Source organism: Bradyrhizobium sp. Ken01, from assembly GCF_055807355.1.
On the sequence record NZ_JBVVPC010000037.1, the window covers coordinates 1 to 57,671 of the forward strand.

The following is a 57,671-nucleotide window of genomic DNA, read 5'->3' on the forward strand; positions in this document are numbered from 1 at the left end:
TAGTAGAAACCCGCACCGTACAGGGAGCAGATCTTCACGTATTCGACCGCTTTGGCCTTCACGGGGAGATCGGCTGCTTGCGCTCCGCCCACGGCGATAAGACCCGCCGCTGAGCCGAGCAAAAGGCTCTTAACCAACTTCATGTTAAACCTCCAAGTTGCTCTTCAGGGAAGGTCACTGACCGGACGGCCAATTCCCGAACCCCCTTTTAAATCCACCGATTGAGCCACTTCGCGCCTTCGGACACACCCGCGGAACGCGAGGGACTTAAGCGAAAGACTTAAACGGGACGACCTTGGGATGCCCCCCTCCGTCGCACTCACGATATGAGGCAAAGACCTCCGATCAAGCAATGACAGAGTGCCTCGGATAAGGTCGGAATGGCGCGTTTTTGGACGGATGTTGCACAAATATCACTTTTTGCTGAACGGACTCACCCGCCTAGAGGTTTGATATCGCTGCGAAATTTGTCTGACTCCCGCAAAAATCGCTCGGGGAACCATTTCCTGCGGACTCGGGTTCACCACAGGCTTGGGGCTTCGCCGCACGAGAACACGGGGCAGAATCATTCATCCGAAGGCGTCATCCTTCCCTTAAACGATCGCGCGGACCGACGTGTCTTGTAGTACTTGCGCCGGCGCGAAGTGCTCGCCCTTGTCCTATCGACCTAACGACCGGAACACACGCACACGCATTGCGTCGCTAGGACCAGCTGCCCGGTTTAGCTTGGAGTGGTTCGATATTCAGCGGACCGAGCAGACCAAAGCCGGACTTACCTAAGTCTACTGCAGGAGCTTTGTTCAGCTTAGCTCGTTCCCTCCCGCCCCCTCTCTGGCTAAACAGCGTCAATATTGAAGCTCGCAGCTTACGTGGCAGGATACGAGTGGGACGAGCAGACATCCTGTCGGAAGGCGTCGCCACCACTTGCACAGATGCTACCACTCACCAGCCTTGGGAGCTGGGTCGCTCTCGGTTGCGCGTGATGAAATGTTTGGCCAGCTCCCTTCGCCAGCCTGCGCCGTCCACCACAGGACGGAGCGGTGAAGACAATTCGTCGCTCCGAGCTCGATCGTAGGCTCACGATGAATGTCGACCCCGCTTAGGCCCGCTGGATCATTGAGCAAGTCGTGAGATGTCCGGATTAAAGTCTAAACCCGACTCCGCTCGATAGGCCGAATACGCCTGTTGTGAACCAAGAGCTCACCCGTTCGCTGCCGCAGGGCGCGCGCACGTGATTGGCTTGAACAAAGAAACGACGGGTGCCTCTTTATCAGGGCGCCCGTCGAAGTTAATCAACCGAAGCTCAATTTACTTGGCGATTGCAGCCTGGGCTGCAGCGATCTTCGCTTTCACAGCCTCAAGATTAAAACTCGCGCCTTTCTGCATCGGCGGAAACTCAATCGCGGTCATCGCCAGCTTTTCAACCTGTTGTTGGACAAATACGAAGCGCCAGAATTCGTATTTGAACCAGTCGAAATATTGCTGCGCGCCTTCCTTGGTCCCGTTGTTTGGCCACCCCGTGCGCTCAAACGGATCGAGGCGAAGGTTGGTTATGTAGGGTACATCCGGCTTGCTTTTGTCGCCCAGCCAACCGCCAGGCTGGTCGATGAAACGAAACTTGTAGTCATCGATGCGAACCGCGCCGAGCTCGCTTTCGCCGAAGTACCAGATCTCGTGCCTTTTCGACGGCCCCTGGCCGGTGATCATATCCATCTGATTGTAACCATCGAGATGGCACTTGAACGTGGTATCGCCGATCTGTTTGCCCTTCTTCAATTCTTCGGCGATGTTGGGATTGCCCGCGGCAGCAACAAGTGTCGGGAACCAGTCGAGGCCGGAGATCATGCCATTTTCCACCTTGCCCGACGGCACCTTTCCCGGCCAGCGGATCATTGCTGGCGCGCGGAAGCCGCCCTCCATCACCGTGCCTTTGCTCTGCGCGAAAGGCGTCTGTCCGCCGTCGGGCCAGGTGAACACTTCGGTGCCGTTGTCGGTCGTGAAAATGACGATGGTGTTGTCGTCGACCCCCATGTCTTTGAGCTTCTTCATGACGATACCGACGTCATCGTCGAGTTGCGCCATGCCGGCTTCATGGATCGTCCAGCCGTTCTTGGAGTTGCGCAACGCCTGATATTTCGGCGACAGATGGGTGACGATGTGCATGCGGGTCGGGTTGAGCCACAGGAAAAACGGCTTGTTCTCAGCCTTCGCCTTGTCGATGAACGCCAGCGAGAAGTCGCGGATTTCGTCGTCCACAGTTTCCATTCGCTTCGGATAGAGCGTTCCGGCGTCCTCGATCTTCTGCTTGCCTACCCTGCCCCAGCGTGGATCTACCGTCGCGTCGTCAACGCTGGTGGCATATGAATGAATCATGTTCCGCGGACCGACGGTGTTCAGCAGATCCTGCGGATAGGCGGGATGTGCCGGATCTTCCATCGCGTCGAGATGATAGAGATAGCCAAAGAATTCGTCGAAGCCGTGAACGGTTGGCAAGAACTCGTTCTTATCACCGAGATGGTTCTTCCCGAATTGGCCGGTCGCGTAGCCCATCCCTTTTAGCGCCTGAGCGATCGTTACCGCCTGCGCCGGCAGGCCAGTGGGAGCGCCGGCTTGGCCAACCGTAGTCATACCGGTGCGTATCGGCAGCTCGCCAGTGATGAAGTTGGCGCGGCCGGCCGTACAACTCGCTTCGGCATAATAGTCGGTGAACAGCATGCCTTCGGCGGCGATCTTGTCCAAATTCGGTGTCCGGCCGGCCATCATGCCGCGGTGATAAGCGCCAAGATTCCAGATGCCAATGTCGTCGCCCATGATGACAACGATGTTGGGCTTCTGTCCGGCGGACGCAGTTGCGGGCGCTGTCGCCGCCTGCTGCGCCTGGGCAGGGCTCGTCAACCCGACGGCTGCGAGCGCGGAGGCCGCGACGAGAGAGCTGCCGCTCAACAGCAATTCGCGGCGTTTCAATCCTGCGCTGCTCGGCGCGGTAGCGAGTTCTGACTTCTCGGACGCCTTTTTGTCGCTCATCTTTTTGTCGCTCATGACGAGTTCTTCTCCCTGTTGGCCATTCCTAACGCGCGCTAACTCAACTGCACGAAATCACACACCGCAGATCAGATGTTGTCATCCGACATGCTGATGCCGATACTGCACTTTGACTGTGTTTCCAGCGATCGACTATGCACAAACGGCAGCCGCCTCGAACGCGCGCATATGCGTCGAGGGCTCAAAGCCAACAGCCGACATCCTCGGAGAAGTGGCCGCATGTCAGAAGAGCCTAGACGAATCCAACACCGCACCGTTCGCGGTCGAGGGACGAACCTCAGCGCCGCCACACGAAACGTTATGCTCTGGTTACAAGCGAGGCAGCACAGTGGAAAATGCCTGGCCTGAAAACATTTTGCTCGTCGGGAAGGCTGAGGCAGGTCGACACGAGCGCAGCGGTAGCCCTTCCGCCGAGAAGCATCTGAGACATCGGTAGTCGCAGGCTAGGCGATGGTCTTCCTCATCAGGATTTCGTCCTGGAGATGCACCGGAATCCAACATGGCTCGCCGAAGTATCGATTGGCTCGGCATGACGGGCTGCCGGGCGATACCGTCGGCAGTAGTTCGGCGCGCACAGATGTGAGCCTCCCTTGAGCACTCTCCGGGGGATGCTGATGTTTGGGGTACGTGGGTCGTAGCTTTCGCCTTCGACGCCGCCGCGCGGATTCTTCGGTATGCAACAAGCCTTCGGCGCATCGGCATCGTGCTTCGCCGAATACCAGTCGGCAGTCCACTCCCAGACATTGCCGATCATGTCATAGAGGCCATAGCCATTCGGCGGAAACGCGGTCACCGGCGAGGTACGTTCGAAGCCATCGGCTGCGAGGTTCTCGTGCGGGAAGTTACCTTGCCAGGTGTTTGCCAGGTGTTTGCCAGCAGGGGTCAGTTCGTCTCCCCACGCGAACTCCGCCTCGCTCAGTCCGCCTCGCGCGGCGAATTCCCACTCGGCTTCGGTCGGCAGATCCTTCCCGGCCCATTTTGCGTATGCTTCCACGTCGCGTAATGAGACGTGGACGACGGGATGATCTTCGAGGCCACGGATATTGCTGTGGCGTCCGTAGGGCCGCCGCCAGTTGGCGCCGAAGGCGAAGGTCCACCACTCGCCCCAGTAACGCAGATCCACGGCCTCTTTGGGCGGAGTGAAGACAAGGGAGCCAGCTTTGAGCATCTGCGGCAATGCGTTTGGATAATCCTTCGCTTCAGGAGTTATCTCGGCGAAGGTGACGTAGCCGGTCGCGTTGATAAAGTCGCGGAACTGGCGATTGGTTACAGGGGTCCGATCCATCCAAAATCCGTCCACGGTGACGCGGTGGGCGGGCGCTTCTTCCGGATAATGCCTGTCCGAGCCCATCAGGAAGGTACCCCCTGGGACGTGCACCATCTCTGGATGCGACGAATCTTCAACCGGGCGCCTGAAACTAGACTGGGGGGCAAAATTCATGTGACTTCCGTCTTGACGGTCGCTTCAGCAGCAGAGTGCCCGCTCTGCGCCGTGCGCACTATGCGAATTCGGCAGAATCCGTAAGCCTGCGAAGAGAAGGCCTTAGCTGCGAACCCGAAAGGCCAGGATTACCAATCCCGCCCCCTGAATGAGGAGCAGCGCACCAAAGACAACCGGCACGGCCAATGCGGCTGCGATGGGAGACCCTAGTAGCAGAAGACCAACCAGGCCGTTGATCGCTCCCAGGATAAGCGGCCCGATGCCGCCACCCTTGAGGCCGGCAATGATCTGCAGGGCGCGCCAATGACCAGTCCTTGGACGCCGAGAATGAGCACGAGCACCGTCGGCACAGTCAGGGCAGCAACGAGCGGATGCCGCAGAACAAAAAGACCTGCGAGAACGCCAACCACCCCGCTGAGCAACGACCATACTATGGCGTTGAGCCATCGACGAAAACTTGGACGCCCGCCATCGGGCCAGTTGAATGTTTCGGCGCATTGTCCGTCGTGTAGACCACGATCGTGTTGTTAGAAATGCCGAGATCGTCGAGTTTTTTCAGCAGCTCGCCAACCTGCCCGTCGTATTCCACCATACCATCTGGATAGATGCCTACCCCGGTTTTTGCCCTGCGATTCCTGCTTGAGACGAGTCCAGATATGCATGCGGCTGGGATTGAACCAAACGAAGAACGGCTTCTTGTCTCGATTGGCGCGTTCGATGAAATCTGCTGACGCTTTGAGACTCGTCGTCGATCGTCTCCATGCGTTTCTTGCTGAGAGGACCGGTTTTCTCACACTTCTGTTTGCCAAGAGGACCAAAGCGGGCATCATCGCCCGGGGCCGCAGTTGCGGTCGCAAAACATTTCATTGCTCCGCGCGGACCGAACTGCCTTCGGAATGATGGATTGGTTGGATGGTCCGCATGCTCGGGTTCGTCCTCCGCATTTAGATGGTAGAGGCTTTCGAAAAACTCATCAAAGCCGTGCACGGTGGGTAAAAATTCGTTGCGGTCGCACAGATGATTCTTCCCGAACTGGGCGGTCCGTATCCTTCTGGTTTCAAGAGTTCGGCAATCGTTGGATCTTTCGCGGAGATAACTTCCTTGGCTGCAGGCAGCCCAACTTTCAAAAGGCCCGTGCGGAGCGGACTCTGTCTGGTGATGAAAGCAGCACGCCGGCCGTACAGGACTGTTGCCCATAACGGTCAGTGCGCCCTCGTTGGCGATACGATCGATGTTCGGCGCCCGACGAGCGGCGGTTTTACATTCGCTTGGCGTTCATAGCTCCGGCTCCTACACTCACGCTGCGGGACGGCAAACTTCTCCAAACTCCGGGGGGCAGTTGCAGAAGCGAACAGGAGCTAACTACTCACTAATCTCCGGTCTCCGTCTCACTTAGTCTGTCCGAAGTCCCTCAGATCGCGTTATGCGAATTCGGCACAGCGGTTATAATCTAGTCCTCCTTGCTGGAAACGCGGCGCAACGTTGATGACGGCGTTTCTCCGAACAGGTCGCGGTAAGCTACCGCGAAACGCCCGAGTTCCGTGAAGTGATGATGTCTGGCAATCTCTGAAACACTGGCAGATGCCGGATCAGCGTCACGCAATGCGGATCGCGCTCTATTCAACCGCCGCAACAGGTAGTAGCGGCTTGGACTAACGCCTAAAAATTCCGCACAACAAAGCCGCAACGTACGCTCCGGCACCCCAATGGTTGTGCAGAGCTCCGACAGGTTCAAATGAGGCTCCGTTAGCCGAGCCAAGCATTCCTCGAAACTAACCATGATCTCCGAGTGGCGCCGCCTTGAGTTGGACGGTCTGTCGGCATTCCGGGTCGACAAGCATATGACGAGCGCGTCGAGCAACTCGCGCTCGATCGAAGCGGCGCAGGCTTTGAAGAAGAACTCTCCTGTCGTTTCAGCGACGTCGCACAGTTTCAAAATCAGGCTCAACAAAACTTTGGTGGCTTCATCTGCAGGCATCACAATGCAGTTGTCAGATGGCGCTCTGAGACTTTCACCGGTCAAAGCTTTGCTGTAGGCGGCAAGCTCGTCTGACGGCAGAGATATCACTCCCCAGCCCCCGTCTCTGGTTGTTCGCTGGTGCGTCCTCTGCCCGAGGGAATGGAAAACCAGATCGCCAAAATCTAGACCAACTCCACAGCAGAACATGCTGAGCACCCTGTTCGTAGAGAACGAGATGTGCACATGGGATTGCGGCAAGCAAAGGAAAGCGATGCGTGGAAGGTTCTCTTTTGCCCTCAGCAGCTGCAGGCAACCGATGTTCAAGTGGGTTAGTTGTCCCTTGAACTCACCATTGGCTGTAACAAAGAACTCGACCTTTCCAGTTCCAATCGCCGCACTATACGTGTCGGGACTAACGAAGATCGCCGTTCCATTCTGGATCATCGAATCGTCTCGTTCGAAGATGGCCGCGGCGCCGCGGGCCCGTGGGGCTGCAGTTTGGTTGATTGACGACGATCCGCCTATGCAGGTTCGGAAGCCGATTGCACTGCTTCGCAACTTCTGACGCCCTGACGACCAGCGCTAGGCACTCGTGCTTTGCTCCGAGTGTTGCGCCGGTACATCACCCACCCACGGTTTGTGGTTTTGCCGATTTTGCATAGCTTAAGGCCAAACCGCGGATAGCATAGGTTCTGCAGGTGTCGAGGAGCGGGCAGTTGCGGCGTGATCGTTCGATCAGGGACTTTCGGCTCGGTGCCGGTGCGATCGGTGCGTGCTAATCCTCACCACCCACGAGTCCCGCGCCGACGAAAGGGGCATCTCGTTCTGGCTGCCTGGGCAAGTCAACAGTCTGCCGGCGGCCCCGCAGAGCGCAATCGGCCGGCGGCCTACCGCTTCGTTGAAGCCAACGGTCTTGCCCCCTTTATCGTCGATGAAGTTCAACTCGGGCAGAGGAAACAGGGTTGGAGCCGTCGCGCATCTCGAATCTAGTTTTGATGGATGAGCCTAGGATCTGGTCGGGAGGAACCCCGTGAACCTTATCTGTCCATGGACGCATTTCGGCGGATCTCGGAAGACACTGGTTTGCCAGCCGCCAACGAGGGCGCTCGACATTGCTCAATCTTTCGAAATATGTCGGCACGTTCACAAGGAGTTGTCGCAAAATCACTTGTTACTAAATTTTCTTCCGGAATTGCATAGCGCGCCTGACCATTGAACTTCAGACTGCGGCAAGCCACCGCTGTAAACAAGCTCCAGGCACGATCGCTTTGGAGCGCGAGGACAGCACACTCCATGTGGCCGACTGCAGGATTGTAGGAATCGCTCATGATCACTGCCCGCTGGCTGGCTATCATTCTCATCCTTGAACATGCGGAGCCGTTAGCGGTCTTCGCCAAAGACGGGCACGAACGCACCGTGACAATCCGCGATACTGGGTCCGCTCAGCGCGTGAGATCTAGCGTCGTCGCTCGACAGGATTTGTTTGATCGGCGCAACCCAAACAACTTTCGCGTAGACTGGCCCAGTCCTCCTGCTCAGCCCGGACAATTCTGAGGAAGCAGAACTTATCGATGAACGCTTTCATCCGTGAGGATGAATCAAGTCAGTTCTGTCGCACCCGATCTTGGGCCGCGAAGGTCGACGTCCACGAAGCGAAGCAAGTTGCAGACAGGCCAGTTAGTGATCTCGATGCCGACCACCGGACTGCCTTACCACTCCAAAGAGGCCAACATGCGCAGGATGCTCCTTGTCGTGACAACAATGCTTTTGGCGGCAAACTCCCATGCCCAGGCACAAACGGACCTCACCGCATACGCTGATTCAAACGGATACATCGACGTGCAAACATTGACCTGCGCCGCCCTTGCGGGCACCTGGCAGGGAGACGCCGATCGGCTCACCACTTGGTATAGCGGCTGGTACAACGGCCTCGCCAAGAAGCATTACTTCAATATCGCTAGATCAAAAGAGCTCGAGCATGAGGTGATCGTCTACTGCAAAGCGAATCCTCAAATACGCATCATTGAGGCCATTGACGTCATGCTCAAGCAAGAGAGGCTCTCGGCCGGCTTCAAATGACACTGACCGCAATTTTTTGCATTCAGTGATGTGGGGGACGTGGCCTTTGCGACCGCCTTAATTCCAGATTTCGCATCAGAAATGGTCGGCAGAGAAATTAGAAGTCGATCGCCGGAATTGCATAGTCAAACGCATAATGCTCTTCCAAGGTCGCCCGAGCGTCGGGACACCTCGTGCAAATTCTGGAAGCGAGAACGTCCGAGGACGTCGACGAATAAGGGGGCGATATGACGAGCAAGACCAAGACTGCCGCGCTCGCAGGATTTATGGGCGTTTCCATCGCGTTCACGGGGATCGCCGGCGCATTTGGCCAGGCTGCTCCAACATCGTCCTCGATCAAAACGATCGGCACCCCTAGCGTGCCTGCAAAACCCGAAATCGTCCCGTCCTTGTTCGTGATGAACTCCCGCGGTGCGTCACTGCAGGGAGATAACTTGGTTCTGACTGGCGTCACGCCGAGCTCGATTATCTTCGCCGATCGCCCAATACGAGCTGCCGGTCACCAGGCGACCGCCGACGTGATCGCAGAATGGGGATCAGGAGAGGACAGCTTCGCCAAGAACCCGCCCAATGCGACAGTGTCCGTCTTAGCGAAGGACGGCTCAGTGAAGGATGCGGTCGTGGTGCTGAGGAACCCGAAGCTCGAGGGTGACAAGCTGACTTTCACCGTGCAGACGCTGGAAGGTGATCTCGCCGGCGCCGACGGAGCGGCAGCGATCTTCATCGATATTATCGGGCGACCGCTGACGCCGCTGTCGTTTGCCGGAGTTGCTCGCCGTTCAGCATTCCGCGGCGCAATGTACGCGGGCGCCGCAGGGGCTGCCGCATATGGGGCGGCCGCTTATGCCGCACCCTACTATCGTTCGTATCCGCCCCCTCCGGCCTGCGGCTACTACCCCTACCCGCCTTGCTATTGAAGACGCACTACCGAGAACAAACCCTCTTTCCTTCGGAGCTCGGCTCCCATTGCCGCAGCCGCTGAATCCTGACAACCGCTCGGCTTCCGCGAATGCTCCTCACGAATTCCGTCAAAAGACTGGACGGCTTCAACTCATAAGGACCAGCTCATGTGGCGTTTAGCACGTGTCGCTCTCCTCGCAACCGCGACCGGCGCCGTTAGCGCATCGGCATCTGCTGCCGACCTCCCGGGTCGAGTGGAGCCACTCGCGCCGATCGCCTATGCGCCTGCGTTTTCATGGAGCGGCTTCTACGTTGGTGGAGAGTTGGGCTGGATACAAACGAACCCGCAATATACGACCGGCGCACTATTGCTCGGGACTCCATTCCTGCTCACATCCGGCTCGCGTAAGGATGGCCTGACCTATGGAATTCTCACTGGCTACAACTACCAAGCGGGTCAGTTTGTGTTGGGCGTGGAAGGCGATTTTCAGGGATGGACGGTCGGCGCTATACGCTACACCGCCATCACCGGCGACTTCCTTACGGCGCATAGCAAATGGGGCGGCTCGATACGTGGCCGGCTCGGCTACGCTGCCGACCGCGCCCTGCTCTATGTGACGGGTGGAGCGGCGTTCGCATCCATCGAGACCTCGATTCCCTTTACCGGCATTTCAGTCGGCGGCGACGGCACGCGCGTGGGCTGGACGGTCGGCGCCGGCCTGGACTACGCCATCACAAACAACTGGTTCACGGGCCTTGAGTATCGCTACTCGCAGTATCAATCCAGATCCTTGGTGTATCCGATTCCGGTTCTCAATCTTGGAATCATCGGGCTTAAGCAAGAGCTGAGCAACAACCAGGTCACGGCTCGCCTTGGCTATAAGTTCTGAATCGTTTTTGAACCTGGCTAAGCCATCGAATAATTACAGCAGCGCGGGATTTCATCATGCTCAAACATATAGGCACGCTGTTGCTGGTGGGGCTCGCCGCGGTCTTTGTGTCACCTGCGTTTGCCCAGCAGCCACCTCCCGGAGTTAGCGTGGGTACCCTCACGTGCAAAATGGCACCTTCCATCGGCTTGATCTTTGGATCCCGCCAGCGAATGGCATGCCGCTTCGCACCCAATGGCCCTTATCCACCCGAAGCATATCTTGGTGTAATGGGCACTATCGGGATCGATATCGGGATCACGGCAGGCGGCGCGATGGCGTGGGGAGTCTTTGCACCCACAGCAGGTCCACGCCGCGGAGCGCTATCCGGCACGTATGTGGGCGCGAGTGGCGCCGTTGGCGTCGGCGTCGGGGTCGGCGCCAATCTGCTGTTCGGTGGAACGGGGCGTTCGATCGCCTTGCAGCCGCTCTCCCTCGAGGGCTCGCTCGGGATCAATTTGTCGCTTGGAGTTTCAAGCCTCACGCTGTCCTTGGCGCAATGAATTACCGGCAAAGAACATCCCTCAACTTTCATCACGAGCCTGCAGCCAGTTCAATGCAAGCAGGGTTCGGAGCCAGTCATCAGAGGACGTATCGATGAGAATGATAGTCAGATCAATCATCATCCTTGGGGCTCTCCTGTGCCTGACCATTTCGTCGATTGGCAACGCCTCCGCGCAGACTGACGTCGGAAAGGCCCTTTTGGAAAAGCTGACCGCCAGGGTGGCGAAGCTTGAGAGCGCCTGCGCAAGCGATATCAAAAAGTACTGCAAAACAGTAACGCCTGGTGAAGGGCGCATGATTTATTGCATGCAAGCCCATGAAGACAAGATCAGCCCCAAATGCGCGTTTGAACTTGGGGAAGCGGCGACGAGCGTGCAAACGACGGCGGACATTCTGAAAGACGCCGTGATTGCGTGCAAAGCCGAGATAACCGGAACATGCGGAAAAATAGTGCCCGGCCAAGGTCGAATTGCCGCTTGTCTGCTGTCTAATAAATCGACAGCGTCTGCGAGTTGCGTGGAAGCCATTCAGAGGGTCGAGACCATGTCGTCTCAATAGCACATCGTCGATCAAAGCGCAGAAGCACTTCCGTGTCCGACAACGAACCGGAGAAACGACCCGAGCTTTTTTTTTGCTCTCGCACCGAACCGTTCGGGCTGTTCAGAATTCCAATGGCGCGAGACGAAACCGACTATTGAAGATTAGACAAGTCAGTATTGGTTTGCTCGGATTGGAAACCGTACCTACCCGGCACACGATCAATACACCTTTTTAAGAACCAGCTTCTTAAGCCGCGCCAAGGCCCCGTAACACTCCGCCAATTCCAAAAGCTTCCGTCTTTGCGGTCCATCCTGCATGCTTGCGGCGTCTTGAATCAGGATTTGCGAGAGTTCGTCGCACTCCTCCAAAGTCAGATGTTGATCTTCGATCGAGGGTCTGACGTTTATCGATGTGTTCACGCTGGCTACCCTTCTGGCGGTGCTCGCGATCAAGCCATCGAGGGGAAGCTTGCGCTATAACATGGGATAAACTTCGTTCATCCTTCTCGGTGGCGGTTCCCCGTGGAGCAACGTGCACGAGTTCTGAATGCTCGTTGCCGTGACAATGCCGGCTTTGCACAGGGCTGAACCGACATACTTATTAAGGTGAGCTCGCCCAAGCTCGGATGCGTGCGCCGACGCCCCTTCTCCGCAACGACAAGCAAGATGAGGGCACAACAGATCGCCTACACGTCCAACTTCGATTGGGGATTGTGCAAGGAGACGTCGTTAGCTGAACAACTTGGAAGGTCGGTGGCGGACTTGCAGTTTTGTTTTGCATCACACACTGCGCCTTTGGACCTGAACCTGCCGGTTTTGCATAGACCAAAGCCACAACTGGATACAAACTGCGGAGGAGCTGTTCACGGAGCTAACTCTAACCGGGGGTGCCATGATGCCGATCTCGATTTCGATGATGATCCTGGGTGCGCAACTTCTTGTCCCAGTAGCCGATAACGTGCCGAAGTTCGACATGGCCCGGAGCTGCAAGCTCGACCTTGCAGCTACAGCCGGGCTCTCGGTCGGTCAGTCTCTCAAGAGTTGCGTCAATGATGAGCAAAAGGCGCGACGCCAGCTTAGTGCGCTCTGGACGAAAATGTCAGTGACGCAGAGAGAAAGCTGCGCTGGCCAGGAGGCCGTGGGTGGTACGCCGAGCTACGTCAGTTTGCTGACGTGCCTCCAAATGGATCAGTGGGTCCTCAAACCCTGATCTTATAGCGCTTCCAACGTATTGGTCCACATAGGACCTGACAAGTCGGCTATCACTGCGGTTTGTTTGACCATCAGTACCAAAAGCGGTTCTCTGCTGGTTGAGATCGGACGCATCCGGCTAGACCGCGATAAGGGCTGAATTCTTCTTCCGAATTTCAAGGATGCCAAGATGCAAGCAACTCAATTGGCGGTTACCGTAGCCATGCTGATGACAATGGTCGGGCCAAGCTATGCCGCAGAACAGCAATTCTTGTGCAAGGGTCAACTCGTTCAACAGATGCCCGATCCGGCAATTCAACCAAAACCAATCGACTTGAACGTCACTCTGGGCGGCAAGGACAAGTTGTTGCTGATCGTTGGGAACGACAAACTCGCTACTCGTGTTACCAGCAACAACAAGATCCAGCTCAAGTTTGTGACAAAGGAATTCGTTGGAGAATACTTCCATTACGGGCGACATGTTTCTTATCTACAATTCCGGACCTCTCGCGCGGCTCAGTTGCGCGGCCTCCTAATTCCAAATTCATCTTCCCCATTTGGAGAAGGTCAAGAAGGATGTCCCGATATCGAGGCACCTCAATGCAGTTTTTGGACCTGCATCCCATCATATACCGATCGACAGCGCACCGCCAGCGCTTCTGCGCCCGCCGCTCTTCGAAGGAGCCCTTTGACGAACTTACGACACTAGCTTCAAGGGACGGCTTACCTTTTCCTGTCGAGAGTCTGGTGTCTTCCGGAGGGTTGCAATTGGTGATTCGTCAAACATCTGCCGATAAGCTACTGCGAACCGCCCCAGTTCACAGAACCCGTGCGCGGTCGCCACTTGGGTAACGGTTTTTGCATCGGGAGCGGCTTGCCGCAAGGCATGGCGGACGAGATGCATTCTCCGCAAAGTCAGGTATCGAATGGGTCCCATCCCGAGGTGCTCCTCGCATGCGGCGCGCAGCGTTCGCTCTGCCACCCCAATGGCTGCGCAAACTTCGCTCAAATGCAGCGGAGTATTTGGATTTGCTTCCAGATACTCCTCGAAACGTCCGAGGATGATTCCGTGGCGCAGCAAACCTGTTCCGAAGTTGGAGGCCTCACAATCAGCTAAACAGTTTATCAGCGCGTGCAGCAGATGCTGCTCTATCGCGTGAGCCACTTCTGGCTGTGTGAAAAGGTCGGGTGCGCTCTTCGCCAATCCTCCGGCTATCGCATGAAGGTTCAGGAAGCGGCTCATTAAATCTGAATTCGGCCGTATGAAGTGCGCGCCCTTGTGCGGATTGAATTCGGATCCGACCAACGACCTCCAGCTCGTAGCGAGCGCCTCTGGTCTTAGGGAGACCCCCCCAAACCTGTATTCACCGGAGGTTTTGACATGTTGCACGTCATAATCGTGGACACACATTTCCCCCAGCGATAATAGTCGCCCCCGGCTGTGGACCTCGGGCTGTTCGCTGGTCAGAAACGTATACACCTGACGGCCTGGGCTAATCGTCCCTCTGTGCACGCGTGGCAAGCACTCCGCAAAGCGCTGCATCCACAGTTCATTCAATGTAACTTGCGTCAACTCAGCCCGAAAATCGCCTTTGGTCGTTGGGAAGATCTGTATCTCCGCGGAACGTACGCTCGTCGCGTATTGAACCGGATCTTTGAATACGAGGACTTTGCTCCAAGGCATTTTGCCCTCCCACAAACGCCACACGCGAAGGCTGTAGAGCAGGCGATCTTCGTGGCTGACCGGCAGAATGTCTATGCAAATTCGGCAGAATCGGGAATTTGGAACAAACTGCCGCAGTTGCATAGTCCATGTGACTGAACCGTTACATAACGCTTCAAATCGGAACGACATGTCGATGAAGCGCGCCATCGGAATCAACGAAATTGATCGCGAGGCTATGATGCGCGAGGAAGAGCAGCGCCTGAGTGCTGAGCAGTGCGACGACATGGCGCAGGCACTCCTCCAGGAAGCTGCAGGCATGCTAGGCGGACATCGGAAGGAGCGCCTGTTAGAGCTCGCAGAAGCTTACGGGATCCTGGGCCAGATGAAGCGAATGGTTTTGCGCTGTGCAAACTAGCTTCACTTTGCATGTAAAGCGGCATAGCACCCGATGGTTCGCAGTGCTTGCCAACGCTCGTCCGAAGTCCGACCTTTGGTGCAAGCGACTATGGCGTGGGTACGCAGCAATCATAAGGCGTGTAGTAGCAATAGCCGTATCCACAGGCCACCGGCACGGCAGTGCCATAATAGCCGGGAGCGTAGTAACCTGGCCTATAATACGCACCTGCTGCGGAACCGACTGCAGCGGCACAGCAGTGCCCATGCCCACTGCGGGGCGGTAGATACCACCCCGGTAAACGCCGCCTCGATAGCCGCCGACCCGGTAGATGCCCCCCGGTAGACGCCGCCTCGAAGCCCAACGGCGTGCACGCCGCCTGCACGAAATCCGCCGGCGTGAAAACCACCAGCGCGCAATGCCGATGCTTCGCTTGAAACGGCCAGCAATGCGCCAACGCGACGCGACGAGTGCTCCAACGGTGCGCGCCGACATTTTGCTTTTCCCTCCTAGTGAGATCCGATCGCGAGCGTAGAGCCATCAGGAGACATTGAACGGCACAATCGGAACGCATTTAGGTCTCGCTCATCTAGACGAAACCAATTCGATCGCCTGCCCAAAACTAGAGACTTAAACTGCGTCAACCAACCGGACACATGCGGTAAACAGCGCCGGATCCATCAAAACGCGCGAGGCGCAAACGGCGGCTATCGGCCGTACGGCTGTTGCTACATCCGGGTTGACAATACCGCCGATGACTGGATTGATGCCTCAATAGTAAACTAGAAACTCTTAAGTTAGCCACCATCAACACGGCCCCTCGAGACGGGGTCAGCGCCTTTTCTGCCGTTTCTGCATAGTCAACGTCTTTCTCCCGCTTTAATTTTCCCGCACGTTTTGCGTGTGTAAAAAGGTCGTTGCACCATCTGTTGGTGAAGTGAAGCCCCTCTGCGGGCCGCATAAGATTTCGAGCGGGCAAATACTTTCGCAGGGATCAGAAATTACGTCTCCTAATGCATTCATGAATTGAACAGTGTCGAGCACCTATGGGTTCGAGTCGTGTTTTCAATTTTGACGATCCGTTCCCTTTCCAGGAGTCGATCCGAGGATCGGATAACAAACTGCTGCTAACAAAAACGGGGGATTTTCGCGCCGAACTGACGCAGGTGACCTTCAGTCGGCTGATGATGCAACGGTTCGACGTTACGCTGCCGCAAGTCTACACGAGTCAAATCACCTCTGGTCGACGAGTTATTGCCTTTCTTACCGGAGAACAGCCGACCTTTCTGCATCGCGGCAGGGACCTATCGCCCAACGAAATCGTCGTCTGCAACTATGACGTAGTGCATCATAGAACCGAAGGTGACTGCCACTTCGGAGCGATGTCACTGACTCCCGACGATTTCGAGGCGGCGTGTAAGGCTATCGCGGGTGACGAGTTTTCTGGAGTGGAGTTGGAATATTTGGTCCGGCCAAGTTCGGTCCTTATGCGGCAATTGCAACAACAGCACCAATTGATTGGCAAGATGGCCATCGCGACACCAGACCTTCTCGAACTCCCGGAGGTGGCTCGGGCCTTAGAGCAGAACATAACCTACACTATGATCAAGTGCCTCACTGAGGGCTTAGCGTCGCAAGTAGAAGGCACTAACCATCGCCACGGACGGATGATTGCGCGGTTCGAGGCATTTCTCGAAGCACATCCGGCGCAGCCCTTGTACTTGGCCGAGATATGCAACGCGATCGGCGTGGCCGAGCGAACACTTCGAGTGGCCTGCGAAGAACATCTGGGGATGGGACCCATCCGCTATTTAACTCTGCGAAGATTGCATCTGGTTCGCCGAGCGCTGCTCAGGGCTGATCCTTCATGCTCGACAGTCACAAAGATTGCCACCGATCATGGCTTCTGGGAACTGGGGCGATTTGCGGCGGCATACCGAACGATGTTCGGAGAACCTCCCTCGATCACGTTGCGCCGGTTCGCGGATGACAATTATGTCTTTGATCGTCCGACCTCTCCAGCAGCAGTGTCCTTCAGCGACTGACGGCAGTTTAAGGATCGCGCCGCTGCGCGGCGAAAGCGGATAAGCTCATTCGATTCCGACGATCAGGTGCGAACAAGACCATCTCACCAGTCCTTGAATGTGGGCTCAGCGCACCCCCCGCAAACCCAAGGAAAACTCCAGTCGGCTGTCAGCCTCGCACTTGCGGGAATGTATCGGCTCCAAACCGACGGTTTGATCGGTGAGATCGATCGCCAGACTACGTCGAACGTCCCTGAAGAATTTATCCTACCAATCATGGCCGGCTTGGACAGATGGTGATTGGTGTTCATCACAACTTCAAAGCCGCTCGGCGCTTTCACTCGCTGACCATACATCGCTTGACGGACGGCGTTCACATCAACAGTGCCGGCTTGGCTGACCGCCTGGGCCCACATTCGAAAACCGACGAAAGTGGCCTCCATCGGGTCATTTGTCATGCTGTCACGCTGGCCGTTGAAGTCAGCCCACATTTTGACAAAAGCGTCGTTTTCTGGCGACTTGATAGACTGAAAATAATTCCATGCCGCCATTTGACCAGCGAGCCTGTCAGCGCCAATTTGATGCAGTTCGCGGTCTCCGATCGAGAGCGCCATAACAGGGATGGTCGTGGCGCTGATCTGTTGAGCAATCAGCTCACGGTAAAAATAGGTGTTGGCGTCTCCATTAATGGTTGAGATGACAGCTGTCCGCTTGCCTTCCGAACCGAGCGCTTTGATCCTTCCGACAATCTCGCGCCACTCTGATTGCCCAAAGGGCGTATAGATCGTCGTGATATCCTCGGGAGCTACGCCTTCGCTGAACAGATAGGCGCTTAGGATCTTGTTGGTAGTCCGCGGATAGACATAGTCGGTGCCGAGCAATACCCACCTGCGAACTTGGCCGCCCTCCTTGCTCATTAGATATCGAACGGCCGGAATTGCCTGCTGGCTCGGCGCGGCGCCACTGTAGAAGATGTTCCGCGAACTCTCCTCGCCCTCATACTGAACGGGATAGAAGAGCAGGCCATTCAACTGTTCGAAAGCGGGTGTTGCCGATTTTCGGGACACGGAGGTCCAGCAGCCAAATACGACTGCAACCTTGTCCAACGTGAGCAACTCGCGAGCTTTTTCGGCGAAAGCTTCCCAATTGGAAGCAGGGTCCACGATTACCGGCTCCAATCTTTTCCCCAACAAGCCACCCTTTTTGTTCTGGTCCGCGATCATCATCAGAACCGTGTCCTTGAGAACGGACTCACTGATCGCCATGGTTCCGGACAACGAATGCAGAATGCCCACCTTGATGGTCTCTTCGGAAGCATGAACCGACGGACCAGATAGAGCGAGCATCGCCCACAGCAAGGCCCGCCAGCTCGAAGCGAATTTCATGCGGACGCTCCGTCGAGCCCATAGATGCGCGTTTCAGTGGACATTCCCTTCGCTATGACCGCATCGAAGGTCGTAAATCTAAACTGGTCGCGAACGCGGGAGTGGACTGCTTCGCTCACTAAGATTGTCGTACCGACCTGCTTGTTTAGTCCTTCGAGCCGAGCAGCAAGGTTCACGGTGTTGCCGAGAGCGGTGTAGTTCATTCGCTCAGTCGATCCGACATTTCCAACGACGGCCTCCCCAACATGAATACCGAACCGAGTGATGAAGGGCTTCCACCCTTCCGCCGTGAACTCAGCGTTGAGTCGTTCACCGGCGGCTCTGGCCGCCAGTGCCGCACGGCAGGCACGAGCGACATGATCTGGTTGCGGAGCGGGCGCGTTCCAAAATACCATCATCGCGTCACCGATAAACTTGTCGATTGTGCCACCTTCGGCTAGGAAGGCTTGGGTCAGGGCCGAGAAGTAGCGCGAGGTCTGTTTCATCAACAAGTCGGGGTCGACCGATTCCGCTATCGTTGTGAACCCCTGAACATCTGTAAAGATCAACGTTATCTCCTGCTTGACCCCTCCGAGCCTAGTTGAGATGGAGTTGTCCAGCACGCCGCGCACGATCTCCTTGGGAACGAAGTGCGCGAACGACCATATTGCACGCTGCGCCAAATTTACAGTACTGCCCAGATCGTGTATCTCTGCAATGTAGGATGTTACTGGCACCGGATCGGGCTGAGCCAGGTTCTGGAGTTTTGCGGCTTGCGCGGCAATGGCGTTCAAGGAACGGGCCATGCGATTGCCGAAAATCCAGACCATCGGGATGAAGGCCGCGCCGACGACGATGGCCAAGATCAAGCCCGTGAACTGTACTTTCCTGACATTCTGGACAAAATCATCCTGGGCCGCCAGCAGCAATATGCTGGCGCTGTAGCCATCGCTCAAAGTGAAACTCGTCAATCGAAAAAGATAACCTTGGCCCTTGTTATCTTCGACGGAGCCTTCGTCCACGCCGAGGTTGCGTGAGATCCGCAGCACAGAGGCAACGAGTCCATCTTTGATTTCGCCGATGTTTGGTAGCTGTGATCGTGTGGGATCGTTCATCGCATTTGCGAGTAATTCCACAAAGTCAGGATGGGCGATCAGGGAGCCAGCTTGGTCGAAGATCGTTGCGGTGCCATGTGGTCCCGGGCGCTGGGCCTGGACGAAAGCGCTGAAGCTATCGAGCTTAAGATCGGCCGCGAGCACGCCGGTCACCTTGCCCTGCAAGGGCGCAGCCACCGTCATCACTGGTGCGCTAAGATTAAAGGAAAGATACGGCTCGCTGACAAAGGTGCGGCCGATTTTCATCGTCTGGGTATACCAGGGCCGCGTCCGAGCATCGTAGCCGTATTTCCAGAAATCGATTTCGTCGACTTCGCTGCCCTGCCGATCTTGGAACACCCGGCGCATCGGCAGCTCGCCTGCCGCCGTCGGCCGCACAAGATTGATCACCATATCAGCATTCACCGGTGCTCGCAGCTTCGCGCGCTGGTCCTCAGTGAGATCGCTGGTGCGCCGCACTTGTAACCAGGCGCCATTCGCAAAGCCGACGTAGATACTGTCCATCTGCGGCATTTCGTGCAGAGCGGCCTTGAACAGGGGGATCGCCCTGCCCGTTTCAGATCGGTCATCCGAATCCGCTACGCTTGAACTAGTAGCAAGCACGTTCACAATTGAAGAGATGGAGCTCAACTCACTATGCAAGCGGCCCAAAGCCTTGGCGCTTGCTGCGTCCATATAGGCTGAAGCCGCTTCATGCGTTGCTAAACGCAGCGATCGAACCTGAATTGCAATCAACAAACCTGCAAGCGCAGCCACAAAGGTCGCCACAGCAAGCGTTATCGACGTTCGGAACGTGAACATGCAGGCGCACCGATACTTTGAAGCTAGACTAGGGGAGCTTACCTCTCGCCACTATGCTAGTTCGGCAACAACGTTGGCTTGATCTGAACAGTTTCGGTTTTGCAGTTCCGCCCGCCCCGGGCGTCTCGTTCGACCTAAGGCGACCGTCGTGATCGCCGACGAGACGAGTGCACGAGCAGGATAAGAGGTGCGCTTGATGTGATTGTCCCCCGCTGCTGTCGTTCCCCCAGCATGGGGAGAGAACTAGCAAAGCAGCCCGATTTTGCAGCGCAGATTGGCCGAAGTAGCATAGCCAAGCCCGCACCTGTTGATACCCTCTTCACGTGGAAATTTCGCGCCACGAGCGATCACTAGGAGAAAGCCATGATGAATTTACGAGTTTTGGGCGCGTCAGTGATTGTGGCATCAGCCCTGTCCTGCTCTGCTGCATCGGCACAATCGGCCCTCTCCAATCCGGACACGTGCGAAGCTGAGTTCGCAAGCTGCACGGGCCTTGGGACCGGCGCTACCCCTACCTCCGGCTATCGGCACCGGCCATCAACGCGGCACGTCACTAACCAGCCGGTCGCTGCGGCAGCAGGTGCCGCGGTCGGCGGATGGGGTAACTCCTACGCCATGTCCGGCGAGATGGGCTGGCACGGCAACTGGAATACCTATGCCACTCGCAATGGCATCGTTTGCCGACCCGGCACCTACTTTAAGGGTCCTGATGGCCTTCGACATCTCTGCCAATAGGTCATCCATTGTAAGCGGAAGCAGGCGCTCCCTCAGGGCCGCCTTTTCCTGCCCTGTAGTCGCTTTCTTCCTGAGCAAGGAAATTGCGCGACTGCAACCGATTGTCTAGCGGCAGACGACTGCGTCCGACGTTGCGAACTGAGGACGCGAGGACGTCTCTGATAAGCAGGCGCACTGGTTGCAATAAGTTAAGTCGCCCAATTAACTTCAGGCCGAGGGTATCCGCCGCGGCGGCGTCGTCAACAAGATGGCGCCGCCCGGCGTCTCAGTTTCTGACGAAGTATAGTGGCGTTCTAATCGTCAGCTGATAGGCGGGCTTTGGTGTCCATGCAATCTGGGCTGTGACGCCAAACAGGCGATTATCGTTATCGTCCATCCGGTCGAGGTCGAACCGTACAATTGGCTGAGTAAAGGATGGCACTGTCCCCAAGTTCAGCAGTTGCGCTCCGCCGAATGATTGAACGCCCCCGCGGCCCGTGAACTTCCAGTTGTTGGGCCACTGATAGTAGCCGCCGAGATAGCCAATGGTATTCGGGTTAATCGTTGCGAAAGGAGAATCGACATTGATTCTCGTGTATTGGACGCCGGCCAGCAACCCTTTGGTCTCGTCTTCGTTCAGGGCATAGTCGAACTCCACAATGTTGTTGAAGGACGTCGTCGCAAGCGTAGAATCCGGCACCGATCTCGTGATGGTGGTCTGCAGTGTAATCGTTGGCATGGATCCGCCATTCTGCTGATAAAGGTCAGCCTGGAAACCCACGTTCCAGCTCGAGATCGCCGGGGACGACCAGTCAGACGTCCCACTTTCCAAAGCGCTTGCCGTGAACCCGCCATACAACGAGACTGCGTCGCTAACATCGACCGTCAGCGGAACGTCAAGTGCAATGTTTTGTGTTGAAGGCGACGATGGTGCTGGAAAGCTCGAAAGTCGCGGTGAACTCGACAGATCCGAGAGTATTCGAAGCGCCGCGATGGTCGTTGCCAGCGAAGGACCGCTGAAGCCGATCGAAAGTGTATTGGCGGGCACCGTGGCGTAATTCGTTCTCAGGTCCAAATAAACATTAGGCCACGATGTCGGTGCGGATCCACCATTGCTGCCGCTAGGATCCTGAGCCAGGACGGGATCGGAGAGACATACCAAAGCCGGCACCAGCATCAGGCAATAGTACGATCGAACCAGGACGGTAAAGACGGTAAAGCCTAGCTCTTGCGCCGTCCCTTTGGCTCGAGCTCGGAAAATGAACATTTTCAACAGCCGGCTGCTTTGATAGCTGCGGCAGTATGGAGCGGACGGAATAGCTTGTCCAATGTGGCTCTGACGTCTGATTCTGGCCTGTCGCGTCAGCCAATGGCATCCAGCGCACCCCGGCCATTGTGGGCTGTGAGGTCGAGGCGTCCGGCGGTGCCAGTAAAGGACCAGACGACCAGAGCCAGTCTCGTCAATAGGGGACACGTTGCGTGCAAGCTTTTCAGCCTCGGACGTGGAGAGACGGGTCGGACTTTCATTTAGCGATAGCGTTGCGCGGGACCCGTCCCGACGAGCGGTACCGTGCACAACGGAGGACCCTTCTGTCTCGTGCAAGCAAGCTCGACTGCGATATGTGCACTCAAAACCGCAGTGCTGCCCAAAGGAACACGCAAGATCCCGCGCGAATTTCCATGAGCACGCCCGAGACGTTGCCCGGTCGTTTGCCGGCCAGAGCTTCGAGCTCTCTCGGCGTCAGCGCAAGAAGATCGAGATGAAGTTCTCACACTTGAAGCGTATCCTGAAGCTTGGTCGGCTCCGATTGCGCGGCCCGCAAAGTGCCCAGGTTGAGTTTGTTCTAGCCGCCATCGCTCGTTGGGGCGGCTTTCATCATTTGCATCGCTGGTCGCACGACCGCCACCGGCTCAGGTTCTGCGCATCGCTTAGCGTAGCGTCAAACTTGCGTAAAAGCGTCAGGGCCGGCGCTTCAAAGCGGCTCAACGAAAGGACCAGCGGCCAATCTGTGCAGATTTTCAGGTGCCAAAGGCGCTTCCTGCCGGAAACGCATAGCGCTTGATCCAAGCCCACGGCAGGGTCCTCCTCGTAATGTCCCGCCGCTCGCGTCCTGCCGAGCCATTCGGGAGCGCTCACCTCGGCTTTTCAGGTCAGGACGAGGATGAAGGCATGAGCAACGATAAAGTCCCGGCTCAGATCGAGAGCAACAACGAGCCGACCAGCGCAGGCTTGAGACGCCGCGACATTCTCATGAGCGGTACTTCTCTTGTGGCGGTCTCAGCACTATCGGCCGTTGGGCTGACAAGCCCTGCTCAGGCCCAACAACCGGCGACGGCACCTGCTACGGCCGGGCAAAAGCCGAACATCGTCGTCGTCATGGGCGACGACATTGGGTGGTTCAACATCGGTGCTTACCATCAGGGTATTATGGCCGGAAAGACGCCAAACCTCGACAAGCTTGCGGCTGAGGGAATGCGCTTCACCGACTATTACGCGGAGGCTTCCTGTACTGCTGGCAGGGCGAACTTCATCACAGGCGAGCTTCCGATCCGCACCGGATTGACCACTGTCGGGCAGGCCGGCTCGCCCATTGGGATGCCAGCCGAAGCGCCCACGATTGCCACGGTCCTCAAATCCATGGGGTACGCGACAGGCCAGTTCGGGAAGAACCACTTGGGCGACCTGAACAAGTTTCTCCCGACGATGCATGGTTTCGATGAATTTTACGGCTACCTCTATCACCTGGACGCGATGGAAGACCCTTCTCATCGCAACTACCCGAAAGACCTGATTGCCACAGTCGGACCGCGCAACATGGTCCATAGCTGGGCCACGGAAACGGATGACGCGACGGAGATGCCCCGCTGGGGCAAGATCGGCAAGCAAAGGATTGAGGATGCTGGTCCTCTTTATCCCAAAAGGATGGAAACTGTAGACGACGAGATCCGGGATAACGCCTTCAAGTTCCTCGATAAGGCTAAGGCCGACAACAAGCCGTTTTTCCTCTGGTTCAACCCGACACGCATGCATGTGGTCACTCATCTTTCCGAAAAATACGAGTCCATGCGCAACTCGGAGAACGGGTGGTCCATTCAAGAAGCCGGTATGGCCCAGCTCGATGACGACATTGGCTTGCTGATGCAGAAGCTGAAGGACATGGGCATCGACAACAACACCATCGTCGTCTTTACCACCGACAACGGCGCGGAGAACTTTACTTGGCCGGATGGAGGCAACACGCCTTTCGCTGGAGGTAAGGGTACCGCCATGGAAGGCGGCTTCAGGGTGCCCGCGCTGCTGCGTTGGCCGGGCAAGGTGCCGGCAGGCAAAGTGGAGAATGGTATCTTCTCAGGTATGGACTGGTTTCCAACCTTCGTTGCGGCAGCAGGCAATCCGAACATCACCGCCGAACTTCTAAAGGGCAAGGACATGGCGGGCCGCAGCTATAAGGTCCACCTGGACGGGTATGATCAAACAGCGTTGATCACCGGCAAAGGTCCGTCAGCTCGTCACGAAGTACTTTACTTCACCGAAGGCACACTTTCGGCAGTGCGCATAGACGATTACAAGTACCGGTTCACCGATCAGCCTGGCGGTTGGTTGGGTGGTACCGTCAAGGTAGATTGGCCTATCCTGACCAATATCCGTCTTGATCCCTTCGAGCGCATGAACCTTCCGAACGGGGCCAACGGTTCTCTGGCGTTTTACAACTGGTTTGCATTCGAGTTCTGGCGCTTCCAGTTTGTACAGCAGGAAGTCGGGAAACTGGCGCAGACGGCGGTCGAATACCCGCCAATGCAAAAGGGCGCCAGCTTCAACCTTGAGGCGGTCAAAGCACAGATCGAGAAAGCTATCGCGGCACACGCCAAATAAGTCGACCCTTGAGCGCGTATCTTGAGCGGGCGGTTCGTCCAGGGCCGCCCCTCGGGATAAGCCGCGGCTCGGTCAACGAGTAGACGGCCGCGAAGCGGGCTTCCAGTCCCGTGCGAGCTTCTGCGCTTCGCCTATCTGAGCGGGGCTCATCCTCCGTTCAGCCATTTGTAAAGTTTTCATCGCGGTTTGCTCACCCGCTGCTACCGCTAGACTGAACCACATGTAGGCACCGCGAGATTGGTTTGTGCAGCCGCCAAGCCTTGCTCCGCAGCTTTGCGAAACCACAATGCTGCGGCAGCATCGTCCTGCTGCACGCCCTCGCCAGTCACATACATCCGTCCCAAATTGAATTGGGCTGCAGCGTCGCCATCATTGGCCAACGGCCGAACAAGACGCAGCGCCTTTGCGTGGTCGCCTATGGCATGCGCACCAGGCGCATCCTCGGATGTGCCCGCGGCCACAGGTGCAGCGAACGCATTCAGTAGACCGATAGTGGCCATAGCGCGCTTGAGTTTCATCTTTGAGCAACTTTGCTCTTCACTGATGCTCGAGCAGTAGCGCGGCGTTACTAAGATCGGGGTGACCCTCGGCGTCGAGCCTGTTGCTGTTTGGTCGCAGTATTCATCTTTTTTCGGGCAAATCAATCCTGAGCGGATTTTAGCTCTTAGGCCTGGCTACTGCAGGGTTACAGTGTGTCGAAGCTGCACTCGGAGGCGACACGACCTTACGGAGAATGATCATGACAGCGACAGCTGCATTAGCGCGGGCGAAACGGCCTATCTCGGTAGGGCGCAGACTTGGCGTGGCGGCCATCATAGCGCCCGCCATCATGTTTTTCTCTCAGTCCGCATCTGCCGACGAAAACGGCATCAGTTTCTGGATCCCCGGCCTATTTGGAAGCCTTGCGGCGACGCCACAGCAACCGGGTTGGTCGCTGGCAACTATCTACTACCACACGTCCGTATCGGCGGGCACCGACGTCGCGAGGGCGCGTGAGTTCACACTCGGCAGGGTTCCGGCCAACTTCACCGTGAACGCAAATCTGAATCTGCATGTCAACGCCACGGCCGACCTTGGCTTGGTGCTTCCGAGCTATGTATTTGCGACCCCGGTGCTCGGTGGCCAAGCGTCTGTGTCCCTCTTGGCAGCATATGGCGTTGTCGGCACCAGCTTGGCGGGTACCTTATCTGGTGTCGTAACAACGCCGTTCGGCAATGTTCCCTTCGCGCGCTCCGATACCATCAGCGACACGACATGGGGCTTTGGGGATCTAGCGCCGCAGTTCGCGTTGCGCTGGAATGCGGGCGTCCACAACTACATGACCTATATCACCGGCGATATTCCAGTTGGCGCTTATCAATCCGATCGCTTGTCGAACTTGGGCATTGGACATGGCGCAATCGACGCTGGCGGCGGCTACACTTATTTCAATCCGCAGACCGGTCACGAATTCTCCGGGGTGCTCGGCTTCACCTACAATTTGAAGAACACTGCCACGCAGTATCAAAGCGGTGTGGACATGCACTTTGACTGGGGTGCGTCGCAATTCGTGTCGAAGGAGGTCATGGTGGGCCTCGTCGGCTATGTCTACAAGGGATTGAGCTGCGACAGCGGCTCAGGTGACCGTGTCGGCTGCTTTCAGTCGCAAGTGGCGGGCATTGGGCCCCAGATCGGATTCCTTTTTCCGGTCGGCGACATGCAGGGCTATCTCAATCTCAAGGCCTACGGGGAATTTGCTGCGGAAAACCGGCCATCAGGTTGGAATACTTGGGTGACCTTTTCTATCTCGCCGCCCGCGCCCGGAGCGCCTCCGACCGCTAAGCCGATCGTCAGAAAATACTAGAAACACGCAGGTGTGTTTCAGTGCACTATTCGCGGCGCAGATTTAACCAAGTAGCGTTCGCCGACGGAGAGTATTATGAGCAACACGAGGAGCATTCGGTTTATCCTGCTGGCATCGCTTGCTGTCTCGACAATTTCAGCTCTGCCGGTGGCTGCGGGGGACGCCTATCTGGCCTTTGGTGCTCAAACTGGGGCTTACACGGCCAAGCGCCAATGCATAAACACATGTCGTGCACGCTACCGCGACTGTCGTCGTCTGAACCGGTTGCCATCGTTCGAGTGTCGGGGCATCTATCAAGACTGCACCCGCTACGCGTGTACTGGTCGAGGACCAGGATGATTGACATGCCTTGTGCTGCAGCTGGCCGCGGCCGACGCCGCGAGGCGAATGGATGATGCTTCATGGCCCTCGGCGGACCGATCGGACGCATGAGCGCAACGGCTGCTTTTGCCAAAGCGGAGTTCGTGCCGTGTGTGGGGGCGGAGACCGACTGGTCCTTGGAGGAGCCAAGGGCGGCCTTTGGTTCTCGCGAGGGAGCCTCATGGATCGACAATGCCTCAAGGACCAAGTTTTAGCACTATTGTCGTCTGAATTGCTGGCGCATACTGGTTCCTCCTCTGAGAGGTCTCCGCAATCGTGTCAGAGTATTCTAGTCGAGAAGCGGCTGACATAAAATCGTCCCGAACTCTTAACGGCGGGCTGCAGCAGCCTGCCTTACAACTCGTCTACGACACAGCACCGATCGGGCTTGCGGTACTTTCTCCCGACTGCTGTTACCTGCAAATCAACCAACGCCTCACTGAGATATGCGGCATCTCCATCGAGGATCACTTGGGACGCTCGGTTCGCGATTGTGTACCGGCTTTGGCCGATGCGGTCGAAGGTATCGTCCGTTCGATCATGAACACCGGCGAGCCGGTGAGTGGCATCGAGGTTGCTAGTCAGCGGGTGGACAAAATCGAAGATCGCTCGTGGATTACTTATTGGCATCCGCTGCGCGCTCGAACGGGCGAAATCATTGCGATCAATGTTGCAGCCGAGGAAATTACCGAGCGCAAGCGCGCGGACGCGGTCCTCGCTGAAAGCGAACAGCGCTTTCGCGAGCTCGCCGACAACATCAGTCAATTCGCATGGACCGCCGACGCCAGTGGCTGGATCTACTGGTACAACAAGCGTTGGCATGAATACACAGGAATGGGCCTCGAAGATGCAGAAGGCGCGGAATGGCGGAAGCTTCATGATTGGAGGGACTTTCATCACCCCGAACATGTAGATCGTGTCGTCAAGCATTTTCGACGAAGCTTCGAAACCGGCGCTCCTTGGGAGGACACTTTTCCTGTTCGGGGCAAGGATGGCACCTATCGATGGTTTCTGTCGCGTGCTCTGCCGATCCGCAACAAGGTTGGTGACATCGTCCGTTGGTTCGGCACCAACACGGACGTAACCGAACAGATCGAGGCCGAAAACGCGCTTCAGGTAAGCGTGGAGCGGCAAACGGCCACGGCCGATATCCTCAAGGTCATTGCTAGTTCGCCGTCCGATGTTCGACCAGTGTTCGAAGCAATTGCCGATCAGTCCAATCGACTGACTGGTGGCCACTCAACCGCCGTGCTTCGCATCATCGACGATGTAGTCGAGCTGGTCGCATTCACACCCGTCAGTGCCGAGGCGGACGCGGCACTAATAGAATCGTTCCCCCGACCGGTAACGGCTTATCCTCTGTTCGAATTGATCCGCGGTGGTCAGAGCTTAGAAATTCCAGACAGCTCGGCCGAGTTGGGATTTCAAAGCGGGTTGACCGACATCGGCGTTGCACGGGGTTTTCGCAGCCTGCTGCTTACGCCGCTGAAAAACGAGCGGGGCCTAATCGGCCTAATCAGCGTCACTCGCAAGGAATCCGGCTCTTTTGAAAGGCATCACGTCGAGTTGCTGCGGATCTTCGCGGACCAAGCGGTAATCGCGATAGAAAACGTGCGACTTTTCGCCGAAGTTAAGCTGCGGACAGATGAACTGTCGCAATCCCTAAACAACCTCCGAGCGGCGCAGAATCGTTTGATCCAGACCGAAAAGCTCGCATCATTGGGTCAGCTCACGGCGGGCATCGCCCATGAGATCAAGAATCCTCTGAACTTCGTAACCAATTTCGCGTCGCTCTCGGCTGAATTGGTCGGAGAGTTGCGCGAGCTGCTCGACGGCGCAGGGATCGGCCAGGGCAAGCGAGCCGCCGTGGACGAGCTATCGGAGCTGCTGCGGGGCAACCTGGAGAAGGTCGTCGAGCATGGCAAACGCGCCGATTCAATCGTTAAGAACATGCTCCTTCATTCACGCGGGGGCTCCGGCGAACCCGTGCGCGTCGAGATAAACACCTTGGTAAAAGAAAGTCTGCAGCTTGCTTATCACGGTGCACGGGCGGAGAAGGCCGGGTTCAACATCACGCTGGAGGAAAACCTTGATCCTTTAGCGGGTGAGCTGGAGGTTTATCCGCAGGAGATAACTCGCGTGCTCCTCAACCTGATCTCAAATGGCTTCTATGCAACCATGGCTCGGAAAGCCCAGTGGACTGACGAGCCATATGAACCAACAATTTCTACATCTACACGGGACCTCGGCGATAGGGTCGAGATTCGCATCCGCGACAACGGGACCGGAATACCCGCGTCAATCAAGGAAAGGGTGTTCGAGCCGTTCTTCACGACCAAGGCGGCCGGTGAAGGCACTGGTCTGGGCCTGTCGCTCAGCCACGACGTCGTCGTGAAACAGCACGCAGGAGTGATTGAAGTCGATACACAGGCGGGCGTATTCACTGAATTTCGTGTCGTCCTCCCCCGCAACGCTGAGCTGATTGCTGCTTCCGGACGCAAAACATGAACCCGCGTATCCTCGTCGTCGATGACGAAGCAGACGTCGAGGCATTGTTTCGCCAGCAGTTCCGGCGCGAGATCCGCGATGGCCGCTACCGCATGGATTTCGCGCGGTCGGCAAGCGCCGCGCTTCAACTGATCGGCGAGGTTGATCGTGAAACGCTTATCTTGATCCTTTCGGATATTAACATGCCTGGGATGAGCGGCCTGATTTTACTGCGAAAGGTCAGAGCAGCGCGTCCTGATATTCCTGTAATTATGATCACGGCGTACGGCGATGGAGAAACGAAACAGAAGGTTCTCGAAGCTGGTGCTGAGGCGCTATTCACCAAGCCCATCGACTTCAAAGCGCTCAGGAGCGACATCGACGCGCGCGCCAGATCGAGCGGATGACACTGGGTTCTTTGGAGCCAAAGAGTCCGATGTTGACCGACAGCGGACATTCTCAGCCGATTTTGCATAGTCGAGAGCACCGAGTGCGATCATGATCATACGAAACGGCGTCAGGATCACCCAGGGCCGCTGGAGGTTACTTTGAAAAAGGTCGCGATTACTTTGGCTTTGAGCCTGCTCATCCCGACAGCCTGGGCACTGAACGCGAAGGCCCAGAGCGCTATAACCGAACAAGAGGCTCACGACATCGGCGTCAATGCGTATCTTTATTTCTATTCGCTTTTGTCGATGGACATTACCCGGAAGCAGTCAACCAACATTGAACCGGGTAAGGAATTTGGCAAAGGCCCGATGAATATGTTCGTCAACGTACCACAGTACCCACCTGCAGACTTCAAAGGGGTCGTACGGTCTAACTTCGATACTTTGTATTCCATCGCATGGCTCGACATGACCAAGGAGCCCGTCGTGGTCAGCGTGCCGGATACGGGCGGCCGCTACTACCTTTTGCCCATGCTCGACTTGTGGAGCGATGTTTTCGCTTCTCCGGGCTTGCGCACGACTGGTACCCAGGCCGGAACCTATTTGGTAACGCCGCCCGGTTGGCGGCCCGATCTTCGTGACCGGTTCACCGACGAGTTCAAGCTGCCGAAGGACACCCGGCGCATTGAGGCACCGACGCCGTACGTCTGGATCATTGGTCGTACAAAAACCGATGGTCCGTCCGATTACGATGCGGTCCACAAAATTCAGGCGGGCTACAAGGTCGCGTTGCTTTCCGAATTTGGCAAATCGCCTAAGCCGGCTGAAGTCAAAATTGACCCCAGCGTCGATATGAAGACGCCGCCGAAGACCCAGGTAGATACGATGACAGCAGGGGTCTATTTCGCTTACGCCGCCGAGTTGCTTAAGCGTATTCCTCCGCATGTAACAGACGAACCTTTGATCGCGCAGATGAAAAGGATTGGGATCGAAGTAGGGAAGAGTTTCGACATCGGCAAGCTCGATCCGCTCGTGCAGAGGGGGCTTGAGACCTCGCCGGCAGACGCGCAGAAGGTGATGGCGTGGAAAGTGCCGACCTTGGCACGAGTTGCCAATGGCTGGTCAATGAACACAGACACAATGGGTGTGTATGGCAATTACTATCTAAAGAGGGCTGTCGTCGCTCAGGTTGGGCTTGGTGCAAATCTTGTGGAGGACGCGATCTATCCCCTCAACATCGGCGACGAAACCGGCAAGCCGCTCGATGGTGCGAACAAATACACGATCACTTTTGAAAAAGGTGCAGCGCCACCTGTTAATGCCTTCTGGTCAATCACGCTGTACGACGCGGAGGGCTTTCAAGTTGGAAACGTTCTGAATCGCTTCACGGTCTCCAGTTGGATGCCTTTTAAATACAACCCTGATGGCTCACTAGACCTTTACTTCCAAAACGAAACTCCCGGAAGGGACAAGGAAGCCAATTGGCTACCTGCACCCAAGGGGCCATTCAATCTGACTATGCGACTTTACAGTCCGAAATCGGATGCGCTCACGGGCCGGTGGAACCCGCCTTCAATTGTTAAAATGCAAGGTGTGTCGAGCCTGACAGCTCAGTGAGACAACAAGGTCGAACACTACGAGCGACGTGCCTTGCGAGGCCCCTTTGGCCGCCGAGCGCGTCTGCTCATGGCCCATCGCGTCAGTTCGTCCGATGCAGCGGTTTGTGTGGAATTGACCCGATCCGGACTTCGAGGGCATCGGTGTCATAACAACGGAAGTTCGAGGATTACTTCTTCTCTAGATGCCACGCACCGTCCCAGCCATCGCCGGGCGGAACTGCCGCTAGCCCGTCGAGGCGCTCGATGAAAGTCATTGAGGGTCCGTCGGTCGGGACCGCCAGCAGTGCTGCTTCAAAATTTCGACGTGCGTCGTCCCAGCGTTGTGCACGGTAGGCAGCGAGCCCATCCGAGAATCGATTTCGAAGGTCTATCTGCGAGGACGTCAACTCACCCTTTCGCGCCATGATCTCGAACACGGCCTGAGATTGAGTTTGACCGAGCGTCACGATCCGGTCGACTTCGCGCGCCTCGATAAAGGCCCCAGCACCCTCGACGGTCGACTCCGACACCAAGATGCGGCCGCCGTAAACCTTATTAGCGCCCTCCAAGCGCGATGCCAGATTCACCGTATCGCCCATGACGGTATAGCTCATCATCAGCTCCGAGCCGATGCTGCCGACCAGCACCTCCCCCGTCGCGATGCCGATACGCAAATCAAACGCGTTAGGAAGTGTGCGGACACCAAGCAGTGCAGGCAACTCTGCCCGCAACTGTGGCACAAGCCTTAGCATGTCCAAAGCAGCAAAGCTCGCGAGCCGGGCCTGTTCCTTGTCGTCGGCGAATGGAGGTCCCCAGTAGGACATGATGGCATCGCCGATATACTTGTCGATGATGCCTTGATGATGGCGGATCGGCGCTGACATGGTTGAGAAGTAGCGGTTCATCACCTTGACCAGGCCTTGCGGAGTCATCCCTTCACTGGTGCTAGTGAATCCCTTGACGTCACAAAACAGTACGGTCATGACGCGGCGCTGACCTTCTACAGCCAATTCGGGCCTTTCCATAAGTCCCTCTACAACACGCGGATCAACGTACTTCCCGAACGTCTCACGCAGGCGCTCCTTTAATCGTAACTGCTCCACCATCTGATTGAAGGCAGTGGTCAGCTGCCCGATCTCATCCTGCGAGGTCGCGACCAATGTTCCGTCGAGATGACCGGCTTCGACCGCCTTGGCACCCTCGAGCAACTGCCGGACTGGACGAGTCACACCGGCGCTGACCAAAGCCGAAAAGACCAAACCAAGAATGGCGGCGAGGAATGTGAGGATTGCGGCGATGGCCATGACTTGAGTTAGTTTTCGCGTTGTCACCTCTGCGTCTGAAACCAGCAACGCAAACATATCGGACCGAATGGCATCCATCTTCTGGTTCATCTCCTCGCGCAGGTCGTCCACGCGCGCGAGACTTTCGTCGATTGCCTTGTCGTCACGGGTATCCAGCAGAGGTAACAGTCGCTCGATCTCATGATTAAGATGCCGGCGCGTATCGGCGACGGCGGAATCGATACGGCCTTCAAGGCGAACCAAAGCGGTCGCATCTCCGTTTTTCCCGTCGACTAAATCATGGATCAGTGCGAGCGCTACCTGAGTTTCTTGAATACCTTCGGCGCCTTTGGCGTCAAATAAAGTAGCCAAAGCCGCAAACCGGTCCGCATTCGGTGGTGATTTCATCTTTTCGATCACCATGCGACGCAGCGCCAAGCCTCGTTCAACCGAACGGATGTTCGCGCGTGCCAGATCTCCATAAGCCGGAATATAGCTTCGTGTCAGCTCCTGTAGACGGTTGCCAAGCTGCACCACAGAGACCATCGAAAGCACAGCCGTAACGGCCATTAGAAGGATAAGAGCCACTGCGATGCTCATGATCTTTCTTCGGATCGACAGTCTGAGCATCAAGAAATCATCCTGTGGAGCGAGTCGCCGGGCCGCTAATTAAGGCGATGGATACGAGTCCAGCGTGGATAAGAGCATCTGGAGACCCTGTCACGCATCAGCCAAAGCGACGATTGCTCTAGCGTTTTGCACACGCCCAGTGAATTGAAACACTACCCGGGGGGACATGGTTCTACTATGCACAATCGGCCGACCGAGACCTCAGCCATCAGAAAAATCGTCAACCCTGCTACCACCTTGCTGCCGTGCAGGTAGTGAGTTCGATGCAGAGGGAAGTCAGCTTCTGGCCCCATCGCTGCCATCCGACAGGCGGGTCGTCATGTCGGCTCTCATGACGGAGCGGAAGTTTGCAGCCGAGCGCCGACCGACGCTCTTGACCCATAGCGGTCCTACAGGGCCAAGGTTTATGCGGCTCACGAGCCTCGCTTCCCGGAGCTTCGCAAGGTTGGCTGCGTCAGTTGGACCGCTCGCGGCGCATGGCAACAAACCAGTAGGCGGAGCCTGCGACGAAGCCGGCGAACACGTATGTCATATCGTGGTGTCAGGCCACGGAGTAATCAGGCGTTGACCGAGCCAGCCGACTGCTGCGTCGGTGGCCGGCCTTGCTTACCCACGAGCAACGCAGGTCCCCTAACGGCGACCTTTCCTTCCTGCCAACCATTCCCGCAGCAGTTTTTCAACGATGCCCGAGACCTTCAGGCCATCCTCGATCGCGGCGATCTTGGCGGCCATGATGACATCTTCTTCTAAAATGACGGTAAGGGGCTTCTTGCCTGTCGGCGCACGGGGACCACTCCTGCTCTTTGGAGCTTCTGCCGCATTCTTCCTTGCCATCCTTACCACCGTGCTGATTCCGCCAAGTCATCATGCGGCCTTCCCATCGGAAGTGCAACGCGGGCTGACGTAACGTTTACCATGTCTTCTGTGCTTATGAGCACCGTTTACATTGCGCACCGGTGCGCATATATAGAGTTGACCAACTGATCTTTCCCAACCTGGATGAAAGTGAATGACCGCCGCTCAGTTCAACCCGACGATCGTCGCCCGGACCGCCCTGTGCGATGGTTCGGTTTGGGGATTGCGAACTATCGACTCGCTTGGATCGATTCTCCGGGTTACGGCGGTCCCGTATTCCGATCTGGATCGAGCCAAGGCCAATATCTCGTCGCCCTACATCGCTTACGTAGTCGCTACGGATCGTGCGTATGTTGGGTACGGTCGGCGAAATCGTAAGATTGGCGAGCGCGTCAAGAAGATGCTTCAAGCGGCAACCCAAGTCTACATCATTGATGGCAACGACCCTCGTTTCGGCAGCTACGAGGCAGAGTATATCGAGGCCCGTCTCATCGAGACCGGCGCCAAGCTGGGGGTGCCGCTCGCAAACCGTGGTCGGCCGTCTGGCCGTGACGGGTTCGCGATTTCTCCAGAGCGGGAGCAACTGGTCTTACACGCCAGGATTCTGCTCTCGCTCGCTGGCTTCGCGCGGTTCGAAGAGGCGCAGCGGGCGCAATCGGATCTCCCGACCTCGGTAACAGCCACCCGCTACCTACACGACGTGCACGTTCTCAATCCGAAGACGCTGGCCGTTCCGGGTGATGCGCCCCGTATGCGACTGAACTGGAAAGGCATTCAAGCAGAGGGCTACGCTATTGCCGGCCGCTTTCATTTGCTCCCGAACGCGGAGTATTGCTACGCAGCCAAGAGCGGGCTGTCGGACGACAATCAAGACCGACGTCGGGCTATCGAGGAAATGGACGTCTTGGAACCGATTCCCGGCGTCCCTGAGCGAGCCCGCCTCCGGGTGGGCCTCGACTGCAAGAGCCCCGCGATGGCCGGCAAAATTCTTTCAGGTGAGCATATCGGAAACAAGGCCTGGGAGATGCAGCCCGTTCTGCAAACGGCGGCTCCATCTTGATGCAGCCGCGGCTGCTGACAGCTTACGCGCGGCGTTCGCCAATGTGATGGTCGACCCTGCGGCAAGCGGCTGCAAGCATAGTGTCCAGGCCGAGATCAACGCTAATCCCAACAGCCGGAACTCGAAGACCTTGAGGTCGTCCCGAGGAGGAAGATCCGCCCGCAAAGTCCAACCGACACACCCGCGCTCAGCTAGTCCGCCGGCTTTGAGACCGCTTGTGAACTGTGATCGAGTTGCGGATCGGCGGCGAAAGCCGGCGATCATCAGGCGGCGATCCGAACCCCTTCACCAGGCCGAAGATCGCCGGGAACACGATCAGCGTCAGCAGCATGGATGAGATCGTGCCGCCGATCATCGGCACCCCGATGCGCTGCATATTTGCCGATCCCGTCCCGCTGCTCCACATGATCGGCAGCAGGCCCGCCATGATGGCGACAACCGTCATCATATTGGGCCGGACACGCTCCACCGCGCCCTCCATGATGGCATCGAAACAAATCGCCGCGGGTCAGCGCTCGCGCCTCGGCGGCGCGCCTCGCCGCGGTCTCCGCCGGCGCCTGATTGAGATAGATCAGCATGACGACGCCGGTCTCGGCGGCGACGCCCGCAAGCGCAAGGAAGCCCACGGCCACGGCAACGGACATGTTGAAGCCGAGCCACCACATCAGCCAGAGCCCGCCGACCAAGGCGAACGGAACCGAGAGCATCACGATCATCGTCTCGGTGATCGAGCGGAAGTTCAGGTACAGCAGCAGGAAATTAATCAGCAGCGTCTCTGCGACGACGATCTTCAGCCGCGCCTTTGCGCGCTCCAGGTATTCGTACTGGCCGCTCCACATGTCGTAGTAATCGGCCGGAAACTGGATGCTGGCCTGCACGGCAGCTTCGGCGTCGGCGACGTAGCCGCCCATGTCCGGTGGCGAATGTCGACGTAAATGTAGGTAGCCAATTGTCCGTTCTCGGTCCGGATCGACGTCGGGCGCCGGCGACCTTGGCGGCCTCGCCGAACGGCACCGCGCGGCCGGCGGGCATCGGCACCAGCACGTCGTTGGCGATGGCTTGCGGATTGTCGCGCAGATCGCGCGGGTAGCGCATGTTGGCGGTGAAGCGCCGCCGGCCCTCGACGGTCGTGGTCACGGTTTGACGCCGAGCGCGGTCGCGATCGTGCCCTGAACGTCCTGGACCATGATGCCGTAGCGCGCCAGCGCGCTTCGGTCCCGGGTGACCTCCAGATAGTAACCGCCGATGCCGCGCTTGGGGTCCGCCGAGGACGTACCGGCACGGCTTTCAGGACCTGCTCGATCTGCTTGGCGAGTTTATCGATCTCGACCAGGTCGGTCCCGATGACCTTGACCCCGATCGGCGTGCGGATCCCCGTCGACAACATGTCGATGCGCGCCTTGATCGGCATGGTCCAGGCCTTCGAGACGCCGGGAAACTGCGGCGCCTTGTCCATCTCGGCGATCAGGCCGTCGATGGTCATGCCGGGTCGCCACTCGTCCTCCGGTTCGAGGTTGACGATGGTCTCGAACATCTCGGAAGGAGCCGGGTCCGTCGCCCAGCAGCACCGGCGTCCCGTTGTTCGTCTTCAGCACGAAGTCGCCGAGGTCGTTGATCGACTTGATGCAGCCCTTGGTCGCAGCGCGCGTCCTCGAGGCTCCAACCCGGGACCATCGAACACGCTCAAGCACACGCTGTTCGAGGAAAGCTTCGTGGTCGCGCTGGTCCATGTTGTGGCCGATGATGATCGTATGTGCAGGGCCGACTGCTTCAATAGGCCTGACGTACGGATGACCAGCTGAGTCTTGGCTGGGCGTAGATCACTGGGCTCCGCCACGACCGCTCTTCTCGCTCCTCTGGCTGCGAGCTGACAAGATGGCCTGATGCAGCACGGGACGGCGGATGCGTATGCCAACACCGGCTGCGGCATTGTCCTCGTCCATCAGGAACTCCACTCCCATCTCCTCCAGGCAGTCTACTAAAGCCTTCAGAGTGCGGTCCTGTGGGACGCGCCCGCCGGTTTCGAAAAGCGCGATGGTCCGTGTAGCCACCTTCGACGCCTTGGCCAATTCGGATTGGGAAATGCCGAGCCACACGCGAGCCGAGGCGATTTGGCGACCGTTAACCATGTTCAGTATATTTACAAGATACATGTATATCTGTAATGTACACGTGCATTTCCTGTGCTAGATAGTCCGTGTGTCAGCCCGAGGCCCGAAATGACGTTTGCCGATGCTCCCCGTCAGCCCTGTGATGCAATCAGGGCCAGCCAACTCTGCGTCAGAGGCGAGGCAAGTCATCCTGCATGCGCCGGTCGCGACTCAGACTGTTGCGGAGGCTACCTCAGCAGAGGCACCTGGCAAACCACTGCCGCCGGCTCGGCGGAGCTCAGGGCGGCCGGTCACCTCTACCGGATGGCGGGTGTGTTCGGGTTGAGCGATTACAATCCGGGATACGGACGCTTCCTGTTGGAGGAAGTCTCGCTCGAGTAGCGACTAACTTACCGGGTTCGTGGCCCGGCGGAGGTAATGCACGGGCCGCCGTGGATAATTCCGAAGACCGATCCACGAGCAAAGATGAAGACAACACCGACCTGACGCGCTGGCTTGGCCATGCGTGAACGATGGAGCGCGCCTTTGAACCACATCGACAATGGTGACCCTGAACGGCATGAGGAGGCCACCACAGAGCCGTGGCCCCGCGTCCTGAAGTATTGGCGGGCGATTTCGGCCGAGGCGTTCGACGACGCGACCAAGGCCGAGGTGATCTCGTTCGTGCAGGCGACGACCACGACGATCCCGCAGTTGCAGCGCGCCATCTCGGGCGATGCAGATGCCGCTATCGGCATGATCATGCACTGCAAGGCGCCCAGTTCGATCAGCGTCAAGGTCGATTTCCCGATGACGGTGTTGCTGTCGTCCGCCTTCGAAGATCCGGGGGCGGCGCTCGCGTTGTCTCATAAGCTTCGCGAGATGCCGCTTGAGGCGCGCCTCCGTACGAAGCTCGCAACGTCCTGGCAGGTCGCCAGCTTGCTGTTGTCTTCGCGCCGCCCCCCGAATGGCCCCACGCGCAACTAATAGAGCGAGCACCAAACGTTCATGCTGAACAATGAGAGAGAGTCCATGACATTCGCGGTGCCCGGTTCCGCAACGAAGATGCGGTTGGCAGCTTACGACCCGGCAAGTGCACGTTCCTGGCCATTCAAGGCGGAGGACAGTCCACCGCTCGAGTGGTGGCGGAGGCTCCCGTCACAGGCGTTCGGCGAACCCGAACGCCTTCACCTCCACGCAACGCTCGAGCAGATCAACGTGCTGCATGCCGAACTCGACCTTATGGCCGCGCTGAAGGGCGACGCGGCCGCCGCCATTGAGGTCACGTTCACGCTCATGCCGATGAGCGAATTTTCGCTGAGGACCGACATCGCGATGACTGCGCTCCTGCGGTGCGCCCTGGAGCGCAACGCGGCCGCATCCCTGGTTCTGGCTCAGGTCACGGGCTTGACCGACCTCGGCCATCCCTATGCCAAGGAGATCGCAACCGCATGGCTCGCCTACGGCTGGCTGTGCTCGGAAAATCCCCGCGAGTTCAGCAATGCGGCGGCCGTGCTGCTGACCGCTTTCCAGGATCGTGAGCGGGAGCAAGATGAATGAAGATCCAGATCTTCTCCGACCTCCATGGCGACGTGTATCCGGTCAAGCCCATCACGATATTGCCTGGCGTCGACCTCGTGATCGTCGCCGGCGATACCTGCGAGAGCGCGATCCGCGCCTTCGAGTACCTCCGTCGCGTCGTGCCAATGCACATCCCGATCGCGATGGTGCTCGGCAACCACGAATACTACCGCCACTGCATTCCCGAAGAAATCGCGTCCGCCCGTTCCCAGGCGGCCAGCTTCAACATCTATCTGCTGGAGAACGCGACCGTGGTCGTCGCCAGCCGGGACGGCGAACGAGCGATCCGTGTGGTCGGTGCCACGTTCTGGACCGATTATCTCGCTTTCGGCAAAGCTAATCAGTTCGGGGTGATGAACACCTGCGCGACCGGCATGAATGATCACCGCCTGATCACCTGGCGGAAGCAGCCGTGGCGCCGGTTCAGGCCCCAGGAAGCAGCCTTGGTACACCGCGAATCCAAGGCGTACCTCACTGGTATTTTGGCGACACCATTCGACGGCAGCACCGTGGTCGTCACTCATCACGCAGTGCACTGGAATTCTGTGCACCCGAAATTTCAGAGCGATCCCCTCACCGCTGCCTTCGTCTCCGACCAGAGCGCGCTGATCGAGCGCTTTCAGCCGACGCTGTGGGTCCATGGCCACGTCCACAATTCGTCGGACTATCGCGTCGGCGGCGGCGGCGGCGGCGCCAGCGCCGGCGGGGCGCGGATCATATGCAACCCGCACGGCTACGGATCCGAGAACGATGCCTTTAACGACGCCATGGTGGTGGAAATCGAATGAGCAGCGCCGGCGATGATGGCGACGATTTCGAGCTGCCGGCGGTCGCACGCGATGATGTGTTGACCGGGGCGGCAGCCGATTCAGCCGATTCTGAGAATCACCTGAAAAACATGCCCCGTATTCTGCGTTACGCGAAGCTACTCGGAGACCACGCTGGGCACGTCGAACAACGCCTGATTGCCGAGATCGACGAGCTCTGCCCGGATCTCGCCCTGAACACCGCTTGGGCGGTTGCGCTGGATGTTGAGACTGGGCTTGCGCTTGCCACCGAGCTTGATCGTCGCGCGGCGGAATATAACGATCCGAACCTGCGCAGCTTGTCAGATTGTGTGCGGTTGCTTTCCTTACCCGCGACGCGAGGGGGTCTTCACTTCCAGCATTATTTTCGGGTCGCAAAGGCGCTGCTGCTGTCCTTCGAGATCATTCGCGACCGTGACGAACAACTGTGTTGCGAAATGGAGCGGTTCGCCTTTGGCTGGGCGGCACTGCCTGCGTGCGCTCACATATCCGTAGGGCACGCCTCCGCCGCGGAAAATGCGCTTATGCTCGGCTCGCGCATGGTGGAACATCGCATTTCTGCTGCTTGGCGAGAGGCCTTTCAGGCGCAGGAGGAAAAGTTGCGCTCGATGGAAGAGGCCGAGCAAGAAAGAGCCGAGATCTCGCGCGAGACTCCAGCTAAGGAGGAGACCCTGCCGTCTGATCATCTTATCGTCGCTCGTCTGAGCGCCGAGGAGATGAAGAACATCCGGCTGAAGGAAATTCTCGCTTCGCTGAAGAACGTCGTCAACGTGCCGCTGCCGCTCGTCATGGTGCCGCCGCTGCACGAGGTGCGCAGCAAACTGCTGCTCGAGTTTCCCTACGCAGAGCGCGTCATTGACTTGGTCCTATCTGATCTTATTGGCCGGCGCATCGTTCAGCTCCGTCCGATGATCCTAGTCGGGGAACCAGGCGGAGGTAAAACGCGGTTCGTTCGAAGCTTGGGTCAGGCTCTCAACCTACACGTGTGGCGCACTGATTGCTCTCGGGGAGACGCGGCATTCGGCGGTACTGACCGTCGCTGGCACTCCGCCGAACCCTGCCATCCTCTTCTCGCGGTGGCCCGAAGCAAGACGGCCGGCCCGTTGGTGCTGCTCGACGAGCTTGAAAAAGCGCCCTCCAGCGCGAACTCGGCAGGCCGGCTGTGGGACTGCCTGTTGAGCTTCACGGAGCCGGAAACGAACGCGCGTTATCCCGATCCCGCGCTGCAGGTCAATGTGGATTTGTCGCGACTTTCTTTCATCGCGACCGCCAACAACCTGGACCCGTTGCCGAGCCCGATCCGCGATCGGTTCTTGGTCGTGACGTTCCCGAAGCCCGGCGCCGCCGATATCAATTCCTTGTTGCCCGCTGTGATGGTGGATCTCATCAAAGAGCGCGGGCTCGATCAACGCTGGATTCGGCCGCTCGACGAAAGCGAACGCGTCGCGGTTGCCAAGCTGTGGCAAGGCGGCTCTGTGCGGCGGTTGCGCCGTATTGTCGAGGTCATCCTGCGCGAACGCGATCTCAGTGCCACGAGGAATTGATATGAGCCGAGAGCCCCACGAGAAGCTCGCATCCTTCCGATCATCGCCGCTGCCACGGCCGCCGCGATTGCCGGGGATAACGCCCGGCGAGATCGCGGATGATGCCGGAAACAGAGATACACTCACAATTCATCATCAAAGGACCGATCGCGTGAGCGACCCCCAGATCACCTGCACCAAGTGTGGAACCGAGATCAAGCTAACTGAGTCCCTCGCGGCTCCCTTGATCGTCGCCGCGCGCAAGCAGTTCGAGGCGCGGCTCGCGGCCAAGGAGGTCGCGTTCAGCCGCCGCGAAGCACAGCTGCGTCAGTCTGAAGACGATCTCGCCAAGCTCCGCGAAACCGTCGACGAGCAGATCGCGGCCAAGATGACCCTGGAACGCGAGGCCATCGCGGAGGCGGAAGCCAAGAGGGCCCGCTTGGCCCTCGCTGATGATCTTGGTCTACGGGACCGGCAGCTTGCCGACCTGCAACAGCTGCTTGCCGCAAACGATGCCAAACTGATCGAAGCTCAGCGCACCCAGGCTGAGATGCTCCGGAAACAGCGTGAGCTCGACGTCGCCAAGCGCGAGGTCGAACTCACGATCGAGAAAAAGGTGCAGGAGAACCTGGCTGCAGTGCGCGACAAGGCGCGGCTCGAAGCGGAAGACGCCCTCAAGTCAAAGGTCGCCGAGAAGGAGGCCCAACTCGCGGGCATGCAGCGGCAAATCGAAGAGCTCCGTCGCAAGGCCGATCAGGGTTCACAGCAGCTGCAGGGTGAGGCGCTCGAAGTAGAGCTCGAAGCCCTGCTCCGGAATCGCTTTCACGGCGACCTGATCGAGCCGGTGCCGAAGGGCGAGTTCGGCGGCGACGTGGTGCACGGCGTCTTTTCCGCGGGCGGCCAGCGCTGCGGCACCATTCTGTGGGAATCGAAGCGGACGAAGGGCTGGAACCCGGCTTGGCTCGGCAAACTGCGGGATGACCAACGCGCCGCGAAGGCGGAGCTGGCGCTGATCGTCTCGACCGTTCTTCCCAAAGGCATCGAGGGCTTCGACCTGCTCGAGAATGTTTGGGTGGCAGAGCCCCGCTTTGCAATTCCGCTTGCTGTTGCGCTTAGGCAGTTGCTGATCGATGTCGCCACAAGCCGCCAGGCCCAGACCGGTCAGCAGACCAAAACCGAGATCGTGTACAGCTACCTGACCGGTCCGCGCTTTCGTCACCGCATCGAGGCCATCGTCGAAAAGTTCACCGACATGCAGAAGGACCTCGATCGCGAGCGCGCCACCATGTCGCGCCTCTGGGCCAAGCGCGAGGAGCAGCTCAGGGGCGTGCTGGAATCGACTGCTGGCCTGTACGGGGACATTCAAGGCATCGCCGGCCGCGCCATGCAGGAGATCGAGAGTCTGGACGTGCTGATGATCGAGGCGAAGGGCGAGGCTGCTGAGTAGGAATGAGGAACTCGCACGTCGAATGTTATGGAATAAAATTTAAATCTTGAGAGACCACTCCGTACCGACATGCAGCTTAGGACGCGGCCGTTCTGCCATTGAACTACGCCCGCACGACTTTCGGCTCTCCTGGGCAACCGGCAATGCCCCGGTCCAGATGATGGCTTTGAGATCGAGGTCATAGCTGTAGATGCGTGTCCGGATGGACTTCACCCCGTCACGCCGCCCAGAGTTGCAGCGCACAGTCACGCGCCAACCGAGCTGCCAAACCCGGCCGATTGCCTCTATCATAAGAACGAACTGAGTACACATGCGAGCCAACGGCGCGGTAGACCGTTCCGCTGCAATGTTGGATTGTAGAGTTTTTGGGGGGAATCGTGTGGCTAACTCGGGTGAGGACAACCGCCAGAGGTTCCAGGTAGCCTATGTCGGTGACGTGGACAGCGACCATAGCATGGACGTGGAGGCGTTGGCCCCCGCGTTGTTGGCGTTCGGCAAGTTAATCCGGGCGGCCAATGCTGAGTTAAACGACGACCGAGCGACCATGAAGGTGCTCGTTGACTCGGAGTTCGAGCACAAGTGCTTCCTGATCAATTTCGAGACCCTTCAGATCATCCTCGATGAAGTCAAAAACTTCCTGAACGATGAAGGGGTAAAACGTGCCGGCGACGTACTGCAGAAGGTCGGCGTCCTGGGCGGTACCGTCGCAACGGGAGTGTTCGGCTATTTGAAATGGCGCAACGGCCGAAAGGTCGAATCGGTCCAGGAGGTCAAAGACTCGCCTGGTGCTATCGTCGTCAAACTGGAAGGCACCGGACACACCCTTCAACTCGGCAAGGACGTGTATCGGCTCGCACAAAATCCCGATGTGCTGGAAGCGGTGGAAGGCACGCTTGCGCCGATCAAAGAGCACAAGGAAGCCCTCGCTATCGAGTTTCGCAGGGACAACGTACCGCTGACCACTTACGGCGAGGCAGACGTGAAAGCCATCATCGCCTCATGCGAAGATCCCGGCGGGGTAGAGCCTCCTGACGAAGACGAAAAAGAAACAAAAACCGTCACCGCCGTGCTGTACTCGCACGGGCCTGTGTTCGATGTGAAGGCTCCGAATTGGCGTTTCCTGTACAAGAAGAAGCCCATCTATGCCGACATTCGAGAGACGAACATCGCCAAGGAAGCGGTCAAGCGCGGCGGGTCGTTCATGAATGATCGCTACAAGGTGAAGATGGAAATCAAACCCGCAGCGAAAGACAACTCCGAGCCACACTACAAGATCACTGCGGTTTTGGACTTCACCCCGGCAGAACAGCAAATCACAATGAAGCTGCGTGCCCGGAAGAAGGCGACCAAGAAAAGAGCAGCGGCCAAATGAAAAAGCCGCCCCAAAACGATCTAAGAAAGCGAAGGTATAGCAACGGCCAGCATCCGCGCTGCGGAAGTGAAATTTCCTTTTCATCTATTGTTGGAACTATTGAGCCGCCCAACCATCCTAATTTAAACGGGCCCGTTTGATCTGCTGCGCAGAGGGACGGTGTTTCTCAACTGACAATGGACAAATGCGGGGGCAACAACAGAAAAGCCGCCCCGTTAGCGGCTGATGTGATGCATGCCGATAAAGGCGCGGAAACCTTCAAAAACTGAAACGCTCTGCGCCTTATCCTTTATCCTACGCATGGGAATACGGTAGCATCCCGCGTGAAGCGGAAATGAAGGGGCAAGGGGATATGTGGAAAACTGCGCTGTCTCTGTGCCTCGTTTCGTCGGCCGCACTAGCCGAGGAGCCGATTAGATTCGCCCCGAAGATGTTTTCCGACGGCCCCGAAGTCATCGAAGTGTCCGGCACATTGACCGGCGAAGGCGTCCCGTACCCGAACAATACCCATGTCGTGACGTGTTGGAAGGACCGGAAAGAGTGCTCGGTCGTCACGGTTGAAGCAGACAAGCAGTACATCACCCGGGTCACGGGACCAGGGATTTATCCCATCACTTCCTGGACCGACAATGAGGTGGTCGCACAGGATGACGCGATGTGCTCCCGCTCGACCATACGGGTCGCTCGGAAACGTACCCTCGTCCTGTGGGTCCAGGAGCCGATCAATCAAACCCAAACCTGGTGCGCCAAGTCGGAGACGCGGGTGCTGAAATGGACGATTGAAGATCCGGCCTACTACAAAGTCATGCAGGGGAAGTGATGAATTTCCAGCGGGGGTTTTTCAGGATGTGGGTGCTGTGCTCCATCCTCTTTGTGATCGCAGTTGCGGCACTCTCCTACGAAAAGGTCAGCGGCGAATTTGAAAAGGCGAGCCTGGATTTCAGCCAAGTCTCCATCCTCATGCTTCCCATTGATTGCAAAGAGGCACGGGGGAAGGTAGGGACAGACTATTCGCCCCCGGACGGACCCTGGAATAACTACACGACCCGCGCGCAGTGTTGGTACAAGCTCCCGGATTTCCGGCGCCTGTACCCCGAATATCGCGATCTCTCCGAGGAAGCCCTGAGCGACAAGCTGTATGACCGTGTCGGAATTGTCCGTAATGCGGCGCGACCGTGGGGAGCACTCGGTACGTCGGCGGCAATTGCGCTCGGCGTACCCCTTATCATCCTCATAGCAGGCGCGGGATTAGGGTGGGCTTTTTCAGGATTTCGCACCAGGCCGACATAAAACGAGAAGAGCCCCGTTGTGGGCTTTCTGTTTCTCGACGCTCTAGGGCATTTCAGGCAGTCTTGGAGGCCTCTATTTCCCGTCGCAGCCTGCACCACGCGATAGATGATGTGCGACCCGAAAGCGCTTGCTGCGGTCTGGACTGCAGACGACAAGTGCAGAGACGCTGTTCGGGTCAATCGGCGATCGTACCGTCGGAGGCGCCAGCGTTCCCGCGGATCGTCATGTATTCGTCTTCGATCTCGCTAAAGAGCGGAGACGGCCCGATGGCTTCGGGCTGGTCGGGAAGTGCGGCCGGTGGATCGGACCGGACAAAGCGACGATCCACCGGTGCCGTAGCGGCCGAGTGGATCGTCGCGGGCTGGTGGATCGTTCCGGCCTGCAGAAGCGCGAGCTGCCGATCGGCGACCTCCGCCAGCTTGCCGATGGCCTCCGCCAAGGGTTCGCGGACCTGGGGAAGCCCTTCGCCGGAGCGCCAGCGATCCCAAACGTCCTTGCGAAGCAGGTCGGCACGTGCGGTCACCGTGGGGTGGCCTGCATCCCCCTTCTTGACCTCCTGCTCGATCGCGACCGCCTCCTGGATGGCGGCGAGGTCGCGCATGCCGGCCGGCGAGAACACCGGCGCCGGCGCCGGGCTCTCGAGCTTCGCCGCGGCCTCGTTGAGGAAGGCCATCATGTTGGCAAAAACTCCTCGGGGCTGTCGCCCTTCGGGAAGCCGACCTCGCTCGGCGGAAACTCGCTGTACGCGTGACCTTCCAAGTGCCGCCTCCATTCGCCGAACCCGGCCTGAGCCAGGATCCCCAGCCACGCGGCTCGGCGGTGCGCCTCCCTCTTGGGCAGCACGCCGAGCCTCACCCGGATAGGAGCGCACGGGATGCCGCTACCCGCAAGATCGCGGGGCGGTCGGATCTGGAAGAAATACGTGGAAAGCCGGCGAACAACGTAGGTAGGCGCGCCTCGCCGGCGGCTGCTGCGGCCGGCGCCGGGGCGGCGCGGTCGTGGACTACTTGATGGACTACCTCGGGGGATACACGCTTCGGCACTTGCACACTCACGCAGGCCGGACGTGCGATTTTTCAAGGTTTTCTGCGCGAAGAAAGTGGCGGATAGGATGGAAACTGGCGGAGAGGGAGGGATTCTCGAACAAGAAACGCGGACACCCGAAAAACCCGTAAAATAGGCATTCCCGAAAGAGGCCGGCGAAGGTTCGCGACACCGGTGTGTACCCCAGAGACGCCGCACGAGAATTAACATTCAGATTATTCCCAGCTTGGAGAGCGCCAAGGTGCAACAATCCTATGTAGGGAGCCGCAACAATTGCTCTTGCTGCAAGTCTTTGAGGGACTTTCGCGGCGGATCACGCACCAATAATAATTTCTTTTCATTGAAGCGCAGGATCTTCTTCGCTCGTTTAATTCCATCGCGAGCCTTGCCGTACCTTTCAGTAGCCGTGCGGCTGCTCGCATGATTTACGATGACCGCGATCTCCGAATTGGAGAAACCGCTCCGCTTCATGCATGCGATCGCGAAATGCCGAAAAGTGTAGGTGCAAACCCGTTCGATCCCGGTTGCATCGGATGCCGTTGCGAGACGCTCGTTCATGACGCTTAGAACGTGCCATAGTCCACCATATCTCTCGTCCCATTTTTCGATTTCCGCGATCCATTGATCGAGCCGGTCGATCAGCCGTTTCGGGTAAGCGCTGATGTCGACCTCGCAGGTGTCGGTCAAACCGCGTCCGTTGGTATGTTTTTCAGCGCGAGCACGCAGGAAATTTCCCTCCCGCCGGAGCGTAACGATTTCGCCGGGCCGCCAGCCGAGACGCGAGGCCATCAGAATATATCCAGCGATCCACAGCGAAAACCCGTCGGCCTGGTCGCGAAAATATTGAACGAGGGCACGCAATTCCCGCACCGGAATCGATTTACGAGGTGCTTTCCGCTCCTTTCTCTTGGCGGCGACTTTCTCTTGGTGCGCCTTCGCCTTGGCCTCTTTGGACTTCTTGGCCTTCTTGATCGACTGAGGCCGATCATTTTTCAGACGCCAGAGCAGCGATTTTTCCGGCTCCGGGTGGTCGCTGATGAGATCCATCCTTACAAACATCTCCACGCGCTGGCTTAGAGCGGCGGCGATACCCCGGATGTAGCTGTCCGACCATCTGCCATCGCTCTCCAGAAACCAGTTGGCGCACATGGTTACGCGGCTCTCATAGGGCGCGTGACAGACGTCGGCCGGGTGCTCCCGGCAGTATTGGCCGAGGAACTTGGTGGCGTCGATCTCGTATCGGGCGATCGTTTCATCGCTCCGCACAGGCTCAGTAAACATGGGTCACCTCCGCGTTGGTCGATGCGTTGACCAACGAAACACGTCCCGGCCGCAAGAGGCAAGCTGACGTGAGACGAAGCTTCTCTTGAAACCGGCCGCGGCGGTGCAGACATCTGGGTCACGGGCCATAAGGCCCGCATCATCTAGCGAAAGGAGAAGCCAAATGCCCCCGATCCAGGGCTATACGGCGTCGGTCGAGGCCGCGAGGCAGGCGCTCGAGGTCGCGCAAACCGCGTTGCCGCGGGATGTGGGACAGGCGGTCATGGCGGCCGGGTGGACGTTCCTGCGCGACCGCCACGATGTGAACGCGCTGATCGATCACGTCACGTCGGAAGCCGAAGGTGGCGACTTCGTTAGCAAGCTGCACGCTGCCGCCGACAAGGCTAGGCAGCAGCAGCCGCAGCGCGGTCGCCCGCCCAAGGCTAACAGCGACGCGACCCACAAGCACGTTAACGGCGACGAGAACTCGATCGCCGCGACGACCATCTAACGGATTAACGTTAGAAACCCGATCGGCCTTGTGGCCATTGCTGAGGGGTTCGCGCGCCTGTATCATTGATACATCCCTCATGCGCAACAGCGATCAGGCAAGTTCGAGGAATTTCAGGGATTTATCGGGAGTTTGGTAGCGGGAGAGGGACTCGAACCCCCGACCCCAGGATTATGATTCCCGTGCTCTAACCAGCTGAGCTACCCCGCCACAGGGTCGCGAGGGCCGAAACAGGCCGATCTCGCGAACGCGCGGCATATAAGGAAGGGGGCGGCGGGCTGTCAAGCTAAGGTCGCCGGCTTCTGTTCGGGCCGATTTGGCGGGGGAATCGCGCCACTCGGGCACCGGACTCGCGGAGAGTCCCCCTCACCCGGAATCCGCGCGTCGCGCGGATTCCGGCCTCTCCCCGCAGGCGGGGAGAGGCGAAGAAGCGCGGATGCGCGACTATTGTTATTTCGGCCGCACCGTCGGGTCGCCGCCGGGGCTGCCGGGGGGCGGGATGACGGGCATGGCGCCGTTCGTGCTGGGCGCGGGGGCGTGCATCTCGGGGTCGACGCCGGAGGGCGGGCAGAGCACGCCGTCTGATTTTGCCAGTTTGTCGCCGAGCGGTTCCCGGGACTGGCCGGTGGTGGTGCCGTCGGCCGAGCGGTTCGGGCGGTCCTGCGGCGTGCAATTGGTGGCGTGCTGCGGGGATGGCGGCGCGGTTTGTTGCGGCGGCGTCGCCGGGGCGGGCGGGGCCTGCGCGATCGCACTGCCGGAGGCGGCGATCAGGAGGCTGGCCAGAATGAGGTTTGATGTGGTGCGCATGGAAGGGAAACGCGCGGGTGCTGCCGGGTGTTCCGCGCCCCCGATCACGATTTGAGGTAGCGGATCAGCGAAAAGTGCCCCATCGGCGGCATCGGGCGGCGCTCGGCCAGCGTAACGCCGCCGTGCTTCGCGGTCCAGTCGACCAGGCGCTGCCATGGAAACTCCGGGCGCCAGCCGAGGCGGCGAGCCAGCGGCGCAAACGCCAGCTCGGAGAGTTTGCGCAAACCCTTTTCGGCGCCGATGTGGTTGACCAGGATCAGCTCGCCGCCGGGCTTCAAGACGCGCACGAACTCGTCGAGCGTGCCTTCGGGATCGGGCACCGCGGTGATGACGTATTGCGCGACCACCGCGTCGAAGAAGTTTTCGGGGAAGGCGAGGTTTTTCGCGTCCATCACCGAGAGCACCTCGACATTGGAGAGCCGCAAGCTGCGCACGCGCGATTGCGCCTTGCGCAGCATCGGCTCGGAGATGTCGACGCCGCAGATCTTCGTGGTGCGCGCATAATCCGAGAGCGAAAGCCCGGTGCCGACGCCGACGTCGAGGATGCGGCCGCCGATGCGGTCGGCCTCGGCGATGGTCGACTGCCTTCCGGCGTCGAACACCTTGCCGAACACGAGATCATAGACCGGCGCCCAGCGGCCATAGGCCTTCTCGACCCCGGCCCGCGAGATGTCTGCTGCCATGCCCCTGCCCTATGTATTTTTTAGCCGCGGACCGCTTCTGCGAGCGGCCTCGTCGTGCTGCTTGCGGCCTTCGCGGCGGCGCTTTGAATGAAGCCGCCGCCGAGCACGCGGGCCTGGCCGCCAGGTGCGTCGTAGAACACGCAGGCCTGTCCCGGCGAAACGCCCTCTTCGCCGGCGACGAGCTCGACCTCGTAATGGCCGTTGGCGCCGCGCAGCCACGCGGGCTGGGGCGCGCGGGTCGAGCGCACGCGCACGAACATTTCGAGTCCATCGCCGATGGCGCGGTCGATGTCGCCATCGCCGATCCAGTTGACGTCGCGCAACACGATGCGGTGCATCTTCAGCGCCTCGCGCGGGCCGACGACGACGCGGCGGTTGGCGGCCTCCAGCCGCACCACGAACAGCGGCGCGGCGGCTGCGATGCCGAGGCCGCGGCGCTGGCCGATGGTGAAATTGGCGATGCCGTTGTGCCGGCCGAGCACGCGGCCGTCGAGATCGACGATGTCGCCGGGGTCCATCGCGTTCGGCCGCAGGCGGGTGATGATGTCGGTGTAGCGGCCGGTGGGCACGAAGCAGATGTCCTGGCTGTCGTGCTTGTCGGCGACCGCCAGACCAAAACGCCGCGCCAGTTCGCGCGTCTCGGGCTTGGTCATGTCGCCGAGCGGAAAGCGCAGATAATCGAGCTGCTCCTGCGTGGTCGCAAACAGAAAGTAGCTCTGGTCGCGATCGGCATCGGCGGCACACACCAGCGCGCGCGAGCCGTCGTCGCGGCGGCGCGAGGCGACGTAATGGCCGGTCGCGAGCGCGGTGGCGCCGAGTTCGCGCGCGGTCTTCAAGAGGTCGCGAAACTTGACCGAGCGGTTGCACTCGATGCAGGGCACCGGCGTTTCGCCGAGCGCGTAGCTGTCGGCGAAATTGTCGATGACGGACTCGCGAAAGCGGTCCTCGTAGTCGAGCACGTAATGGGGAATGCCGAGCTTGGCCGCGACGTCGCGGGCGTCGTGGATGTCCTGGCCGGCGCAGCAGGCGCCCTTGCGATGGGTGGCCGCGCCGTGGTCGTAGAGCTGCAGCGTGATGCCGACGACGTCGTAGCCTTCCGCCTTCAAGAGCGCAGCCGTCGTCGATGAATCGACGCCGCCCGACATGGCAACGACGACCCTGGTATCCTCAGGACGGCCTTCGAGATCCAGACTGTTGAGCATGGGCCTTAAAGCGTTGTGACGGCGGCGTTGGGCGATCCGCTGGGGGCTTCCGGCGGGACAAAGGCGATCCCCGGGAACCGAGAGTTCCCGAAGGGCGCGGCCTGCCCGGTCGAAAGCGGTTGAGAGCTGTCTCTTTAATATAGGCGGCCTTCCGGTGAAGCAATCACGGACCCCGCAAGGTTTACGGCAATTCTTGCCGGGGAGGCAGAAATGGCGGGGCTTTGAGAGGCCCCGCAGCGGGGATGTCAATTTGCCAAGCCATTGATTTTAATTGACAAAATCTATTTGCGCGAGGATGGCCCGCTCCTTGCTCCCTCTCATGGCGAAGATGTTTCCAAGGGGTTGCCTGTGGTCGGTCGTACGTCAGATGTCGTGGCAAGCGTGCAAGTCCCAAGCGCGCAGCAAAAGCCTGCCCGGTCGCAAGCGCCGAAAGAGAGCTCCGCCAACGACTCCTTTGGCTCGCTGGTGGACAGCAACACCCAGGCGATCAGCGACAGCGCGGCGTCCTCCGTGCAGGACACCCCGCGCCGCACCGACTCATCGTCCTCCGCCCCGGACAAGAGCCCGCGCGATCGCTCAGTGACCGACAAGTCCTCGCAGAGCAAGGCCAGCGACGACGCCGACAATTCCGCGGCCGCCAAAAGCGACACCAGGAACGACGTGAAGAGCAACGCCAAGAGCGACGCGACGGATGATGCCGCCAAGGCCGACGGCAAGACCAAGGACAAGCCGGAGGCGTCCGACACCAAATCGGCCGACAAGTCTGCGGAGAAGTCCGACCAGACCAAGGGGGACAAGGCCGACGGCACCGATGGCCTCGCCGCCGCCGTCGATACCGCAGCCGCCGCGCAGATTGACGCGACGCAGGCCGCCTTACCCGATCCAAACGCACTCGTGATCGCCGTGCCGGTCGATCCCAACGCGGCCGCGAACCAGGCCACTGGCGCCGCCTCCTCGCCGCTGACGATCGCCGCCGCCGGCATTGCCGCCAGCGCATCCATCGCGGCGCAGATCACCGGCGTCAAGACCGATACCGCGACGCCGGGCGACAAGAGCGCCAAGACCGCAAGCGCCAAAGTCGATGCCGACACCTCGGCGACGCTGGCCGATGCCGCGACCGGGACGACCGATTCGACAGCGACCGATGCAAAGACCAATGGCGGCCTGATCGCCGCCGTCGACCAGGGCACGCCAAAAACCTCGTTCAAGGCCGCGGCCGTCGCGCAAGGCGCGAGCGACGTCTCCAATATCGGCCAGGACACCGGCAAGGCCAACGCCGCGCAGACCCCGGCGACGGCAGCGTCCGCCACCACGGCGCATCCGCAAGCCGACAAGCCGCCGATCGACGCGAACGCGGCCGACGGCAAGGCTGGGACTTCCGACCGCACCGCCGATGCGGCACCGGCGACGGCCACGACGCATGCCCATGCGGGCACGCAGGCCGCTGTCCCCACCACCGACACCAGCGCGCAGGCGGCCTCCGCCATTCAAGCGCCCCTGACCAATAGGACTTCGGCCGCGACCGCATCGACCGCGACGCTTACCGTGACCGCGGCGAATGCCAACGCCATTCCGATCAGCGGCGTGCCGATCGAAATTGCCGCCGCCGCACGCGCGGGCAAGACCCGGTTCGACATCAGTCTCGATCCGCTCGACCTCGGCCGCATCGACGTCCGCATCAATGTCGACCGCAACGGCCAGGTCACCTCGCATCTCACCGTCGAGAAGCCGGAGACGCTGCAGATGCTGCGGCAGGACGCGCCGCAATTGCAGCGCGCGCTCGACGATGCCGGCCTCAAGACCGGCAGCAACGGGCTGTCCTTCAGCCTGCGCGATCAGAATTCATCGGGCCAGAACTCCGGCCAGAACAACGACAATGGCGGCAATGCCCGCCGGCTGATCGTCAGCGACGAGGACGCAGTTCCCGCGGCCCCGGTCGGGCGCAGCTACGGCCGCATGCTCGGATCGAGCAGCGGCGTCGACATCAGAGTGTGAGGAGTATTCGATCATGACCACCACGAATGCCGCCACCGCCCCGTCCGTCGTCTCGGGCACGACCGACCTGCCGAAATCCTCGTCGAACCCAAGCCTGGGCTCGAGCACCGGCGCGACGCTGGCCGGCAACTTCCAGACCTTCCTGACGCTGCTGACGACGCAGCTGCAGAACCAGAACCCGCTCGATCCGCTGGACACCAACCAGTTCACGCAGCAGCTGGTGCAGTTCGCCGGCGTCGAGCAGCAGCTCAAGACCAACGACTCGCTGTCCCAGCTCGTCACGCTGCAACAGACCACGCAGGCGACCCAGGCGCTCGGCTTCGTCGGCAAGACCGCGCTGGTCGACGGCACCACCGGGACCATGACGAATTCGTCGGCGACCTGGCATCTCAACGTGCCCAGCGACGCGACCGTCGACATCACCATCGCCAATGCCAGCGGCCAGACCGTGTTCACCGGCAAATACACCGCCGGCGCGGGCACCGACATTCCGTTCACCTGGAACGGCCAGGGCAATGACGGCACGCAATGGCCCGACGGCAAGTACACGATCTCGGCCACGGGCAAGGACGTCGCCAACAACAATGTCGGCATCGCCGCGCAGGTGCAGGGCACGGTGTCGTCCGTCGACCTGACCCAGTCGCCGCCGCTGCTGACTATCGACGGCTCCAGCTACACCCTGAGCCAGGTCAAGAGCATCATCGCGACGGCCAGCAATTAAAGGCGGCGCGCGAAGCACATTCCGCGTCGTCCTGGCGAAAGCCAGGACCCATTGCCACCGAAAGTAGTTTTGGTTCGAGGGAGTAGCCCCGAGTCGTCGCCAAACTTCGCGCTGGGGTAATGGGTCCTGGCGTTCGCCAGGACGACAATTTGGGCCTTGCGGCACCCCGCGCAGGCCTCGTTCGTTAGTAAAGTATTTACGAACACCCCCCTCGGCCCGCCTGGACGCACCGTCCCGCCGGTCGAGACGGCTGCGTTCCAGCCATTTTCAACGAGAATTGTATTGAAGCCTTAGGCTTAGCGGATTTTTAAGCCGGCGGGCGTAGGGTTCCTGAGTGAGTTCAGTGGTTGAGAGTTTGTGAGTACGCCATGACAGAACCCCATCGCCCGAGGGTAAAATACGTCATCGGGCCGGACGGTAGTCCGTTGACGATTGCGGATCTGCCTGCACCCGGCACCAAACGCTGGGTCATCCGCCGCAAGGCCGAGGTCGTCGCCGCAGTCCGTGGCGGTCTTCTCTCCCTCGAGGAGGCCTGCAGCCGTTATACGCTGACGGTTGACGAATTCCTCTCCTGGCAGTTTTCGATCGACCAGCATGGTCTGGCGGGACTTCGCACCACCCGTATCCAACAATATCGCCAGTAGGCAATCCGGAAATCTGCGGCTTTTGACGAAAATCGGCCTCGCCTCGCGAGGCCGATTTTTTTCATGTTTCGTTTTGGCGCGACTTTTGTCGCAGCTCTTAACCTTCGTTAACCATATCGAAACCATCACCTAGGCAATAATTGCCCAGTCGGCCTTTCCTGTGAAAGCAGCCGAATCTCTCGGGGCGGTTGCTTGCAAGGTCTTGCGGACTTTCTGAAGGGTATCGGAGCCGCCCGGTTCGGGGCGATGATCGCGGTCACCGCCGCGCTCGTCGGCTTCTTTGCGTTCGTCATCATGCGCGTCACCACGCCGCAGATGACGACGCTGTTCACCGACCTCAGCGTCGAGGACTCCTCGGGCATCATCAAGGACCTGGAGCGCCAGGGCATCCAGTTCGAGCTGCGCAACGAAGGCAGCATCATCATGGTGCCCAAGGACAAGGTCACCCGGCTGCGGATGAAGCTCGCCGAGGGCGGCCTGCCCAAGGGCGGCGGCGTCGGCTACGAGGTGTTCGACAAGTCGGATGCGCTCGGCACCACCTCTTTCGTCCAGAACATCAACCATCTCCGCGCGCTGGAAGGCGAGCTCGCCCGCACCATCCGCGCCATCGACCGCATCCAGGCCGCCCGCGTCCATCTGGTGCTGCCGGAGCGCCCGCTGTTCTCGCGCGAGGCGCCGGAGCCGTCGGCCTCGATCGTGGTGCGGGTCCGCGGCGCGCTGGAGGCCCAGCAGATCCGCGCCATCCGCCACCTCGTCGCCTCGGCCGTGAACGGGCTGAAGCCGCAGCGGGTTTCGATCGTCGACGAGACCGGTCAGCTGCTCGCCGACGGCGCCCAGACCGATCCGGACCAGCAGATCGGCGACGAGCGCCGCACCGCCTTCGAGAAGCGGATGCGCAAGCAGGTCGAGGACATCGTCTCCTCCGTGGTGGGGACGGGACGCGCCCGGGTCCAGCTCTCCGCCGATTTCGACTTCAACAAGATCACCCAGACCTCGGACAAGTACGACCCCGAAGGCCGCGTGCTGCGCTCGAGCCAGACCCGCGAAGAACAGAGCATGACCGCCGACAACAACGGCCAGGTCACCGTCAACAACGAGTTGCCGGGCAACCAGCAGAACGGCGGCGTCGCGGCCAAGGACCAGAGCAAGAAGAGCGAAGAGACCAACAATTACGAGATCTCCCGCACCACCAAGACCGAGGTCACCGAGGCCGGCCGGGTCAACCGCATCTCGGTCGCGGTGCTGGTCGACGGCATCTACTCCAAGAACGAGAAGGGCGATCTGGCCTACCAGGACCGCACCAAGGAGCAGCTCGACCGCATCGCCACGCTGGTGCGCTCGGCGATCGGCTTCGACCAGAAGCGCGGCGATCAGGTCGAGGTCGTCAATCTGCGCTTTGCCGACGCCCCCTCCACCACCCCGATCGCGGAGCCGAGCGGCTTGCTCGGCATGCTCCAGTTCACCAAGGACGACGTCATGTACTTCGTCGAGCTCGGCGTGATGATGCTGCTCGGCCTGGTCGTGCTGTTCCTGGTGATCCGGCCGCTGGTCAAGCGCATCCTGGCATCCGATGAAGTCGCAGCCGCCATTTCCGGCGCCCTCGCCGGTCCGGCGAGCGACGAGGCCGCGCCCGCCAGCCAGCCGCTCCTGCCGAGCGGCGCCGCGAGCGCGATCGACGTCGCCACCGTCCAGGGCCAGGTCCATGCCCAATCCGTCCATCGCGTCGGCGAACTCGCCGAGCGCAATCCCAACGAGACCGTCGCCATCATCCGCCAATGGCTGACCGAACCCGCGAAATAATCGAGAAGTGATCTGACATGGCCGCTGCCCTGCAAAATGCCAATTCCAACGACATCACCAGCGTGATCTCCACGCTCGGTCAGCGTGCCGTCGGCCGCGCGGGCGCCAAGACCGAAGCAGTACCGGGACCGAAGCGCGCCGCGATCCTGATGCTGGCGCTCGGCGAGCAATATGGCGGCAAGATCTGGGGCTTGCTCGACGACGACGAGGTGCGCCAGCTCTCCCTGGAGATGTCGACGCTCGGCACCGTCGAGGTCGACACGGTGGAGGACATGCTGCTCGAATTCGTCTCGCGGATGTCGGCCTCCGGCGCGCTGATGGGCAATTTCGATGCCACCGAGCGGCTGCTCCAGCAATACCTGGCACCCGAGCGCGTCAACGGCATCATGGACGAAATCCGCGGCCCGGCCGGCCGTAACATGTGGGAGAAGCTCTCCAACGTGCAGGAAGAGGTGCTCGCCAACTATCTCAAGAACGAATATCCGCAGACCATCGCGGTGGTGCTGTCGAAGCTGAAGCCGGAACACGCCGCCCGCGTGCTCGGCATCTTCCCCGAGGATCTGGCGCTCGACGTCGTCAACCGCATGCTGAAGATGGAGGCGGTGCAGAAGGAGGTGATCGAGAGTGTGGAGAAGACGCTGCGCACCGAATTCATGTCCAATTTGTCACAGACCCGCCGACGCGACGCCCACGAAGTGATGGCGGAAATCTTCAACAATTTCGACCGCCAGACCGAAACCCGCTTCATCACCTCGCTGGAAGAGGACAACCGCGAATCGGCCGAGCGCATCAAAGCGCTGATGTTCACCTTCGACGATCTCGTGAAGCTCGATTCCGGCTCCGCCCAGACCCTGATGCGCAACGTCGACAAGGACAAGCTCGGCGTCGCGCTCAAGAGCGCCAACGAGGACGTCCGCAACTTCTTCTTCGGCAACATGTCCTCGCGTGCGGCAAAAATGCTCCAGGACGACATGGCGGCGATGGGCCCGGTCCGCCTGCGCGACGTCGACGAGGCCCAGGCGCTGCTGGTCAACCTCGCCAAGGATCTCGCCGCCAAGGGCGAGATCATGCTGACCAAGAACCGCGCCGACGACGAGCTGGTGTATTGATGGCCGCTCCGGCAAAATTCCTGTTCGACAACGACTTCGCAGCGCCCGACCGGACGCGCGAGAAGGCCGCAACCGCAGCCGAGATCGCCCAGAAGGTCGCGGAAGCCGAGGCGCGCGCCTATCAGGACGGCTTCGCCGCCGGCCAGCGCGAGGCCAAGGCCGAGAGCGACCGCCGTGTCGCACTCGCCCTGGAAGAGATCAACATCGCCATCCGGGGCATCGCTTCGGGCATCGGCAACATCGAATCCAAGATGGAGACCGAGGCGGTCGACGTCGCGGTCGCGGTGGCGCGCAAGCTGTGCGCCGATCTGGTCGCCGCCGAGCCGCTCGGCGAGATCGTCGCGCTGGTCAAGGACTGCTTCTCGCATCTGGTCGCGACGCCGCATCTCGTCGTCCGCATCAACGACGCGCTCTACGATTCCGCGCGCGAGAACATCGAGCGGCTGGCCAGGCAGAACGGCTTCGAAGGCCGGCTGGTGATTCTGGCCGAGCCCGAGATTGCCACCGGCGACTGCCGGATCGAATGGGCCGATGGCGGCGTCGTGCTGGAGCGCGCCGCTATCGCGGCCAAGATCGACGAAATGGTGGGACGCTACGTTGCATCCCGCAGGGGGAGTTAAATCATGAGCGACACTGACGGACAGGTCCCGCTGCCCGATCTCAATGGCCCGATGCCGCCTACCGGCACCGACGTCGGCTACAACGAGGACGAATACGCGACGCGCGCCGCCGCCGACCTCGAGG

General features: G+C 59.3%; 49 protein-coding genes, 1 tRNA gene and 4 pseudogenes (1 of these 54 running past the window's edge). 32 read left to right on the forward strand and 22 right to left on the reverse strand.

All coding sequences use genetic code 11. The annotated features are described in order from the left end of the window. The 6 genes and pseudogenes from AC0L3S_RS28655 to AC0L3S_RS28680 form a co-directional block, all read right to left on the reverse strand. The coding region (locus tag AC0L3S_RS28655; protein WP_473277935.1) for a porin at positions 1-143 on the reverse strand (143 nt) is incomplete at its 3' end. Positions 144-1,308: 1,165 nt separating this feature from the next. Beyond that, the gene (locus AC0L3S_RS28660; RefSeq protein ID WP_473282977.1) at positions 1,309-3,024 is read right to left on the reverse strand and encodes an arylsulfatase; all 1,716 of its coding nucleotides are present in this window, start codon (positions 3,022-3,024) and stop codon (positions 1,309-1,311) included. A 481-nt stretch (positions 3,025-3,505) separates the two neighbouring features. Next, a complete protein-coding gene (locus tag AC0L3S_RS28665; protein WP_473282878.1) occupies positions 3,506-4,483 on the reverse strand; it encodes a formylglycine-generating enzyme family protein in 978 nt (325 codons plus the stop codon). Positions 4,484-4,935: 452 nt separating this feature from the next. Beyond that, positions 4,936-5,728, reverse strand: a pseudogene (locus tag AC0L3S_RS28670) (sulfatase-like hydrolase/transferase); the annotation flags it as partial. A gap of 205 nt (positions 5,729-5,933) precedes the next feature. Further along, positions 5,934-6,887, reverse strand: a complete 954-nt coding sequence (locus AC0L3S_RS28675) for a helix-turn-helix transcriptional regulator (protein ID WP_473282880.1) — start codon at positions 6,885-6,887, stop codon at positions 5,934-5,936. Between the two features lie 417 nt (positions 6,888-7,304). Then, positions 7,305-7,500, reverse strand: a pseudogene (locus tag AC0L3S_RS28680) (haloacid dehalogenase-like hydrolase); the annotation flags it as partial. A gap of 674 nt (positions 7,501-8,174) precedes the next feature. On the opposite strand from AC0L3S_RS28680, the gene AC0L3S_RS28685 reads away from it, so the two are divergent. From AC0L3S_RS28685 to AC0L3S_RS28710, 6 genes are all read left to right on the forward strand, one after another. Beyond that, positions 8,175-8,522 (forward strand): HdeA/HdeB family chaperone, encoded by a 348-nt coding sequence (locus tag AC0L3S_RS28685; protein WP_473282882.1) that lies wholly within the window; start codon positions 8,175-8,177, stop codon positions 8,520-8,522. Between the two features lie 227 nt (positions 8,523-8,749). Next, complete coding sequence (locus tag AC0L3S_RS28690; protein ID WP_473282884.1) at positions 8,750-9,439, forward strand: hypothetical protein; 690 nt, start codon at positions 8,750-8,752, stop codon at positions 9,437-9,439. Between the two features lie 150 nt (positions 9,440-9,589). Then, positions 9,590-10,312: an outer membrane protein gene (locus AC0L3S_RS28695; protein ID WP_473282886.1), complete on the forward strand. Its 723-nt coding sequence runs from the start codon at positions 9,590-9,592 to the stop codon at positions 10,310-10,312. A gap of 56 nt (positions 10,313-10,368) precedes the next feature. Continuing rightward, positions 10,369-10,854 carry a DUF992 domain-containing protein gene (locus AC0L3S_RS28700; protein WP_456768153.1) on the forward strand — a complete coding sequence of 162 codons (486 nt, stop codon included), beginning with the start codon at positions 10,369-10,371 and terminating at the stop codon, positions 10,852-10,854. A gap of 94 nt (positions 10,855-10,948) precedes the next feature. Then, positions 10,949-11,413: a cysteine rich repeat-containing protein gene (locus AC0L3S_RS28705; protein WP_456768152.1), complete on the forward strand. Its 465-nt coding sequence runs from the start codon at positions 10,949-10,951 to the stop codon at positions 11,411-11,413. 873 nt (positions 11,414-12,286) lie between these two features. Then, the gene (locus AC0L3S_RS28710) at positions 12,287-12,604 is read left to right on the forward strand and encodes a hypothetical protein (protein ID WP_456768151.1); all 318 of its coding nucleotides are present in this window, start codon (positions 12,287-12,289) and stop codon (positions 12,602-12,604) included. 120 nt (positions 12,605-12,724) lie between these two features. Here AC0L3S_RS28710 and AC0L3S_RS28715 read toward each other — a convergent pair whose 3' ends face one another. Both AC0L3S_RS28715 and AC0L3S_RS28720 read right to left on the reverse strand, forming a co-directional pair. After that, positions 12,725-13,066, reverse strand: a complete 342-nt coding sequence (locus AC0L3S_RS28715) for a hypothetical protein (RefSeq protein WP_473282889.1) — start codon at positions 13,064-13,066, stop codon at positions 12,725-12,727. Between the two features lie 216 nt (positions 13,067-13,282). Then, positions 13,283-14,458 (reverse strand): AraC family transcriptional regulator, encoded by a 1,176-nt coding sequence (locus AC0L3S_RS28720; RefSeq protein ID WP_473282892.1) that lies wholly within the window; start codon positions 14,456-14,458, stop codon positions 13,283-13,285. Between AC0L3S_RS28720 and AC0L3S_RS28725 the strand changes: the two genes are divergently transcribed. Both AC0L3S_RS28725 and AC0L3S_RS28730 read left to right on the forward strand, forming a co-directional pair. After that, positions 14,445-14,666 carry a hypothetical protein gene (locus AC0L3S_RS28725; RefSeq protein WP_473282894.1) on the forward strand — a complete coding sequence of 74 codons (222 nt, stop codon included), beginning with the start codon at positions 14,445-14,447 and terminating at the stop codon, positions 14,664-14,666. The two genes, AC0L3S_RS28720 and AC0L3S_RS28725, sit on opposite strands and share 14 nt — an antisense overlap. Before the next feature lie 1,025 nt (positions 14,667-15,691). After that, positions 15,692-16,690, forward strand: coding sequence for a helix-turn-helix domain-containing protein (locus AC0L3S_RS28730; protein ID WP_473282896.1), 999 nt, complete (start codon positions 15,692-15,694; stop codon positions 16,688-16,690). An 83-nt stretch (positions 16,691-16,773) separates the two neighbouring features. Here the strand turns inward: AC0L3S_RS28730 and urtA are convergent, their stop codons facing one another. The 3 genes from urtA to AC0L3S_RS28745 all read right to left on the reverse strand — a co-directional run bounded on the left by urtA (position 16,774) and on the right by AC0L3S_RS28745 (position 21,840). Continuing rightward, positions 16,774-18,054 carry an urea ABC transporter substrate-binding protein gene (urtA, locus tag AC0L3S_RS28735; RefSeq protein ID WP_473282898.1) on the reverse strand — a complete coding sequence of 427 codons (1,281 nt, stop codon included), beginning with the start codon at positions 18,052-18,054 and terminating at the stop codon, positions 16,774-16,776. Next, the gene (locus AC0L3S_RS28740; RefSeq protein ID WP_473282900.1) at positions 18,051-19,949 is read right to left on the reverse strand and encodes an adenylate/guanylate cyclase domain-containing protein; all 1,899 of its coding nucleotides are present in this window, start codon (positions 19,947-19,949) and stop codon (positions 18,051-18,053) included. The genes urtA and AC0L3S_RS28740 overlap by 4 nt, the downstream gene beginning before the upstream one ends. A 1,000-nt stretch (positions 19,950-20,949) precedes the next feature. Continuing rightward, on the reverse strand, positions 20,950-21,840 hold the full coding sequence (locus AC0L3S_RS28745) for a hypothetical protein (protein ID WP_473282979.1): 891 nt from the start codon (positions 21,838-21,840) through the stop codon (positions 20,950-20,952). Between the two features lie 381 nt (positions 21,841-22,221). Here AC0L3S_RS28745 and AC0L3S_RS28750 point away from each other — a divergent pair. Both AC0L3S_RS28750 and AC0L3S_RS28755 read left to right on the forward strand, forming a co-directional pair. Continuing rightward, positions 22,222-22,596 (forward strand): annotated as a pseudogene (locus tag AC0L3S_RS28750) (transposase); the annotation flags it as partial. A 318-nt stretch (positions 22,597-22,914) separates the two neighbouring features. Next, a complete protein-coding gene (locus tag AC0L3S_RS28755) occupies positions 22,915-24,537 on the forward strand; it encodes an arylsulfatase (protein ID WP_473282981.1) in 1,623 nt (540 codons plus the stop codon). A 206-nt stretch (positions 24,538-24,743) separates the two neighbouring features. Here the strand turns inward: AC0L3S_RS28755 and AC0L3S_RS28760 are convergent, their stop codons facing one another. Further along, positions 24,744-25,055: a tetratricopeptide repeat protein gene (locus AC0L3S_RS28760; protein ID WP_473282902.1), complete on the reverse strand. Its 312-nt coding sequence runs from the start codon at positions 25,053-25,055 to the stop codon at positions 24,744-24,746. A gap of 311 nt (positions 25,056-25,366) precedes the next feature. Between AC0L3S_RS28760 and AC0L3S_RS28765 the strand changes: the two genes are divergently transcribed. The 4 genes from AC0L3S_RS28765 to AC0L3S_RS28780 all read left to right on the forward strand — a co-directional run bounded on the left by AC0L3S_RS28765 (position 25,367) and on the right by AC0L3S_RS28780 (position 31,233). Beyond that, a complete protein-coding gene (locus AC0L3S_RS28765; RefSeq protein ID WP_473282983.1) occupies positions 25,367-26,380 on the forward strand; it encodes a SphA family protein in 1,014 nt (337 codons plus the stop codon). Positions 26,381-27,016: 636 nt separating this feature from the next. After that, on the forward strand, positions 27,017-29,248 hold the full coding sequence (locus AC0L3S_RS28770; RefSeq protein WP_473282904.1) for a PAS domain-containing sensor histidine kinase: 2,232 nt from the start codon (positions 27,017-27,019) through the stop codon (positions 29,246-29,248). Next, complete coding sequence (locus AC0L3S_RS28775; protein ID WP_473282906.1) at positions 29,245-29,634, forward strand: response regulator; 390 nt, start codon at positions 29,245-29,247, stop codon at positions 29,632-29,634. Before AC0L3S_RS28770 ends, AC0L3S_RS28775 begins: the two co-directional genes overlap by 4 nt. 141 nt (positions 29,635-29,775) lie before the next feature. Continuing rightward, the gene (locus tag AC0L3S_RS28780) at positions 29,776-31,233 is read left to right on the forward strand and encodes a DUF1254 domain-containing protein (RefSeq protein ID WP_473282908.1); all 1,458 of its coding nucleotides are present in this window, start codon (positions 29,776-29,778) and stop codon (positions 31,231-31,233) included. Between the two features lie 169 nt (positions 31,234-31,402). Here the strand turns inward: AC0L3S_RS28780 and AC0L3S_RS28785 are convergent, their stop codons facing one another. Together AC0L3S_RS28785 and AC0L3S_RS28790 are read right to left on the reverse strand one after the other, a co-directional pair. Continuing rightward, positions 31,403-33,127, reverse strand: a complete 1,725-nt coding sequence (locus AC0L3S_RS28785) for an adenylate/guanylate cyclase domain-containing protein (RefSeq protein ID WP_473282985.1) — start codon at positions 33,125-33,127, stop codon at positions 31,403-31,405. A gap of 630 nt (positions 33,128-33,757) precedes the next feature. Further along, a complete protein-coding gene (locus tag AC0L3S_RS28790; RefSeq protein WP_473282910.1) occupies positions 33,758-33,961 on the reverse strand; it encodes a hypothetical protein in 204 nt (67 codons plus the stop codon). A 175-nt stretch (positions 33,962-34,136) separates the two neighbouring features. Between AC0L3S_RS28790 and AC0L3S_RS28795 the strand changes: the two genes are divergently transcribed. Then, positions 34,137-35,042: a hypothetical protein gene (locus AC0L3S_RS28795; RefSeq protein WP_473282912.1), complete on the forward strand. Its 906-nt coding sequence runs from the start codon at positions 34,137-34,139 to the stop codon at positions 35,040-35,042. Positions 35,043-35,229: 187 nt separating this feature from the next. Here the strand turns inward: AC0L3S_RS28795 and AC0L3S_RS28800 are convergent. Continuing rightward, positions 35,230-36,612: pseudogene (locus AC0L3S_RS28800) on the reverse strand (efflux RND transporter permease subunit); the annotation flags it as partial. Here AC0L3S_RS28800 and AC0L3S_RS28805 point away from each other — a divergent pair. Beyond that, positions 36,563-36,844, forward strand: a complete 282-nt coding sequence (locus tag AC0L3S_RS28805; RefSeq protein ID WP_473282914.1) for a hypothetical protein — start codon at positions 36,563-36,565, stop codon at positions 36,842-36,844. The pseudogene AC0L3S_RS28800 and the gene AC0L3S_RS28805 overlap by 50 nt on opposite strands. Positions 36,845-36,862: 18 nt before the next feature. On the opposite strand, the gene AC0L3S_RS28810 is transcribed toward AC0L3S_RS28805, so the two are convergent. Beyond that, the gene (locus AC0L3S_RS28810; RefSeq protein ID WP_473282916.1) at positions 36,863-37,195 is read right to left on the reverse strand and encodes a helix-turn-helix transcriptional regulator; all 333 of its coding nucleotides are present in this window, start codon (positions 37,193-37,195) and stop codon (positions 36,863-36,865) included. Between the two features lie 483 nt (positions 37,196-37,678). On the opposite strand from AC0L3S_RS28810, the gene AC0L3S_RS28815 reads away from it, so the two are divergent. From AC0L3S_RS28815 to AC0L3S_RS28850, 8 genes are all read left to right on the forward strand, one after another. Further along, positions 37,679-38,119: a hypothetical protein gene (locus tag AC0L3S_RS28815; RefSeq protein WP_473282918.1), complete on the forward strand. Its 441-nt coding sequence runs from the start codon at positions 37,679-37,681 to the stop codon at positions 38,117-38,119. 45 nt (positions 38,120-38,164) lie between these two features. Then, complete coding sequence (locus AC0L3S_RS28820; protein WP_473282920.1) at positions 38,165-38,692, forward strand: hypothetical protein; 528 nt, start codon at positions 38,165-38,167, stop codon at positions 38,690-38,692. Further along, positions 38,689-39,501 carry a metallophosphoesterase gene (locus tag AC0L3S_RS28825; RefSeq protein WP_473282922.1) on the forward strand — a complete coding sequence of 271 codons (813 nt, stop codon included), beginning with the start codon at positions 38,689-38,691 and terminating at the stop codon, positions 39,499-39,501. Before AC0L3S_RS28820 ends, AC0L3S_RS28825 begins: the two co-directional genes overlap by 4 nt. After that, positions 39,498-41,063, forward strand: a complete 1,566-nt coding sequence (locus AC0L3S_RS28830) for an AAA family ATPase (RefSeq protein ID WP_473282925.1) — start codon at positions 39,498-39,500, stop codon at positions 41,061-41,063. Before AC0L3S_RS28825 ends, AC0L3S_RS28830 begins: the two co-directional genes overlap by 4 nt. 151 nt (positions 41,064-41,214) lie before the next feature. Beyond that, entirely contained in the window at positions 41,215-42,489 is a 1,275-nt protein-coding gene (locus tag AC0L3S_RS28835) for a DUF2130 domain-containing protein (RefSeq protein WP_473282927.1), read from the forward strand. A 379-nt stretch (positions 42,490-42,868) separates the two neighbouring features. Then, a complete protein-coding gene (locus AC0L3S_RS28840) occupies positions 42,869-43,861 on the forward strand; it encodes an LAPAL motif-containing putative phage structural protein (protein ID WP_473282929.1) in 993 nt (330 codons plus the stop codon). Positions 43,862-44,195: 334 nt separating this feature from the next. Next, positions 44,196-44,681, forward strand: coding sequence for a hypothetical protein (locus AC0L3S_RS28845; protein ID WP_473282931.1), 486 nt, complete (start codon positions 44,196-44,198; stop codon positions 44,679-44,681). Continuing rightward, positions 44,681-45,151 (forward strand): hypothetical protein, encoded by a 471-nt coding sequence (locus AC0L3S_RS28850; protein WP_473282933.1) that lies wholly within the window; start codon positions 44,681-44,683, stop codon positions 45,149-45,151. Before AC0L3S_RS28845 ends, AC0L3S_RS28850 begins: the two co-directional genes overlap by 1 nt. Positions 45,152-45,326: 175 nt before the next feature. On the opposite strand, the gene AC0L3S_RS28855 is transcribed toward AC0L3S_RS28850, so the two are convergent. Together AC0L3S_RS28855 and AC0L3S_RS28860 are read right to left on the reverse strand one after the other, a co-directional pair. Continuing rightward, on the reverse strand, positions 45,327-45,827 hold the full coding sequence (locus AC0L3S_RS28855; RefSeq protein WP_473282935.1) for a hypothetical protein: 501 nt from the start codon (positions 45,825-45,827) through the stop codon (positions 45,327-45,329). Positions 45,828-46,447: 620 nt separating this feature from the next. Then, entirely contained in the window at positions 46,448-47,476 is a 1,029-nt protein-coding gene (locus AC0L3S_RS28860) for a hypothetical protein (protein WP_473282937.1), read from the reverse strand. A gap of 163 nt (positions 47,477-47,639) precedes the next feature. Between AC0L3S_RS28860 and AC0L3S_RS28865 the strand changes: the two genes are divergently transcribed. Further along, positions 47,640-47,966, forward strand: a complete 327-nt coding sequence (locus tag AC0L3S_RS28865) for a hypothetical protein (RefSeq protein ID WP_473282940.1) — start codon at positions 47,640-47,642, stop codon at positions 47,964-47,966. A 133-nt stretch (positions 47,967-48,099) separates the two neighbouring features. Here AC0L3S_RS28865 and AC0L3S_RS28870 read toward each other — a convergent pair. The 4 genes from AC0L3S_RS28870 to mnmA form a co-directional block, all read right to left on the reverse strand. Beyond that, a tRNA-Met gene (locus AC0L3S_RS28870) sits at positions 48,100-48,176 on the reverse strand. A 240-nt stretch (positions 48,177-48,416) separates the two neighbouring features. Further along, positions 48,417-48,773 (reverse strand): hypothetical protein, encoded by a 357-nt coding sequence (locus tag AC0L3S_RS28875; RefSeq protein ID WP_473282941.1) that lies wholly within the window; start codon positions 48,771-48,773, stop codon positions 48,417-48,419. 44 nt (positions 48,774-48,817) lie between these two features. Further along, positions 48,818-49,456: a class I SAM-dependent methyltransferase gene (locus tag AC0L3S_RS28880; protein WP_473282943.1), complete on the reverse strand. Its 639-nt coding sequence runs from the start codon at positions 49,454-49,456 to the stop codon at positions 48,818-48,820. 20 nt (positions 49,457-49,476) lie between these two features. Continuing rightward, the gene (mnmA, locus tag AC0L3S_RS28885; protein ID WP_063994840.1) at positions 49,477-50,658 is read right to left on the reverse strand and encodes a tRNA 2-thiouridine(34) synthase MnmA; all 1,182 of its coding nucleotides are present in this window, start codon (positions 50,656-50,658) and stop codon (positions 49,477-49,479) included. Positions 50,659-51,006: 348 nt separating this feature from the next. Here mnmA and AC0L3S_RS28890 point away from each other — a divergent pair, with 348 nt between their 5' ends. The 7 genes from AC0L3S_RS28890 to fliN all read left to right on the forward strand — a co-directional run. Continuing rightward, positions 51,007-52,653: a flagellar hook-length control protein FliK gene (locus AC0L3S_RS28890; RefSeq protein ID WP_473282946.1), complete on the forward strand. Its 1,647-nt coding sequence runs from the start codon at positions 51,007-51,009 to the stop codon at positions 52,651-52,653. 13 nt (positions 52,654-52,666) lie between these two features. Beyond that, positions 52,667-53,374, forward strand: coding sequence for a flagellar hook assembly protein FlgD (locus tag AC0L3S_RS28895; RefSeq protein WP_473282948.1), 708 nt, complete (start codon positions 52,667-52,669; stop codon positions 53,372-53,374). Positions 53,375-53,742: 368 nt separating this feature from the next. Then, on the forward strand, positions 53,743-54,018 hold the full coding sequence (gene sciP, locus AC0L3S_RS28900) for a CtrA inhibitor SciP (RefSeq protein WP_002714638.1): 276 nt from the start codon (positions 53,743-53,745) through the stop codon (positions 54,016-54,018). A gap of 192 nt (positions 54,019-54,210) precedes the next feature. Beyond that, a complete protein-coding gene (gene fliF, locus AC0L3S_RS28905) occupies positions 54,211-55,818 on the forward strand; it encodes a flagellar basal-body MS-ring/collar protein FliF (protein ID WP_473282949.1) in 1,608 nt (535 codons plus the stop codon). A gap of 17 nt (positions 55,819-55,835) precedes the next feature. Further along, positions 55,836-56,927: a flagellar motor switch protein FliG gene (fliG, locus tag AC0L3S_RS28910; RefSeq protein ID WP_007614076.1), complete on the forward strand. Its 1,092-nt coding sequence runs from the start codon at positions 55,836-55,838 to the stop codon at positions 56,925-56,927. Continuing rightward, on the forward strand, positions 56,927-57,547 hold the full coding sequence (locus AC0L3S_RS28915; protein ID WP_473282951.1) for a FliH/SctL family protein: 621 nt from the start codon (positions 56,927-56,929) through the stop codon (positions 57,545-57,547). The genes fliG and AC0L3S_RS28915 overlap by 1 nt, the downstream gene beginning before the upstream one ends. 3 nt (positions 57,548-57,550) lie before the next feature. After that, positions 57,551-57,671: the beginning of a flagellar motor switch protein FliN gene (gene fliN, locus AC0L3S_RS28920; protein ID WP_007596160.1), read on the forward strand. The gene runs 230 nt beyond the window's last position; only the first 121 of its 351 coding nucleotides appear in the window; its start codon is at positions 57,551-57,553; its stop codon lies off the right edge, out of view.

Excerpts from the sequence above, each read along its gene's own strand:
- AC0L3S_RS28660 (WP_473282977.1), bottom strand. The coding sequence starts at position 3,024 with ATGAGCGACAAAAAGGCGTCCGAGAAGTCAGAACTCGCTACCGCGCCG.
- AC0L3S_RS28665 (WP_473282878.1), bottom strand. The coding sequence starts at position 4,483 with ATGAATTTTGCCCCCCAGTCTAGTTTCAGGCGCCCGGTTGAAGATTCG.
- AC0L3S_RS28675 (WP_473282880.1), bottom strand. The coding sequence starts at position 6,887 with ATGATCCAGAATGGAACGGCGATCTTCGTTAGTCCCGACACGTATAGT.
- AC0L3S_RS28685 (WP_473282882.1), top strand. The coding sequence starts at position 8,175 with ATGCGCAGGATGCTCCTTGTCGTGACAACAATGCTTTTGGCGGCAAAC.
- AC0L3S_RS28690 (WP_473282884.1), top strand. The coding sequence starts at position 8,750 with ATGACGAGCAAGACCAAGACTGCCGCGCTCGCAGGATTTATGGGCGTT.
- AC0L3S_RS28695 (WP_473282886.1), top strand. The coding sequence starts at position 9,590 with ATGTGGCGTTTAGCACGTGTCGCTCTCCTCGCAACCGCGACCGGCGCC.
- AC0L3S_RS28700 (WP_456768153.1), top strand. The coding sequence starts at position 10,369 with ATGCTCAAACATATAGGCACGCTGTTGCTGGTGGGGCTCGCCGCGGTC.
- AC0L3S_RS28705 (WP_456768152.1), top strand. The coding sequence starts at position 10,949 with ATGAGAATGATAGTCAGATCAATCATCATCCTTGGGGCTCTCCTGTGC.
- AC0L3S_RS28710 (WP_456768151.1), top strand. The coding sequence starts at position 12,287 with ATGATGCCGATCTCGATTTCGATGATGATCCTGGGTGCGCAACTTCTT.
- AC0L3S_RS28715 (WP_473282889.1), bottom strand. The coding sequence starts at position 13,066 with ATGTCGCCCGTAATGGAAGTATTCTCCAACGAATTCCTTTGTCACAAA.
- AC0L3S_RS28725 (WP_473282894.1), top strand. The coding sequence starts at position 14,445 with ATGAAGCGCGCCATCGGAATCAACGAAATTGATCGCGAGGCTATGATG.
- AC0L3S_RS28720 (WP_473282892.1), bottom strand. The coding sequence starts at position 14,458 with ATGGCGCGCTTCATCGACATGTCGTTCCGATTTGAAGCGTTATGTAAC.
- AC0L3S_RS28730 (WP_473282896.1), top strand. The coding sequence starts at position 15,692 with ATGGGTTCGAGTCGTGTTTTCAATTTTGACGATCCGTTCCCTTTCCAG.
- urtA (WP_473282898.1), bottom strand. The coding sequence starts at position 18,054 with ATGAAATTCGCTTCGAGCTGGCGGGCCTTGCTGTGGGCGATGCTCGCT.
- AC0L3S_RS28740 (WP_473282900.1), bottom strand. The coding sequence starts at position 19,949 with ATGTTCACGTTCCGAACGTCGATAACGCTTGCTGTGGCGACCTTTGTG.
- AC0L3S_RS28745 (WP_473282979.1), bottom strand. The coding sequence starts at position 21,840 with ATGCTGGTGCCGGCTTTGGTATGTCTCTCCGATCCCGTCCTGGCTCAG.
- AC0L3S_RS28755 (WP_473282981.1), top strand. The coding sequence starts at position 22,915 with ATGAGCGGTACTTCTCTTGTGGCGGTCTCAGCACTATCGGCCGTTGGG.
- AC0L3S_RS28760 (WP_473282902.1), bottom strand. The coding sequence starts at position 25,055 with ATGAAACTCAAGCGCGCTATGGCCACTATCGGTCTACTGAATGCGTTC.
- AC0L3S_RS28765 (WP_473282983.1), top strand. The coding sequence starts at position 25,367 with ATGTTTTTCTCTCAGTCCGCATCTGCCGACGAAAACGGCATCAGTTTC.
- AC0L3S_RS28775 (WP_473282906.1), top strand. The coding sequence starts at position 29,245 with ATGAACCCGCGTATCCTCGTCGTCGATGACGAAGCAGACGTCGAGGCA.
- AC0L3S_RS28785 (WP_473282985.1), bottom strand. The coding sequence starts at position 33,127 with ATGCTCAGACTGTCGATCCGAAGAAAGATCATGAGCATCGCAGTGGCT.
- AC0L3S_RS28790 (WP_473282910.1), bottom strand. The coding sequence starts at position 33,961 with ATGGCAAGGAAGAATGCGGCAGAAGCTCCAAAGAGCAGGAGTGGTCCC.
- AC0L3S_RS28795 (WP_473282912.1), top strand. The coding sequence starts at position 34,137 with ATGACCGCCGCTCAGTTCAACCCGACGATCGTCGCCCGGACCGCCCTG.
- AC0L3S_RS28805 (WP_473282914.1), top strand. The coding sequence starts at position 36,563 with ATGGTCTCGAACATCTCGGAAGGAGCCGGGTCCGTCGCCCAGCAGCAC.
- AC0L3S_RS28810 (WP_473282916.1), bottom strand. The coding sequence starts at position 37,195 with ATGTATCTTGTAAATATACTGAACATGGTTAACGGTCGCCAAATCGCC.
- AC0L3S_RS28820 (WP_473282920.1), top strand. The coding sequence starts at position 38,165 with ATGACATTCGCGGTGCCCGGTTCCGCAACGAAGATGCGGTTGGCAGCT.
- AC0L3S_RS28825 (WP_473282922.1), top strand. The coding sequence starts at position 38,689 with ATGAAGATCCAGATCTTCTCCGACCTCCATGGCGACGTGTATCCGGTC.
- AC0L3S_RS28830 (WP_473282925.1), top strand. The coding sequence starts at position 39,498 with ATGAGCAGCGCCGGCGATGATGGCGACGATTTCGAGCTGCCGGCGGTC.
- AC0L3S_RS28845 (WP_473282931.1), top strand. The coding sequence starts at position 44,196 with ATGAAGGGGCAAGGGGATATGTGGAAAACTGCGCTGTCTCTGTGCCTC.
- AC0L3S_RS28850 (WP_473282933.1), top strand. The coding sequence starts at position 44,681 with ATGAATTTCCAGCGGGGGTTTTTCAGGATGTGGGTGCTGTGCTCCATC.
- AC0L3S_RS28855 (WP_473282935.1), bottom strand. The coding sequence starts at position 45,827 with ATGATGGCCTTCCTCAACGAGGCCGCGGCGAAGCTCGAGAGCCCGGCG.
- AC0L3S_RS28860 (WP_473282937.1), bottom strand. The coding sequence starts at position 47,476 with ATGTTTACTGAGCCTGTGCGGAGCGATGAAACGATCGCCCGATACGAG.
- AC0L3S_RS28865 (WP_473282940.1), top strand. The coding sequence starts at position 47,640 with ATGCCCCCGATCCAGGGCTATACGGCGTCGGTCGAGGCCGCGAGGCAG.
- AC0L3S_RS28875 (WP_473282941.1), bottom strand. The coding sequence starts at position 48,773 with ATGCGCACCACATCAAACCTCATTCTGGCCAGCCTCCTGATCGCCGCC.
- AC0L3S_RS28880 (WP_473282943.1), bottom strand. The coding sequence starts at position 49,456 with ATGGCAGCAGACATCTCGCGGGCCGGGGTCGAGAAGGCCTATGGCCGC.
- mnmA (WP_063994840.1), bottom strand. The coding sequence starts at position 50,658 with ATGCTCAACAGTCTGGATCTCGAAGGCCGTCCTGAGGATACCAGGGTC.
- AC0L3S_RS28895 (WP_473282948.1), top strand. The coding sequence starts at position 52,667 with ATGACCACCACGAATGCCGCCACCGCCCCGTCCGTCGTCTCGGGCACG.
- sciP (WP_002714638.1), top strand. The coding sequence starts at position 53,743 with ATGACAGAACCCCATCGCCCGAGGGTAAAATACGTCATCGGGCCGGAC.
- fliG (WP_007614076.1), top strand. The coding sequence starts at position 55,836 with ATGGCCGCTGCCCTGCAAAATGCCAATTCCAACGACATCACCAGCGTG.
- AC0L3S_RS28915 (WP_473282951.1), top strand. The coding sequence starts at position 56,927 with ATGGCCGCTCCGGCAAAATTCCTGTTCGACAACGACTTCGCAGCGCCC.